Below are 55989 nucleotides of genomic sequence, written 5' to 3'. Positions count from 1 at the left end.
TCCTCGCCGTCAGAGCTGACCGCGATGCAGTTGACGCCGCGCTCGGCAAAGGCGGCCACCTTCTTCTCGAATTCCTTCAGGTAGGTGGCGCAGATCGGGCAGTGCAGACCGCGGTAAAAGCAGATCACTGTGCCGCGCTCGGCCGTTTCCGAAGACAGGTCGAACTGCCCGTGGTCCAGCGTCGGCAGGGTCAGGTCCGGGGTCTTCTGGCGGGGGATCAGCATGTATATGGTCCTTGTGAGTGGTGTGAGTGGTGGTGCTTGCCTGAATGTATTGCGCAGTTTACTGTCCGAAAAATCCGAAAAACCTGATGGAAACACCGAAAGCATGGACCGCCTCACGACTTTAATGGACCGTTTTCAGCTTGCCGTGCAGGCCGCTTTCCCGGGCCGCGCCAACCTGATCGCCCTGGCAAACGCGGCAGGAGAACCGGTGCGGATCCTCTACCGCACCCGCGGCCCGCTGGCGGAGCCTGCTCCGGGTGCGGTCATGTGGGCGGCGCGGGTGGAATGGTCGGGGCACAGCAACCCGTTCCTGGCCGCCCTGCCGCCAGTGGTGGAGTATGACGTGTCCGGCAATGCCGAGGCGCAAGGGCTGGTGCGGCTGATGCGGGACGAGGCCGAAAGGCAGCACTGCGGCGCGCAGTCTGTGATCAACCGGCTGGGGGAGGTGCTGATGGTGCGCTTGTTGCGCAACCAGATCCAGAAAGGCGCGACAGAGCCGGGGCTGCTGGCGGGCCTCGCCGACCCGCGCCTCAGCCGGGCCATCGTTGCGATGCATGACCATCCGGGCCGCCTTTGGACCAATGCCGACCTGGCGCAGGAGGCAGGTCTGTCGCTGTCGCGCTTTGCGGAACTGTTTGCCGCCGAAGTGGGCGAAACCCCAATCGGCTACCTGCGCCGCTGGCGGCTGATCCTGGCGCATCAGGATCTTGTGCGCGGCGATAGGGTGGAGGCGGTCGCCCGCCGTTACGCTTACACCAGCCCCGAGGGTTTCACCCGCGCTTTCCGCAAGGCTTACGGCGTCGCGCCGGTCTCCCTGCGCTCCGCTGCGGCCTGAACGCCGCGGCTTTCATCTTTCCACAAATACTCAAAGCCAGGGTCAACGGCGCGTCAGCGCCGTCCCCTTAGGGCTTCCAGGTCAGGAAGTTTCCGATCATCCGCAAGCCAGTGGCCTGGCTTTTCTCCGGGTGGAACTGCATCCCGACCATCGTGTCCCGCCCGATGACGGCAGTCACGTCGCCGGCATAATCCACATGCGCCAGCCGCTCCGCCGGGTTCGCCACGCGGAAATGGTAGGAATGCACGAAGTACACGTGATCGCCGCTCTGGATGCCGTCAAAGACCGGATGAGCGTGATCGATCACCAGATCATTCCAGCCCATATGCGGCACCTTCAGGGAGGCATCCGCCGGGGTGATCTTCACCACATCGCCGCCAACCCAGCCGAGGCCCGGTGTATCTTCATACTCATGCCCGGTGGTCGCCATCAGCTGCATGCCTACGCAGATGCCCAGGAACGGCCGACCTTTTTGCTCCACCGCTTCGACCATGGCGTCATAGATGCCCTTATGGCCGCGCAGCTCTGCCGCGCAGGCCGGGAAGGCGCCATCGCCGGGCAGCACCAGCCGGTCGGCCCGCGCCACCACATCCGCGTCGGAGGTCACCACGACCTCGCCCGCATCCATCTCCCGCGCCATGCGCTGGAACGCCTTCTCGGCCGAGTGCAGGTTGCCGGATTCGTAGTCGATAATTGCGGTCAGCATTTACAGCGCACCTTTAGTGGACGGAATCGCATCCGCCTTGCGCGGGTCGGTCTCCACCGCCAGCCGTAGCGCGCGGGCAACCGCCTTGAAGGCCGCCTCGGCGATGTGGTGGCTGTTGAACCCGTGCAGTTGGTCGATGTGCAGGGTTATGCCGCCATGGGTGCTCAAGGCTTGAAAAAACTCGCGCACCAGCTCGGTGTCAAAAGTGCCGATTTTTTGGGTCGGCAGCTCCACATTCCAGATCAGGAAGGGGCGCGCCGACAGGTCCAGTGCACAGCGCACCTGGGCGTCATCCATCGGCAGGTGGCATTCACCGTAACGGCGGATGCCCTTCTTGTTCCCCAGCGCCTGCACCAGTGCCTGACCCAGCGCGATGCCGGTGTCCTCCACCGTGTGGTGGTCGTCGATGTGGTAGTCGCCCTTGGCGCGGATGGTCATGTCGATCAGCGAATGGCGCGCCAGCTGGTCCAGCATGTGGTCGAAAAAGCCAACCCCGGTCTGGTTGTCATAAACCCCGGTGCCGTCGAGGTTGATCTCGACCGAAATATCGGTTTCCGCGGTCTTGCGGGTCACTTTGGCGGTACGCATCAGCGGCTTATCCTTCGTCATGCTGCAAGAACTTCAGTTCTGCCTTGGCGCTTATAGGGCGGGCAGGGGGCATGGCTCAAGTGCGGCATTGTGCATGGGGGCCAACCTGTTGCAGCAATCCCGGTCTCTTGCGCCCGCCTGCGCCCCGTGCGAGCTTGTGCGCAATTTCCTGATCAGCCATGAGGGCCCCATGTCCACCTGCGTCTTTGTCCAGATCCGCTGCAAACCCGGCACCACCTACAAGGTGGCTGAGGAGATTGCCCTGCGTGAAATCCATTCCGAGCTCTATTCCACCAGCGGCAATTTCGACCTGCTGATGAAACTTTACATCCCAAGCGGTGAGGATGTCGGTAAATACATCAATGACCAGTTGCTGCAGATTGAGGGGATCGAGCGGTCGCTCACCACGATGACCTACAAGGTGTTCTGAGGCTTCCAGCAGCGAAACCCTGGAAAGCAAAACGCCCCGCACTGCGGGGCGTTTTCTGTTTCCGGGCCATCGCGCGGTCAGGCGGCGATCAGGCCTTGCTCGCTGAGTTCGGCATAAGCCGTATCAACCGCGGTCTTCATCCGTGCCAGCATGTCGTCGACCTCATCCTTGGTGATGATGATCGGCGGGCACAGCGCCAGCGCGTTGCCGGCCACCGCCCGCAGGATCAGCCCGTTTTCCTGGCAGGCCTTCTGCGCGGCGGCGCCTGCTGCGCCCTTGTCAAAGCTGGCGCCGGTGGTCTTGTTCGACACCAGCTCCAGCGCCGCGATCAGCCCCTTGCCGCGGACCTCGCCAACCAGCGGATGATCGTTGAAAACCTCGCGCAGCTGCGCCTGCATATAGGCGCCCACGTCCGCGGCGTGTTCAAACAGGTTGTCCCGCTCATAGATCTCCAGCGTCTTCAGTGCCGCCGCACAGGCCGCCGGGTGGCCGGAGTAGGTATAGCCGTGGCCGAACACGCCAACCTCATTGGTCTGCGCAATCATCGCCTCATACATATACCCCGGAATGACCGAGGCGGAGATCGGGAAATAGGCAGAGCTCAGCTGCTTGGCAAAGGTCATCAGGTCCGGCTTGATGCCCATGGTGGTGCAGCCGAAATCGGCACCGGTACGCCCGAAGCCGCAGATCACCTCATCTGCCCAAACCAGGATGCCATGCTTGCGCAGCACTGCCTGCAGCTTCTCGTAATAGCCCTCCGGCGGCACGATCACGCCGGACGCGCCGGTGATCGGCTCCACGATCATCGCGGCGATGGTGTCGGGGTCCTCCGCCAGGATCTGCTCTTCCAGGTTGTTGATGATCCGGTCGACGAACTGCTCCTCGGTCTCGTTGCCCTGGCGGCCGGTATAATAATGCGGCGCGTCCGAACGCAGGACGTGCAGCGCCTCCAGCGGCGCATCGAAATGCGCCAGATTCGCGGGCAGGGAGGTCAGCGAGCCGGCGGCGACGGTCACCCCGTGATAACCGCGTTCGCGGGTGATGATCTTGCGTTTCTCCGGCTTGCCGATGGCGTTGAAGTAATAGCGCAGCATCTTGTAGTGGGTGTCATTGGCGTCCGAGCCGGAGTTGCCAAAGAAGATATAGGCATCTTCCACCGGGACCATCGCCTTCAGCTTCTCGGCCAGCTCCATGATCGGCTTGTGGGTCTTGCCGCCGAAGGTGTGGGTGAACGGCAGCTTGTGCAGCTGCTCGGTGATTGCATCCATCACCTCGGTGTTGCTGTAGCCCAGCGAGGTGCACCATAGGCCTGCCAGCCCTTCGATGTATTTGTTGCCGTCGGTGTCATAGACATAGATGCCTTCGCCGCGGTCCAGGCACAGCTGCTCGGTCGCGGTGAAATTGGTGGTGGGATAGATGACTGGGGCCATGGCCAAACTCCTGCGATGATCTGCCCGTGAGCATTGTTTGGCAGTAGCATTGGCCTGTTTTTCAGCCCGCGTCAAAGGAATTTGATCAAATTTTAGGGCGGTATTTGAAAAAGCGAAAGGCCACCCCGAAGGGCGGCCTTTTCGTTTCCCGATGGAGCGGGCGATGAGATTCGAACTCACGACCCTTACCTTGGCAAGGTAATGCTCTACCCCTGAGCTACGCCCGCGCTGCCATCCGGTGACGCGGTGAATAGGAAATCCGCACGCAACCCGCAAGCGGAAAATGACAGGATGGTGAAGAAAATACCGCGGGAAAGACGGCCCGAAAACGCGAAAGGCCGCCCCGAAGGACGGCCTGTTCCGCTTTCGAATGGAGCGGGCGATGAGATTCGAACTCACGACCCTTACCTTGGCAAGGTAATGCTCTACCCCTGAGCTACGCCCGCGCTGCCATTCGGTGAGGCGGTGTTTAGGGTTTTCACAAACTGGCCGCAAGAGGAAAATTTCAGAACCTCGGAAGTATCTGTGGATAAGCATTATTCTGCCGTTTTGAGGAAGTTTACGAGGCGCTCTTTCAGTGCAGCAATATCCTTGGTCTCGCATTCCCAGATTGTCAGCACCTGCCAGCCCGCCGCCTGCAGGGCAGCCTGTTGTTCCGCGTCACGCTCCGCATTGCGCCGCAGCTTCGGTTCCCAGTAGTCACGGCGGCTGGCCGGGATGCGCCCGTCGCGGCAGTCATGCAGATGCCAGAAACAGCCATGCACGAAGATCACTTTGCGGCGGGGGCCAAAGACGAGGTCGGGTTTGCCGGGCAGGTCCTTGCGGTAGAGCCGGTAGCGGTAGCCCATGCCATGCACCATACGCCGCACCAGCATTTCCGGCTTGGTGTTCTTGGCGCGGATCTTCGCCATATTGGCGCTGCGCCGTTCTGGTGTCAGCTTGTCGGCCACGCGATGGGATGCCCTGATTGTCCGGCCATGCGGGCATGGTAGTCCGTTTCAATCCGGCAGGAAATGAATTCGCTGGCCGCACAGGGCGGCAGGTCCAGCGCCTTGATCAGCTGGGCATCCTTGCGCCCTTCCAGCACCACGGTCTGCTCGCGCCCCAGAATGTCGCGGGTGCCGTGGCCGCCGTCGGCCCGGATGCGGCGCATGAAGTCCTTCTGCTGTGCCACCGCCTCCACCGCCGCGCGGGGAATCGGGCGGCGCTGCATCAGGCGGAACAGCGCCGCCATGCGTCCGTTTCCTGTGTCGCAGGTGAAAATCTCCTGCACGGTTTCCGCGTCAGCGGTGCGCCAGAAGTTGGCCGGGTAGGGGTGGTCCTTCAGCAGCCATTGGATGTGTTTGAAGCCTTCGGCGGAAATGCTGCGCTTGGCATCCTTGTTCTGGCCAGCGGTCAGATACTCGGGCCGGGCCACAATCAGCCCCAGATAACAGCGTGCCCGCGCCTCATCCGCGGCCACCAGCAGGCAGGCACTGCCCACGGCCTCGGTCGGGATCATCCAATTGCTGCCCATGGTGTGCTTGATGTCCACATCCTGGCCCAGGATCACGGTATCCAGCCGTCCCTTCTGCAGGCCCAGCAGCGCCCGCAGCTCAATCTCCACCCGCGTCCCGATATAGGTCTTTTCGGTTTTCTCCAGCTCTTCGTAGGACCGCCGCCCGGTCTTGGGCGTCATGATCACATCGTCGATACAGTCGCGCAGCATGAAGGCCACGTCATGTTCCAGCGCCAGCAATCCGCCCGCGCGCTGGGTGATCTCCATCTCCAGATGGAGAAGGACGTTGAAATCCTGGTGGCCGAAATCGACCAGGCAGTCGGGAAGCTTCTGTTTCATGGCAAGTGTCTCCCGGCCGATAGGCCGGGCAGCGCCCGTCCCGTCCCCCACGGGGCGGGCGCTTCGCTCCCACCCCGCCGGGCCGGGCGCAGCCCTCGGCTCTTAAATGATAAGTAGGCCTTAAGCCCGCACTGCATGCAGCTTCGGCTTGGCAATCGCCGCTTTCAGTTCCCGCGCCACGGCCTCGGCTACCGGTGGCGGGAAGGCATTGCCGACCTGCCGGTAGGCGTTGGTCTTGGCGCCGGTGAAATGCCAGGCATCCGGGAAGCCCTGAATGCGCGCGACCATCCGCACTGTGAGGCGTGGCATGTCGTTGTGGAACGGGTCCGGCGCCTCATTGGCGATGGTGCGCCCCTCAACGCCCAAGGCCGCCCAGGCGCGCCGCGCGCGGGTCGGGCCCAGATCGGGTCCCCCGTGTTTCTTGGAACCGCCAACAATGGTTGGCGCGATCTCATCCGCTTTGGCGGCCCAATCGTCCGCCCCGCGCCAGCCGCGCTCCTTCATCAGGTCCACTAGGGTCGCACCCACGGTCGGCGGATTGTGCGGCAGCGGCTCAGGCCAGTTGAACTGGCCGGCAAATTCCTTGCGCAGGGCAACAATTGCCACCCGCGGCCGCAGCTGCGGCACGCCAAAGTCCGAGGCATTCAGCAGCCGCCAGTCGGTCTCATAGCCAAGCTTCGACAGCTGCTTCTTCAGCTTCTCGCGGTAGTCATGAAACACCGCATCCAGAAACCCGCGCACGTTTTCGATCATCACCGCCCGGGGGCGGGTGGCATCGACAATCTCAATCGCATCGTCGAACAGGTTGCGCTCGTCCTTCTCGCCCAGCTGCTTGCCCGCAACGGAAAACGGCGGACAAGGCAGCCCGCCCGCCAGCAGGTCGATGCCCTTGTAGTCGCCCGCGACCTCCTTGAACTTGCGGACGTCCTCTTCCAGCACGTTCCACTTGGGCCGGTTGTGGCGCAGGGTGGCGCAGCAGTGCTTGTCGATCTCAACCAGCGCCGTGTGGTCAAAGCCTGCCGCCTCAAGACCGAGGGCCTGGCCGCCCGCACCTGCGCATAGTTCTACCGATGTCAGCATTCTGCTCTGCCCGCCCGTTTCTGTTCTTGCTCTGTTCCTAGGCGGTAAAGCGATTCCGCACAAGGTTTTCTGCACCCGGCCAGACTATGCGGAAATGCCGAAAAGCGAAAGGCCGCCCTAAGGGCGGCCTGTCCGTTTCCCGATGGAGCGGGCGATGAGATTCGAACTCACGACCCTTACCTTGGCAAGGTAATGCTCTACCCCTGAGCTACGCCCGCGCTGCCATCCGGTGAGCGGTGAAATAGGGTCTCCACCCGTCGGCTGCAAGTGGAAAATCGGCGGCGGGTGAAAAAAATCTGCCGGGGCCGCGACGGAAAGGCAGAGGATGTGCGTTTGACAGTCAAACAAGAGGAACTTCAGGGGAGATTGAGCCCATGCCTTGCAAGGATTACCTGCGGATCGCCAGCCTGGGTGGTGCGATTGCCCTGGGGCTGCTGGTGCACGGCGGTGAGCACCGCAGCGCACCGCAAGCGGACAGCTGGGCCGGCCCGATTGAGCAGCTCAAGCCGGTTCCAGTCGAAACCAGGACACTTCCGGCAACCGCTGTGTTGAACGCCTGATCCTGAAACGCTCGTTTCGTGATGCCGGTCTGGTGATTGAAAAGCCCGTAAGGCGGGCTTTCTCCGCCAGCGGCCTGTTCACCAGTCCTGAGGCACAGGGGTTGCTGACAGAATCTGTTCAAGCTGTGCCCGGCTGTCTGCATCCAGATGCGGTTTCATCACCCGTGTGGTGAAGTTGCCGTACAGTTTCCCGTCAAGGAACACGCTCCAGTCGCGCAGGCTTTTCCGGTCAAATTCAACGGTGTCGCCGAAATGCTTGCCCGGCAGATCATTCGGTTCATTGGCCAGCTTGCCGGTCATGCCGCCGCCGCTGGCAACGGTGAATTGGTCCACCCAGATGTTCTCATGGCCATAGCTGGTCTCCAGCGCCACTTTGACCAATGCCCCGTCAGATGCATTGCCCTGGCTGTCCAGCACATGGCTGAGAAAGGCATCCATCGAGCTTAGCGCCGAGCCGATAGCGGCGTTCATTTCCGTGTCCTCAGTCTCGAACTGGATGACGGGGTCCCCGGCAAATGCTGCGGCAGGGGAAAGTGCAATGAAAGCGGCGAAAATCAGAGGCCTGATCATTTGAAACTCCACAAAAGAAAAAGCTGCGGCCAGGGGCTGGCCGCAGCTTCAACTCTAGCGCTTTCCGGCTGGATTATTCCAGCTCGACCAGCAGATCCTTGGCGTCGATCTGGCCGCCGGCCTGAACATGCACCGCCTTCACCACCGCGTCGCGTTCGGCGTGGATGCCGGTTTCCATCTTCATTGCTTCGATGGTCAGCAGCATATCACCTTCATGCACCTGCTGGCCCACCTGCACCGCGACAGACGCCACGACACCCGGCATCGGCGCGCCGACGTGGTTCGGGTTGCCCGCTTCCGCCTTGGGATTGGCCTGGGTCGAGGCCTTGACCAGACGGTTCGGCACCCGGATCACGCGGGGCTGACCGTTCAGCTCGAAGAAGACCTTCACTTCGCCCTTCTCGTCGGTCTCGGAAATCGCCTGCAGGCGGATTTCCAGGGTCTTGCCCGGATCAATCTCGGCGGTGATCTCCTCGCCCGGCTCCATGCCATAGAAGAAGGTCTTGGTCGGCAGGGTGCGCACAGGGCCGTACTGGCGGTGGCGGCCCATGTAGTCCAGGAACACCTTGGGGTACATCAGGTAGCCGTTCAGGTCCTCATCATCGACCTTGAAGCCTTCCAGCTGCTTGGACAGATCCGCGCGGACCGCTTCCAGATCCACCGGCTCCAGATGCGCGCCAGGGCGCTCGGTGTTCGGCGCTTCGCCCTTCAGCACCTTGGACACGATGCTTTCGGGGAAACCGCCCGGAGGCTGGCCCAAGTTGCCGCGCATCATGTCGACGACCGAGTCGGGGAAGGCCACGTCGGTCTTGGGATCCTCAACCTGATCGCGGGTCAGACCCTGGCTCACCATCATCAGCGCCATGTCGCCAACCACCTTGGACGACGGCGTCACCTTCACGATGTCGCCGAACATCTGGTTCACGTCGGCATAGGTCTGCGCCACGTCGGCCCATTTCTCTTCCAGGCCCAGGGAGCGCGCCTGCGCCTTCAGGTTGGTGAACTGGCCGCCCGGCATTTCGTGCAGGTAAACCTCGGAGGCCGGGGCCTGCAGGCCGCTCTCAAACGCCGCGTACTGGCCGCGCACCTGTTCCCAGTAGCCGGAGATCTCGCGCACCTTGGCGATGTCGATGCCGGTGTCGCGGTCGGTGTTGCGCAGAGCCTCGACAATCGAACCCAAGCAGGGCTGCGAGGTGCCGCCACTGAAGGCGTCCATTGCCGCGTCCACTGCATCCACGCCGGCATCCGCCGCCGCCAGGATGGTGGCTCCGGCCACACCGGAGGTGTCGTGGGTGTGGAAGTGGACCGGCAGGCCGACCTCTTCCTTCAGCGCCTTGACCAGCTGGCGGGCCGCGGCGGGTTTCAGCAGGCCTGCCATGTCTTTCAGGCCCAGGATGTGGGCGCCGGCGGCTTCCAGCTCCTTCGCCATGCCGACATAGTACTTGAGGTCGTATTTGGCGCGGTTCGGATCCAGGATATCGCCGGTATAGCAGATGGTGCCTTCGCAGACCTTGCCGCTCTCGACCACTGCATCCATGGCCACGCGCATGTTTTCGACCCAGTTCAGCGAGTCGAAGACGCGGAACACGTCGACGCCGGTGGTTGCAGCCTGACGCACGAATTCCTGCACCACGTTGTCCGGATAGTTGGTGTAGCCGACGCCGTTGGAGGCGCGCAGCAGCATCTGGGTCATCAGGTTCGGCATCCGCTCGCGCAGGTCGCGCAGGCGCTGCCAGGGGCATTCCTGCAGGAAGCGGTAGGCCACGTCAAAGGTCGCGCCGCCCCAGCACTCAACCGAGAAGAGCTGGTTCAGATGCTGTGCATAGGCCGGCGCCACCTTGATCATGTCGAGCGAGCGCATCCGGGTCGCCAGCAGCGACTGGTGGCCGTCACGCATGGTGGTGTCGGTCAGCAGCAGCTGGCGCTGCGCCTTCATCCAGTCGGCCACTGCCTGGGCACCCTTCTGCTCCAGCAGGTTACGGGTGCCGTAGGGCAGGTTGCCCACGTCCGCCTTCGGCGCGCGCGGCTCCTTCAGGTCGGCAGCGGGGGCTGCGCGGCCTTCGGTCTCCGGGTGGCCGTTCACGGTGATGTCCGCGATATAAGTCAGCACCTTGGTGCCGCGGTCGCGGCGCTTCTTGAACTGGAACAGGTCCGGGGTCTCGTCGATGAACTTGGTAGTGTATTCATTCGACAAAAAGGTCGGGTGCTTCAGCAGGTTCTCGACGAACGCGATGTTGGTCGACACACCGCGGACCCGGAATTCGCGCAGCGCGCGGTCCATGCGGGCAATCGCCTTTTCCGGGGTCGGTGCCCAAGCGGTCACCTTGGTCAGCAGCGAGTCATAATAGCGGGTGATCACGCCGCCCGCATATGCGGTGCCACCGTCCAGGCGGATGCCCATGCCGGTGGCGGAACGGTAGGCGGTGATGCGGCCGTAGTCCGGGATGAAGTTGTTCAGCGGATCTTCTGTGGTCACGCGGGTCTGCAGCGCGTGGCCATTCAGGCGGATGTCGCCCTGACTGGCCTTGCCGGTTGCCTCAGCAATGGTCTTGCCTTCGGCGATCAGGATCTGCGCCTGCACGATGTCGATGCCGGTGACCTCCTCAGTCACGGTATGCTCCACCTGCACCCGCGGGTTCACCTCGATGAAGTAGAACTTGCCGTCGTTCATATCCATCAGGAATTCGACGGTGCCCGCGCATTCATAGTTCACATGCTGGCAGATCTTGCGGCCCAGGTCGCACAGCTCGGCGCGCTGTTCTTCGCTCAGGTACGGGGCAGGCGCGCGCTCAACCACTTTCTGGTTGCGGCGCTGCACCGAGCAGTCGCGTTCATAGAGGTGGTAGATCTCGCCGTGCTTGTCGCCCAGGATCTGCACCTCGACGTGGCGGGCGCGGGTGATCATCTTTTCCAGATAGCCCTCGCCGTTGCCAAAGGCGGCTTCCGCCTCGCGGCGGCCTTCCAGCACCTTTTCTTCCAGCTCTTTCTCGGCGTGGATCGGACGCATACCGCGGCCGCCGCCGCCCCAGGAGGCTTTCAGCATCAAGGGATAGCCGATTTCGGCCGCTTCCTTGCGGATCGCGTCCATGTCGTCGCCCAGCACCTCGGTTGCCGGAATGACCGGCACGCCGGCCGCAATCGCCACCTTGCGGGCAGAGGCCTTGTCACCCAGCGCGCGCATGGTTTCGGCCTTGGGGCCGATAAAGGTGATGCCGTTGCGGGCGCAGGCGTCCACGAACTCCGGGTTTTCCGACAGCAGGCCGTAGCCGGGGTGGATCGCGTCAGCGCCGCTTTCCTTGGCAACGCGGATGATCTCGTCGATCGACAGGTACGCCGCAACCGGCCCCATGCCTTCGCCGATCCGGTAGGCTTCGTCCGCCTTGAACCGGTGCAGGCCGAGCTTGTCCTCCTCGGCATAGACGGCGACGGTGCGTTTGCCCATTTCGTTGGCGGCGCGCATCACGCGGATCGCGATCTCGCCACGGTTGGCAATCAGGATTTTTTTGAAGTCGGTCATGTCACCCTCGGGGTCCGTGCAAGTTGGTGCAGTGTTAGGCGGATATTATCGAACCGCACAACAGTAGTTCTGGGTATTTCCGGCATGATTGCGCTCTCAAGCGGCTTGTCCTTTCCTTTCTGGCCTCGTTTTTGGGGGGTCCTGACTTTGCAATTTACCGCATTGCTTGGCGCTAACATTTGCAGATTCTGCAGAAATTCTGCACATGCAGCATGATTTTGTAACTTTTTTTGTTGCGGTGCAGCGCAAAGTGACGCTGCGTGTGCGTCATTTTGGCGCAATTCGTGCGAATTCGCGCAAAAAGCGCCGGCCGGGTGCGCAATCAGCCCAGTTGACGGGTTTGCAATCCGCATGCCCCGGCCAGGCTGGACAGGCCCAGCTGGCCCATATTGGCCTCCAGGTCCTTGGCCAGGATGCTGATCAGATGCGCCGGCCCGGCATCGCCCAGGGCAGCCAGCGCATAGTGGAAGGCGCGCCCCAGCATGACGAAATCCGCCCCCAGCGCCAGCGCCCGCAGGATGTCCAGCCCGCCCCCGATGCCGCTGTCAAAGACCACCGGCACGGTGACGGCCTCGCGGATCTCCGGCAGCAGGCTGATGGCAGGCGGGCAGCCGTCGAACTGGCGGCCGCCGTGGTTCGACAGCCAGATGGCATCTGCGCCGGCCTCCTGCAGCCGCTGCGCATCCGCAGCCCGCTGCACCCCCTTGATGATAAACGGCCCGTCCCAGTTGCGCCGCAGCCAGTGCACGTATTCCCAGTCGGGAGAGGTGCGCAGCAGGTATCCGATATGCGCCGTTGGTGGCAGGTTGGTCTGTTCGCCGCTGATGTATTTGTCCAAGGTCCGCATATGCGGCATCCCGGCCCGGGCCATTCCCAGCGCCCAGGCAGGCCGCATGGCGATCTGGGCCAGCAGACGCGGGGTCAGCCGCGGCGGCTGCGTCAGGCCGGAACGCGTCTGCCGTTCCCGGCGCGAGGCCACCGGCACATCCACGGTCAGCACCAGGGTGCGGAACCCGGCGTCCTTCGCCCGCGCCAGCATATCGGCACGGATGCCTTCATCCTTGGGCGGGTACAGCTGGAACCAGGCATTTGCCCCCAGATGCGGCGCCAGGTCCTCAGGCGATTGGCTGGCCACGGTGGACAGGCAATAGGGAATGCCTGCCGTTCTGGCGCTGCGGGCCAGGATGCCCTCCGCATCCGGCCAGATCAGCCCGGACATGCCGACAGGAGCGACCCCGAAGGGGAAAGCGTGCTTCGTGCCCAGCAGATCAACGGATAGGTCGGTCTCCAGCGGCCCGTGCAGCACCGAGGGCAGCATGCCGATCCGGTCCAGCCCGGCGCGGTTCTGCGCCTTGGCGGATTCAATGCCTGTGCCGCTGTCCAGATACTCCCAGACAAACTTGGGCAGCCGCTGCCGGGCGCGGCGTTTCAGGTCATCCAGGCCCGGATATGTCTGATGCAGATCCATCTGCGCATTGGTACGCTCCGTGAACGATTGTGCAAGGCAAAGTGCCGGCGCCTGCAACGGGTGCTGGCGGCCAGCCGAGGCTTACGCCGCGCCTTTCTGCCGGTCCTCAGCATCCTCTGCGCTGTCTGCAACTGGCAGCGCTGCCGGGTTGCGGGGCAGGGGGCTGGCGCCTTCGGCGACGCAGACCTGGTTGCGGCCCTTGGCCTTCGCCTCATAGAGGGCCTCATCCGAGGCGCGCAGCAGATCCTGCGGCATGGTGCCATGCGCCGGGTAATGGGCCACCCCGAGTGAGATCGAGATCCGCGGCAGCGCCTTTTCGCCATAGCGCACCACTACGTCCTCAATGGACTGGCGCAGCAGCTCCGCCTTGGTGATGGCATCGTCCGGGCTCACGCCCGGCAGAAGAAGTGCGAACTCCTCGCCGCCGGGGCGGCAGGCCACCTCGTCACCATCGCAGGCCTGCTCCATCGCGGCGCCAACAGCGCGCAGCACCATGTCGCCGGCATCATGGCCGTGGTTATCGTTGAACTTCTTGAAGTGATCGACGTCGATCGACACCACGCTCAGCGGCTTGCCGCTGTTCTGGCTGGCGCCCACGAACTTGCGCAGGGATTCGGTCATGTGGCGGCGGTTGAACAGCCCGGTCAGCGAATCGCGCACCGACTGGTCGTGCAGCTGATCGCGCATCTTCACGTTGGCAATCGCCATGCTGATCTGCTCGGCGCACATCTGCGCCAATTGCTTGCAGCCGGCAAAATCCCCGGCCCGGCTGGGACGCGCCCGCAGATGCATCAGGCCCACCGTCTCGCCATGCGCCAGAATCGGAAAGCAGAAATAGGGGCGCCCGTCGTGCGGTTCTGCATGGGCACAGGTGAACTCGACTTCCGAGGCGCCGAACTCATAGGTCCGCCCGCGGCGCAGGCCCCAGCACTCGCCTGGCTGGATATGGTCCTTGTGGCTGCCGCCGTTCCAGCTGGAGCATCCATCCAGCACATCACGCGAATTAGAGAACACATAGATGCTGCCTTCTGCATCCGGCAGCAGATGGCCCATGAACTCCGACACCATGTCAAACAGCTCACCCAGTGAGCGGCAGGATTGCAGCCACTCGTTCAGTTCGCCCAGCAGCTTCACCTCCCGCGCCAGTTGCAGCTGGTTCGCCATCGCCTCCTGATCGCGGGCGGAACGCTCCTCGACCTGCCGCAGGCTGCGGCGGTTGGCCTTGTAAATAACAGCCGACACGATGGTCATCGCTGCCACGGTGACCAGAGAAATCAGGGCCAGCGAGATGCGGACACGGGTAATGAAGGTGTTCCGCGTGTCGGTGATGTCCGAATAGAACTCAATGGCGCCAATGAAGATGCCGTCATGCAGAACAGGGGAGTAGACCTCGGCCACGTCGCGGTTCGGAATCGATCCGTCCGCATTGGCCGCGGTGCGCAGCCCGTCCACCTCTGTCGCGGGCTTTTCCTCATGCTTGTAATAAACCAGCCCTTGCGAGACGACGGACTGAAAATACGGCTTGGTGTTGCGCTCACCGATTTCCTCGGGCCGGGTCGACCAGAAGATGGTGCCATCCGCCTCAAACAGTTTCAGCCGGTACACATCCGAGGTTTCCGGCACCAGGCCCAGGTATTCCTGGTCGTGCTCATCCAGATCACCAAGCACAAAGGCATCCTTGCTGTTTTCAAGATGCAGCAGAACCGCCCGCCGCCAGGTGTCGGCCTGCTTGCGCAGGTCCGCTTCCAGCATCCGGTCCACAATGGGTGCCGGCACAGAATAGACCGCCCAGGCGCTCAGGCCGGCCGCCGCCAGCAGCAGCGGCAGCATTGAAAATGTTTTGAGCCTGGATATCAGCTTCCGGGCCGTCCCCTGTGTCATGGTGGTCCTCTGGCATTGGGCGTTTGCGCTAGAATTGCGCGTTAGCCTTTACAGAACATGAAGATGCCGCCCTGCGCTTGTGCCGAATAGGCAAAATGCAAGTGAAAGCAGGTCTTGACGCCGGGCGCGGATACTACGGGCGGACAAGTGAACAGACTGTGAACGTCCCCTTTCCGCCGGACCTGAAACACGCTAGGATCACGGCCATGAGCAGTTTTGACGAAATGGACGCCTTTGAGGGCGCATCGCTGTCGTCCCGCGCCATGGGCGCGCGGGTGATGCCCTATCTGGACACGCTGAATCCCGCCCAGCGGGAGGCGGTGGAATGCCTCGATGGCCCGGTGCTGATGCTGGCCGGCGCCGGAACCGGCAAGACCAAGGCGCTGACCACCCGCATTGTGCATCTCCTCAGCACCGGCAGGGCGCGACCGAACGAGATCCTGTCGGTGACCTTCACCAATAAGGCCGCCCGCGAGATGAAGGAGCGGGTTGCAGGCATGCTCGGCCAGGCAGTCGAGGGGATGCCCTGGCTCGGCACCTTCCACTCGATCTGCGTCAAGCTGCTGCGCCGCCACGCCGAACTGGCGGGGCTGAAATCGAACTTCACCATTCTCGACACCGACGACCAGATCCGGCTGCTGAAACAGCTGATCCAGGCCGCGGGCATCGACGACAAGCGCTGGCCCGCGCGGATGCTGGCAAACATCATCGACGATTGGAAAAACCGCGCCCTGACGCCGGAGAAGGTCCCCGCAGGCGACGCCAGCGCCTACAATAACCGCGGCACCGAGTTCTACGCCCAGTATCAGACCCGCCTGCGCGAGCTGAACGCGGTCGATTTCGGCGACCTGCTCCTGCACATGGTGACGATCTTCCAGAATCATCCGGACGTGCTGGAGCAGTACCAGCGCTGGTTCCGCTACATCATGGTGGACGAATACCAGGATACCAACGTCGCCCAGTACCTCTGGCTGCGGCTTCTGGCCGGCGCGCACAAGAATGTCTGCTGCGTTGGTGACGACGACCAGTCGATCTACGGCTGGCGCGGCGCCGAGGTCGGCAACATCCTGCGGTTCGAGAAGGATTTCCCCGGTGCCATGGTGGTCCGTCTGGAGCAGAATTACCGCTCCACCGGCCATATCCTCGCCGCCGCAGCAGGCGTCATCCGCGGCAATGCCGGCCGCCTGGGCAAGGAGTTGTGGACCGATGCCGGCGACGGCGAAAAGGTCCGCCTGATCGGCCATTGGGATGGCGAGGAAGAGGCCCGCTGGATCGGCGAGGAAATTGAATCGATGCAGCGCGGCACCCGCGGGCAGGCGCCCATCGGCCTCAACAGCATGGCGATACTGGTCCGCGCTTCCCACCAGATGCGCGCGTTTGAGGACCGCTTCCTGACCATCGGCCTGCCGTACCGCGTGATCGGCGGCCCGCGGTTTTACGAGCGGATGGAGATCCGCGATGCCATGGCCTATTTCCGCGTTGTGGTCTCGCCTGATGACGGTCTGGCGTTTGAACGCATCGTCAACACGCCAAAACGCGGCCTGGGGGACAAGGCGCAGCAGACCATCCAGATGATTGCCCGCGAGAACGGCGTCTCACTGGTCGAAGGCGCCCGGCTGGCAGTTGAAGGCGGCCATATCAAGGGCAAGGGCGCAGGCAAGCTGCGCGAGCTGGTCGAGGGCATTGCCCGCTGGGGCCGCATGGCCGGCGACGCGGACATCACCCATATGGAACTGGCCGAGATCATCCTCGACGAGTCGGGCTACACAACCATGTGGCAGAACGACAAGAACCCGGATTCACCGGGCCGCCTGGAAAACCTCAAGGAATTGGTGAAGGCGCTGGAGAGCTTCGAGAACCTCCAGGGCTTTCTCGAACATGTCAGCCTGGTGATGGACAACGACAAGCAGGACGCGGACGAGAAGGTCTCGATCATGACCCTGCACGCCGCCAAGGGCCTGGAGTTTCCCGCCGTCTTCCTGCCGGGCTGGGAGGACGGGCTGTTTCCCTCGCAACGCTCGATGGACGAAAGCGGCCTCAAGGGGCTCGAGGAAGAACGCCGCCTGGCCTATGTCGGCATCACAAGGGCAGAGCAGATCTGCACCATCTCTTTTGCCGGCAATCGCCGGGTGTTCGGCCAATGGCAATCGCAGCTGCCCTCCCGCTTCATTGATGAACTGCCGGAGGAACACGTTGAGGTGCTGACCCCGCCGGGCCTCTACGGCGGCGGCTACGGCGCGGCGGCTCCAGGTGCCGCACAGGTCCGTTCCACCATCGACGAGCGCGTGGCCCAGGCCGACGGCTACAACTCCCCCGGCTGGAAACGGATGCAGGCCCGTGCAGGCCAGTACGGCATGTCCCAGCCCAAGGAGAGCAAGAGCTCGGTGATCGACCTCACCGCCACCTCCAGCTTCACGATGGGAGAGCGCGTGTTCCACCAGAAGTTCGGCTATGGCGCCATCACCGGCATCGAGGGCGACAAGCTGGAAATCGATTTCGAGAAAGCGGGTCCCAAGAAGGTAGTGGCAAAGTTTGTTACGGCCCCGGACGACGTCCCGTTCTGATCTTCCACGCTCGAGATGTGGTTAAACCGGCTGCCCGCCGCGCCTGCGCCCCCCCCTTTCCACTGAAGTTCGTGAGAGGCGGGGCGGCCTGCGGCTTAATACAGCGCAATCATTGCAATGCCCGCGGCAATCAGCACCGCCCAGCCCAGGCGGCTGAGGCCGCGCGGCTCCTTCAGCACCAGTGCCGCCAGGATCACCGACACCGGGATCGACACCTGCCGCACTGCGCTCACCGCCGCCGCCTCTGCGCCCAGCTGGAACACCCGCAGGATCAAGAGGTATGACAAGTAGGACGACAGCCCCGCAAACAGGATGCGCCAGGGGTGTTGAGCCCAGCCGCGCACCACGCCCAGCAGCGGCGCCGATTGCCCCCGGTCCTCCCAGGCGCGCAAGGCCCCCATCGCCGCCGTCACCAGAATATAGGTCCAGAACAGGAACGGCGCGCTGGTGGTGCCCTGCATCGCCGCCGCATCGGAAATCGAATAGGCAGCCGACCCCAGCATCGCCATCGCCGCCATCGCAAAGGCGCGCGGATCATCCAGCAGCCGCCCCTTGCTCTTCTGGATCATCAGCCCGGCCCAGATGATCAGCCCCATCCCCAGCAGGGCTGCCCCGGTATAGCTGCGGTCCAGCACCAGCCAGCTGAACGCCGCAATCGCCAAGGGCGAAGAGCGCACAATCGGGTAATAAGCCGACAAGTTCCCCCGCCGCAGCGCCGACAGGGTGCCGTAGTAGTAGACTGTCAGCCCCAGCGCCGAGGCCAGCACCAGCACCCAGACACCGGCGGGCAGGGCAGGGGTCTGCCCTGCCAGCGCCATATGCACAGCGGCAAACACCACCCAGCTGAGGCACACCCCGGTGTAGCAGGACACCGGATGCGCCACGCCCTTCAGCGTCAGGTCGCGCAGCGGGTGGGTGACCGCCGACAAGAGGACCAGCAGGATCCACAGCAGTTCCACTTAGGAGACAGCCCCCTGGCCGGGCCGGTCCAGGTAGGCATCGAAATGCACCGTCACCTGGTCATCGCTCACCTGCACCACGCCATAGGCCACAGGCTCGACGCAGTATTCGCTCCCGGCCCGTTCCGGCACCAGCGGGATCTGGTGGTTGGTGCTGGGCAGCGAGGTGAAGCTGTAGCCGCGCCAGTTCACGTAGGTCATCCGGTGGATGTGGCCGTAAAAGATGTGGCGGATGTTGCGCCCCTTCCTGAGCGCCGCGTGAAAGCCCTCCGGATCGCGCAGCTTGATGTCATCCACATAGGGCAGCCCGATATCAAACGGCGGATGATGCAGGAACAGGAATACCGGCGCATCGCCTGCGGCTTCCAGCTCCGCCTCCAGCCAGGCCAGCCGCGCGGAGCACAACTCGCCGTCATGGACATCCGACCCGCCGGTCAGCGTATCAAGGAACAGGAACCGCGCGCCGCCCGCCTCGTGGCTGTGCTGCACAAATCCGCCGCCGTCGCGCGGATGATCCGCAAAGATGCTCAGGAAATTCTCCCGCACATCATGATTTCCCAGCATCAGGAACGCGGGCAGCGGGAACGCCGCCAGCTGCTCTTGCAGCCAGCCATAGGCCGCGGGATCGCCCTCATCCGCCAGATCACCCGATATCACGCAGAACGCGGCGTCCGCGTGCCACTCGGCAATATCCGCCAGCACCCGGCTGAGATTCGCCGCCGGATCGCCGCCGTTCAGCGGCACCCCCGGTGCCATCAGGTGGATATCTGTCAGATGAATGAATTTCATGACGCCGGTCCCGCAAATCGCTGCTGCATGTGCCGGCGATAAAATCAGCAGATGCAAGAAAGGGATAGCGCGAAAACGTCAGCGCCCCGGCCGGCACGCGGCAATCCTGGCCCAAAAACAAGAAACGGCGGCGCCCAGGGAGGAGGAGGGGCACCGCCGTTCTGTCATACACCGGGTATCAGGGAGGAGGAGATCCCGGTGATCCAAGCCCGGCTTTTGGCCGGTATAGGGTGCGGCGGCATCAGGGAGGAGGAGGATGCCGCCGCAGAACACAGGCTCTTCAAGGGAGGAGGAGAAGGAGCCTGATCTCTATCAGTTGTTCTCGTAGGCCGCCTGATAGGCGACGCGCTTGATTTCGGACCGGTTCAGGCCCAGGTCTGCCAGGTCGCGGGCGGTCAGCGCGGACAGCTCGTTCACGGTCTGGCGGTACAGGCGGTAGCGGGKGAACTTGACCAGCAGGGCATCCAGGAAGCCGAGCGGGGATGCAAAGCTCACCGCGGAGATCTGTTGTGCTGCTGCCATCGTTCTGTTCCTTCGTCTAACCGTCTCGTCATGTGCCGCTGTGGCGTTTCTTGAATGACAATTTAAGGAAATGCTGCGGATGCACAATCCCGCACTTCGTCATTGCTGCTATGCGGCATATGCATGGGTGACGCAGGGTAGGTCTTTGTAATTGGCCAAGATTTTCGGCGGCCTCTTAAGCACCTGTATAATTTTCAGGCATGCCCCGCGCTCAGGGCATGGCTCCCGCAGCTGCGGATTGACATATCCGCCACCCTATGGATGCGGCAAACGTGCAGGCCGGGTTTCCTGCGCGCCGGGGCGCACATATATATGGGCCGGATTTGACGCAGGAGAGCAGCAATGAGTGTCACACAGGAACAGATTCGCGCGGTGCTGGAACGGCTGGCGCTGCCGGACGGCGGCACGCTGGTCTCACGCGACATGCTGCGCGCGCTGCGCATCGAGGGCAGCAAGGTGAGCTTTGTAATCGAGGCGCCAAGCCCTGAGATCGCCAAACTGATGGAGCCCTTGCGCAAGGCTGCCGAGGCCGCGGTGCTGTCGCTGGACGGCGTCGAAACCGTCTCCGCCGCGCTGACCGCCCATGCGCCGCAGCAGCCCGCGCCCAGCCTCAAGGTCGGCGGCCACCCGAAGCCGCAGGCTGAACCTCTGAAACCTGCCGGCGTCAAACGCATCCTGGCCATCGCCTCCGGCAAGGGCGGGGTGGGGAAATCCACCGTGTCCTCGAACCTTGCGGTGGCACTGGCCAAACAGGGGAGGAAGGTCGGCCTCTTGGACGCAGATATATACGGCCCGTCCCAGCCCCGGATGATGGGCGCCAAGGGGCGGCCCGCCAGTCCGGACGGAAAAATCATCGAGCCGCTGCACGCCCATGGTGTCACCCTGATGTCGATCGGCTTCATGGTGGATGACGCCAAGGCCGTGGTCTGGCGCGGCCCGATGCTGATGGGCGCGCTGCAGCAGATGCTGGGGCAGGTGAACTGGGGCGAACTGGACGTGCTGATCGTCGACCTGCCGCCCGGCACCGGCGACGTGCAGCTGACTCTCTGCACCAAGGCGGAACTGTCCGGCGCCATCGTCGTCTCCACCCCGCAGGACGTGGCGCTGCTGGATGCGCGCAAGGCGCTGGACATGTTCAACACGCTGAAAACCCCGGTGCTGGGGCTGATTGAGAATATGTCCTTCTTCACCTGTCCCGATTGCGGCGGGGAGCATCACATCTTCGGCCATGGCGGCGTCGCGGCTGAAGCAGAGACCCTGGGCCTGCCGCTTTTGGGTGCCCTGCCGATTGATCTGGAGACCCGCCTGGCCGGCGACAGCGGCACGCCCATAGCGGCGGGCGAGGGGCCGATGGCCCAGGCCTATGCCCGCATTGCCGAGGGCCTGATCGGCGGCGGCATGGCCTGAGGCATTCACATACGGAAATGACGCGCCCTGACTGGCCTGCCGTTCTGGCGGGCCATTTCTGTTTGACAGGACGGCGGACCGGTTGCGTGCAGCCAAACGGGCGCAGATGGGATTGCCCGCCAGAAATGGGACCGCATGGCACTTGCTGCTCCGGGCGGGAACTTATGGGACGGCTGGGAAAGCGTGGGATGGCTGGGAATTCACGGGACGGCTGGGAAATCATGGGCGGTATGGGAAATCATGGCCCTCTTTCCGCAAAACACCCCTTGAAGTTGCGAATCACTGCGTGTTGAAACGCTTTTGCGGGGCGATTTCAGAGGCGTTTCTCGCTCCAGGTTGTGAACGTAACGGGAACTTTCTGAAATCTGATCGCCGTATCTGTGGAATCGCGGGAAACTATGGGAAAAAAATTGCCCCTGCAACTCGCATCTATATCTAGTGTTTGCGCTGGGTTTATTCACTACAAGTTCCCGGATTAACCCTAAATGTGCCGCGAATCCTAAGAAATTCCATGGAAGCCTTGTCAAGGATTCGACGCTTTCCCGCAGAAAACAGTTGCGAGCCCATCAATTCCCATAGTATCCCTAGTTCATCAGATGAGACGAGGGACGGGGCGCCAAACGACCCCAGAGCCAAAAACAAAACAAGCAGGTTTCATACAGGCCTTCGCTTTCATCGAACAAGAGATCCGGCGCGCGGGCGAGCAGACATCCCCCCAGGTGGCGCGTGCAGTCGGACATCCCGCAAAGCGGGCCAAGGCGGCGGGTTGATCAGTGGCAGCAGATCAACCCGCCCCTTTTCATTCTGGGGGACGGATTAACGCGAGGGACGCGCGAAAAGGACGGGAAATTGGGCCGCAGGTTCAGAGGCGAAAGCCACCACAAGGTGGATACAAAGGGGCGGGTGTCGATACCGGCCTCCTTTCGCCGTGTGCTGGAGGCCGCCGATCCCAGTTGGCAGCCCGGCCAGAACCCCGAACTGGTGATCGTCTACGGCGACCAGCGCCGCAACTTCCTGGAATGCTATACTATAGAGGCGATCGAGGAGGTCGACGCCAAGATCGACCAGCTCCCGCGCGGCTCGATGCAGCGCAAGATGCTGCAGCGCATGTTCCACGGCCAGTCGTTCCCGACCAACGTGGACGAGACCGGCCGCCTGGTGCTGCCGGCCAAGCTGCGCCAGAAAATCGACCTTGAGGCAGAGGCCTTCTTCATTGCCGCAGGCGACACCTTCCAGATCTGGAAGCCGGAAACCTACGAGCAGGAAGAACTGGCCCAGGCCGAAGAGTGGATGGACGACCTGCCAGAAGGTTTCGATCCAATGGAATTCCTAGACGGCGCCGGGGGCGCTTAAGACATGACCCAGGACCAAACAGCTGCCAATGGTCCCCACATCCCGGTTCTCCTCCGCCCGCTGCTTGCAGCCGTGGCGCCGGTTTCGGGCCGCTGGCTGGATGGCACCTTCGGGGCAGGCGGCTATACCCGCGGCCTCTTGGAGGCCGGTGCGGAGCAGGTCACCGGCGTTGACCGCGATCCGCTGGCCTTTGAACTCGCAAAACCCTGGGCAGGAGAGTACGGCGACCGCCTGATCCTGCAGCCCGGTGTCTTTTCCCGCATGGATGAATACGCCCAGGACCTCGATGGCGTGGTGCTGGACCTTGGCGTCTCCTCGATGCAGCTGGACCTGGCCGAACGCGGCTTCTCCTTCATGAAGGACGGCCCGCTGGACATGCGTATGTCGCAGTCCGGCCCTTCCGCCGCCGATCTGATCGCGGAACTGACAGAGGCGCAGATCGCCGACATCCTGTTCCACTACGGCGAGGAACGTGCCAGCCGCCGCATTGCCAAGGCGATTGTCCGGGAACGCGCAATCGAGCCGATCACCACCACCCTGCGCCTCGCGGGCATCATCGAGAGCTGCCTGCCGCGCCCCAAGCCCGGCCAGTCGCACCCCGCGACCCGCAGCTTCCAGGGCCTGCGCATCGCGGTGAACGCCGAATATGACGAGCTGTTCGAAGGGCTTCTGGCCGCCGAACGGGCGCTGAAGCCCGGCGGCCTGCTGGCCGTGGTCACCTTCCATTCGGTCGAGGACCGCATGGTCAAACGCTTCTTCCAGCACCGCGCGGGCAAGACCGGCCGTGCAAACCGCTGGGCGCCGGAGCAGGAAGAGGCGCCGTCACAGTTCGAACTGGTCACCCGCAAGGCGGTGGGGCCGGATGATCAGGAACTGGCCGAAAACCCGCGCTCCCGCTCTGCCCGCCTGCGGGTCGGGCGCCGCACCGGTGCCGCGCCGGGGCCGATCTCGGCCAAGGAACTTGGAATGCCGCAGCTGAAAGAGGCGCGCAAATGAAGACTTTGCTGTATGCCGCTACCTGCCTGGCCGTCTTCGGCCTCGCCTTCTGGGCCTACCGCGAAAACTACGCCACCCAGCAGGTGCTGAAAGACACCCGCGCGCTGCAGCGCGAAATCGGCGCCGCCCAGGTGCGCCTCAGCGTCCTGCGCGCCGAATGGGCCTACCTCAACCGCCCGCAGCGCCTGCGCGAGCTGGCAGAGATCAACTTCGACAACCTCGGCCTCTTGCCGCTGCGCCCGGACCAGTTCGGCCGCGTCGATGAGGTCTCCTACCCGGCACCGCCGGAGCTGGAGATCGAAAACGAGGTTGAGGTCTCCGGCCTGAACGCAGGGAGCCAGCCATGATCCGCACGCCGCTCCGCCCGCTGGCCCGCATCCTCCACGCCCGCGCAAGCGGGGAAAACCCGGATGTGATCGAAGAGGAAAACATCAGCCTGCGCCACCATGAGATGCAGGTGCAGGCCCGCCAGCGCGCCGAGGGACGGCTTCTGGTGCTCGGCCTGTTCTTTGTCTGCGCCTTTGGCGCGATTATCGCCCGCATGGGCATGACCGCTGTGTCGGAACCGGCCGAACCCGTGGCCAGCGTGCCCGGCGCCGCCATCGCCGCGCAGCGTGCCGATATCGTCGACCGCAACGGCAGCCTGCTGGCCACTAATTTCGAAACCCATTCCCTCTATGCCCAGCCGCCGCAGATGATCGACCCCGTCGGTGCTGCGGAAAAGCTGGTGGAGATCTTCCCCGACCTGGACCGGGAGCGCCTGATCAAGGACTTCACAGGAAAGCGCAAGTTCCTGTGGGTGAAGAAGAAAATCAGCCCTGAGCAGCTCCAGGCGGTGCATGACATCGGCGATCCGGGCCTGATGTTCGGCCCGCGCGAAATGCGGCTCTACCCGAACGGCAGCCTGGCCGCCCATGTGCTGGGCGGTGCTGGTTTCGGCAAGGAGGGTGTCAACGCGGCTGAGGTGATCGGCGTTGCCGGTGTTGAACGCCAGTTCGACGACTACCTGCGCGACCCGGCCAACGCGGGCAAGCCGCTGCAGCTGTCGCTGGACCTCACCGTGCAGGCGGCGGCTGAGCAGGTGCTCTATGGCGGCATGAAGCTGATGAACGCCAAGGGCGCCACTTCGATCCTGATGGACGCCCATACGGGCGAGGTGATCTCGGTGGTCTCCTTCCCGGACTTCGACCCCAATGACCGGCCGCGCCCGCCGACCTCCGGCTTTGACCCCTCCGACAGCCCGCTGTTCAACCGCGCGGTGCAGGGCGTGTATGAACTCGGCTCCACCTTCAAGATCTTCACAGCCGCGCAGGCGATGGACCTGGGGCTGGTCAACGCGGATACCGTGATCGACACCCGCGGCCCGCTGCGCTGGGGCCGTTTTGCGATCCGCGATTTCCGCAACTACGGCAACGAGATGTCGGTGACCAAGATCATCGTCAAATCCTCCAACATCGGCACCGCGCGGCTGGCGCAGCAGATCGGGGTGGAGCGGCAGAAATCGTTCCTCGACACGCTGGGGATGCTGGACCCGACGCCGTTCGAGATTTCCGAGGCCGCAGGCGGCAAGCCGCTGCTGCCCGCCAACTGGTCGGAGCTGTCGGCGATGACCATCTCTTACGGCCACGGCATCTCCACCACGCCGATGCATCTGGCGGCGGGCTATGCGGCGGTGGCCAATGGCGGCCGTTACGTGGCACCGACGATTCTGAAACAGACCAGCCCGCAGCTGGGCCAGCGCGTGATGAGCGAGGCCTCCGCCGCCGCCGCGCGCAAGATGTTGCGCAAGGTGGTGAGCGAGGGCACCGCCTCTTTTGCCGAGGTCGAGGGCTATCAGGTGGGCGGCAAGACCGGCACCGCCGACAAGCCCAAGCCCCGCGGCGGCTACTATGATGACAAGGTGATCGCCACTTTTGCCTCTATTTTCCCGGCACATGACCCGAAATACGTGCTGATCGTGACGCTGGACGAACCGTCTATTATCGCCCACGGCGAGGAGCGCCGCACCGCCGGCTGGACCGCCACCCCGGTGGCCGCCGAAATGATCGGACGTGTCGCGCCTCTGCTGGGGCTGCGTCCGCAAGTTGAACCCGCAGAGGTGACTGGTATAACCCTCACCTCGAACTGACACAGGTGAGGGCCGCCATGAGCAGCAGCAGACCAGACCAGCCTCTGAGCCAATTGGGGCTCACTGCCCGCGGCGGCGCTGATCCGCAGATTTCCGGCTTGGCGGTGGACAGCCGCGAGGTGCGCGACGGGTTCCTGTTTGCCGCCCTGCCGGGCAGCCAGGTGCATGGCGCCAAGTTCATTCCCGGCGCGCTGGAAAAAGGTGCGACAGCCATCCTGACCGATGCCGCAGGGGCGGAAATCGCCGCCAAGGTGCTGGATGAAAGCCACGCCGCGCTGGTGGTGGTTGAGGACCCGCGCCAGACGCTGGCCTATGCCGCCGCCCTGTGGTTCGGCGGCCAGCCGCAGACCGTGGTGGCGGTCACCGGCACCAACGGCAAGACCTCCGTGGCGACCTTTGTGCGCCAGATCTGGTCCGAGCTGGGCCATGAGGCCGTCAACATGGGAACCACCGGCATCGAAGGCGCCTGGAGCTACCCGCTGGCCCACACCACGCCGGAACCCATCACCCTGCACCGCGCGCTGGCCGCTGCGGCAGAGGCAGGCGTCACTCACGCGGCAATGGAAGCCTCCTCTCACGGGCTGGACCAGCGCCGTCTGGACGGGGTGCAGCTGGCCGCCGCCGGCTTTACCAATTTCACCCAGGACCACCTGGACTATCACGAGACCTTTGACGCCTATTTCGCCGCCAAGGCGGGGTTGTTCCGCCGGGTGCTGCCGGATGAGGGCGTTGCCGTCATCAACATGAACGACCCCCGCGGGGCCGAGATGCGCGCCGTCGCCGCCGCCCGCGGGCAGGAGGTGATTTCTGTCGGCCGGGGCCTCGGCGATCTGAACCTGATGGGGATGCGCTATGACGGCACCGGACAGGACGTGCGGTTCTCCTGGCATGACAAACCGTATCAGGTGCGGCTGAACCTTATCGGTGGCTTCCAGGCGGAAAACGTTCTGCTGGCCTGCGGGCTGGTGATTGCCGGCGGCGAGGACCCGGAGCGGGTGTTTGAAACCCTGCCGCATCTGACCACAGTGCGCGGCCGGATGCAGCTGGCGGCGTCGCGCGACAATGGCTCAGCCGTGTTTGTGGATTACGCCCATACGCCCGATGCCGTTGCCAGCGCCATCAAGGCGCTGCGCCCGCATGTGCTGGGCCGGCTGATTGCCATCGTTGGCGCCGGCGGCGACCGCGACACCACCAAACGCCCGTTGATGGGGCAGGCGGCGCATGAGAACGCCGATGTGGTGATCGTCACCGACGACAACCCCCGCAGCGAGGACCCGGCCATCATCCGCGCCGCGGTCAAGGGCGGCGCGCCGGACTGTATCGAGATCGGCGACCGTGCCGAGGCGATCCTGCGCGGCGCCGACATGCTGCAGGCGGGTGACGCGCTGATCGTCTGCGGCAAGGGCCATGAGACCGGCCAGACCGTGGGCGACACGGTGCTGCCGTTTGACGATGTGGAGCAGGCCAGCATTGCTGTGGCAGCTTTGGACGGGAGGATCGCATGAGCCTTTGGACCGCATCTGAGGCCGCTGCAGCCACCGGCGGCAAGGCGCAGGGGGACTGGTCTGTTTCCGGCCTGTCGATCGACACCCGCACCATCGAACCCGGCGACATGTTCGTGGCGCTGAAAGCCGCGCGCGACGGCCATGACTTCGTAGCGCAGGCGCTGGAAAAGGGCGCAGGCGCGGCGCTAGTTTCCCGCGTTCCGGATGGAGTGCCTGCGGATGCGCCGCTGCTGATTGTTGACGACGTGCAGGCGGGGCTGGAGGCCCTGGGCCGCGCGTCGCGGGCGCGGGCGCAGGCCAAGGTCGTTGCGGTGACCGGCTCGGTCGGCAAGACCTCGACCAAGGAAATGCTGGCGCGGATGCTGTCCGATCAGGGCCGCACTCATGCGGCGGTTGCCAGCTACAACAACCACTGGGGCGTGCCGCTGACGCTGGCACGCATGCCGCGCGATACCGAGTTTGCGGTGATCGAGATCGGCATGAACCACCCTGGTGAAATCGCACCGCTGGCAAAACAGGCGCGTCCGCATGTGGCGATGGTGACCACGGTCGCTGCAGTGCATCTGGAGGCGTTTGAAAACGTCGAGGGCATCGCCCGCGAAAAGGCCGCGATCATGGAAGGGCTGGAGCCCGGCGGCGTCGCGGTGCTGAACGCCGATGTCGCAGAAGCGCATGTGCTGCGGGATGTGGCCGCGGACCTGGGTGCAACCGCCCGCTGGTTTGGCGAAAGCGCGGCAGACTACACTCTGCAGTCCGCCGGGATTGAGGGTGAGGAAACCGTCGCCCGCGCCACCGCCAATGGCCGCGAGGTTGAGTTGCATATTCAATCGCTTGGCGCCCATTTCGCAATGAATGCGTTGGGCGCTTTGGCCTGTGTTGAAGCCTTGGGTGCTGATCCTGTCAAAGCGGTCGAAAGCCTCGCCCTGTGGTCGCCGGTCAAGGGCCGCGGCGTGCGTGAGAGTATCCAACTGGAGAGCGGCGCCATCACCCTGCTGGACGACAGCTACAATGCCAACCCGACCTCAATGGCGGCAGCGCTGGCGGTGCTGGCGGCCACGCCGGGGCAGGGGCGCAGGATCGCCTATCTGGGCGACATGAAGGAGCTTGGCCCGCAGGAAGTGGGCTTGCACGCCGGCCTGGCGGATCTGGACGCGGTGCGGGGCATCGACAAAATTCATTGCATAGGCCCTCTGATGCAGGCGCTGTATGATGCCTTGCCCAAGGAAAAGCGCGGCGGATGGTTTGCAACCAGTGCCGAGGCAGTGCCCGGCCTCGCAGATGAAATCCAAGGCGGCGACATCGTGCTGGCCAAGGGCTCGCTCAGCATGGCGCTGGCCAGGATTGTTGACGGCATCCGCGAAATGGGTCACTCCACCCCCACACAAGAAAACGCGTAAGAGAACGAGGGAAGGGCCCAGATGCTCTATTGGCTGACCGCTTTGTCGGACGGGGGGGATGTTTTCAACCTCTTCCGCTACATCACATTCCGTGCAGGCGGCGCCTTCATGACCGCGCTGATCTTCGGCTTCCTGTTCGGCAAGCCGCTGATCAACGTGCTGCGCAAGCGCCAGGGCAAAGGCCAGCCGATCCGCGACGACGGGCCGGAGGGGCATTTCTCCAAGGCAGGCACCCCGACCATGGGCGGCCTGCTGGTGGTGGGCGCGCTGCTGACCGCAACCCTGATGTGGGCGCGATGGGACAACCCTTTTGTCTGGCTGGTGCTGTTTGTGACGCTGGCCTACGGCCTGATCGGCTTTGCCGATGATTACGCCAAGGTCTCCAAGCAGAACACCAAGGGCGTGCCGGGCAAGGTCCGGCTGGCACTGGGGATCATGATTGCGGTGATAGCGGCAGTCTGGGCCGCGGCCTATCACCCGGCGCCCTTGCAGAACCATCTGGCGCTGCCGGTGTTCAAGGACACGCTGATCAATCTCGGGATCTTTTACGTGCCGTTCTCGATCTGCGTCATCGTCGGTGCTGCCAATGCGGTGAACCTGACAGATGGCCTGGACGGATTGGCGATCATGCCGGTGATGATCGCGGCAGGCACCCTGGGCGTCATCGCCTATGCGGTGGGCCGCGTCGACTTCACCGAGTATCTGGACGTGCATTACGTGCCTGGCACTGGCGAGATCCTGATCTTCTGCTCGGCGCTGTTCGGCGCGGGCCTGGGCTTCCTGTGGTACAACGCGCCGCCTGCGGCAGTGTTCATGGGCGACACCGGCTCGCTGGCCCTGGGCGGCGCGCTGGGCGCCATCGCCATCGCCACCAAGCACGAGCTGGTGCTGGCCATCGTCGGCGGCCTGTTTGTGGTGGAGGCGCTGTCGGTGATCATTCAGGTCCTGTACTTCAAGCGTACCGGACGGCGGGTGTTCCTGATGGCGCCGATCCACCACCACTACGAGAAAAAGGGCTGGGCCGAGCCGCAGATCGTGATCCGCTTCTGGATCATCTCGCTGATCCTGGCGATGATTGGCCTCGCGACGCTGAAAGTACGGTAAGACACGCCGTTTGGCCGCCGCGCCGTATCTTCGGCGGGGCAGTTTGAACTCTCTTTTCCATGGAACCGCCCGGGGCTGCTGCTGCGGGCGGTTTGTCTTTGAAGAAGAAGGCGGCGCCGCCGGAGGGGCGGAGCATCGGACAGCCCTTGCCAAGGGGCTGTGCCCGTCTATCGGCCTATGCGGGCCCGCCCTGCACCCAATGAAGAGGTGGTCTGAGGGGGCCGGTCTCCTGGTCTTCTTGTTGCAACGGTTCGACCGTAACCCGGCAGAGTGAAAATGTGGTGAGGGCAGCGTACGCAGGGTACGCAACACCCTGCCAACTGCAGCCTAACGTCCGGCCGAAAGGCCGGGCAGCGCCCGTCCCGCCCCCCCACGGGGCGGGCGCTTCGCTTCCTGCCCCGCCGGGCCGGGCGCTGCCCTAAGTAGAGAACATGAGGCTTTCAATTCTAAGAGGTTTGATTGCGTCCGAGCCTGCTGTGGACTTAGACCGGGTCAAAGAAGGTAGGTATCAAGGACGTTGTTGGCGCACTCCCGCCGCCGCTCCAGAGATGCCGTGCCAGAGGTGCGGTGCACCGGTTTTCAGAACACCGACCAGTCCATCTCGCGCGCCAAAACCTCCATCGCTTCTGTGCCCAGCTTGGAATTGCCGTTGTGATCCAGCCCCGGCGACCAGACCGCGATGCTGGCCTTGCCCGGCACTATCGCCAGGATGCCGCCGCCGACGCCGCTTTTGGCGGGCAGGCCGACGCGGTAGGCGAATTCGCCCGACCCGTCGTAATGGCCGCAAGTCAGCATCAGCGCATTCAGCCGCCGCACCCGGTCCTGCGACACCAGGGCAGGCTTGGCGCCGCCGCCGATCAGGAAGCGGCCCGCCTTGGCCAGCTGCACCGTGGTCAGTTCGGTGGCGCATTGGTGGAAATAGGTGCCGAGCGTTTTCTCCGGCGGGTTCTTGAGGTTGCCGAAGGAGGCGAGGAAATTGGCGTGGGCAAAGTTACGGTGCCCGTGGCGGGTCTCCGAGCTGGCCACGGCCTTGTTGATGTGGATGTCCTCATCCCCTGCCGCGGCGCGGATGAAGGCGAGGATTTCCGCCAGCGCCTCCTTGGGGGCGCGGCCGGCCAGCAGCTCATCCGTGGTGACGATGGCGCCTGCATTGACGAAGGGATTGCGGGGGCGGCCGCGCTCATGCTCCAACTGGACAATGGAGTTGAACGCGGTGCCCGAGGGCTCGCGCCCCACCCGCTGCCACAGCTGGTCGCCGGCGCGGCCAAGCGCGATGGCCAGGGTGAACACCTTGGTGATGCTCTGCGCGGAAAACCGGGTCAGCGCATCGCCCGCGTGGAACAGGCTGCCATCGGCAGTGGCCACTGCGATGGCGAACTGGTTGGGATCAATCTGCCCCAGTTCCGGGATGTAGCTCGCCACGGCGCCGCGGTCGGTGCGGCCTTGCATCTCAGCACTGATCCGGTCGAGCAAAGCCTGTAAGTCCGTGGCCACGCGCATATCCTTCCTTCCTGATTTGCGCGGAATCTCGGGCAAGGGCCGGGGCTTGTCAATCTGACGGCTCTGGCAAAGGCCGGCGGGATCGGTTAGCGGTTCTGCCAGCAGGTCTAAGGGAGGGCAGAGGATGATCCCGGTCAAAGGTTATGAAGGCGCCAAGGTCGCTGTGCTGGGTCTGGGGCGCTCGGGCCTGGCGACGGCACGGGCCCTGCGCGCAGGCGGCGCTGAGGCGCTGTGCTGGGACGACAACCCGGCCGCGCGGGGGGGCGCGGAGGCCGAGGGCTTCACCTGCCGCGACCTGCATAAAGCCGGTGCCTTTGACGATGTGGCGGCACTGATCACCTCGCCCGGCATTCCGCATCTCTATCCCAAGCCGAACCCGGTGATCCGCGCCGCGATCGAGGCCGGGGTGCCGGTGGACAATGACATCGGGCTGTTTTTCCGCTCCTTCGCCGATGCCGAATGGCAGATGTACGACCAGCCGCCGCGGGTGGTGGCGGTCACTGGCTCCAACGGCAAATCGACCACAGTGGCGCTCTTGCATCATATCCTGCAGGAGGCCGGCCGCGACAGCCAGCTGGCGGGCAATATCGGCCGCGGCGTGCTGGACATAGACCCGCCCGGCGAGGGCGGCGTGGTGGTGCTGGAGCTGTCGAGCTATCAGACCGAGCTGGCGCGCGCGCTGACCCCGGATGTGGCGGTGTTCACCAACCTGTCTCCCGACCATCTGGACCGGCACGGCGGCATCGGCGGCTATTTCGCGGCCAAGCGCCGCCTGTTCGCCGAGGGCGGGCCGGACCGGGCTGTCATTGGCATCGACGAGGATGAGGGGCTGTTCCTGGCGGGCCAGCTGTCAGAGGGGCTGGGGGACGACCGGGTGATCCGGGTGTCCGCCGCGCGCAAGCTGACCGGACCGGGTTGGCAGGTCTTCGCAAAAAAGGGCTTCCTGAGCGAGTACCGCAAGGGGCGGCAGGCGGCCTCGATCGACCTGCGGGAGATGATGGGCCTGCCGGGCGCGCATAACCACCAGAACGCCTGCGCGGCCTATGCGGCGGCGCGCACCCTGGGGCTGGCACCGCGGCTGATCGGCGAGGCGATGGCCAGCTTCCCCGGCCTGCCGCACCGCAGCCAGACCATCGCCGAGGCAGATGGCGTGCGCTATGTGAATGACAGCAAGGCCACCAACCTGGACAGCGCGGTAAAGGCGCTGAGCGCCTTCAAGAACATCCGCTGGATTTGCGGCGGGTTGGAAAAGGACGGCGGGCTGGATGCGCTGAAGGGTCAGACCGGCAATGTGCAAAAGGCCTATGTGATCGGCCGCGAGGCGGCAGGGTTCGCGCTGCAGCTGGACGTGGAGGCCGAGGTCTGCACCACCATGGCCGCAGCGGTGCAGCGCGCCATGGCGGAGGCTGAGGCCGGTGACACGGTGCTGCTGGCACCCGCCGCCGCAAGCTTTGACCAGTACGACAACTTCGAGCAGCGCGGCGATGATTTCGTGGCCGAGGTGAAGAAACGGCTGGGCTAAGCCGCAGGAGGAGACAGGCATGACTGCAGGCACTGCAACAGGAAACACCGTTATGCTGGCCTTTCAGGTCATTCCGCGCCTGCGCGAAGGCAACAACTTCGAGGCGGTGGACGCGGCGATTGCGGAGGTGAAATCCGCGGGCGTGCCGTTTCAGGTGGGGGCGATGGAAACCACCATGAAGGGGGAGCTGGATCACCTGCTGGAGGTCGTCAAACAGGCAGAGAAAGCCTGCCTGGAGTTCGGCGCGGTGGAGGTGATCACCAATATCAAGATCCACACCACCACGCCTGAGGCGCATGATACCTTCTGCACCTATACCCGCGGCGTGACGCCGAACAACAAGGTGTTCATCGGGGAATGAGCGAAGCGGCCGGGGGCAGGATGCCCCGGCTGATTTCCTGAGCCTTTCTCACAAGCCGGCTCACAGGCCGATGTCCCGCAGCAGGTGCTCTGGCAGGTGGCTCAGCCGCCTGCGGGCCAGCTGCTGACTGGCGGCTTGGCTGACCCGATCGCCCCGGCGGTGGGGAGAGGTAAAAATTCCGTTGATAGCGTGCCAGAGGTTCATCTGCGAAAGCATTTCAGTCATGGGGGTGATCCTTGTTCTGTGTGAACAAGATGTGGGCGTTTGCCGCGTCAATGACCAATTGAATCTCAGTAGTCTTGGTATAAGCTCTGTTTATGGATCGCTCTATAAACCCCTTGCCGCCGCTGCAGGCGGTGCGCGTCTTTGAGGCCGCGGCCCGGCTGGGCAGTTTCAGCCGCGCGGCGGAGGAGCTTGCGATGACGCAGGCCGCCGTCAGCTATCAGATCAAGCTGCTGGAGGACCGGGCCGGGCAGCCCCTGTTCAAACGGCTGCCGCGCGGGGTGGAGCCCACGGCCGCGGGCAAGCTGTTGCAGCGGCATGCTGCCGAGGCGCTGGATCTGCTGCGCCAAGGCTGGGCGGACCTGCGCGGCGGTGGCGAGGAACTGGTGATCAGCACCCTCACCAGTTTTGCGGCCTTCATCCTGGCGCCCCGGCTGGGGCAGTTTCAGGTCGCGCATCCGGGCATCACCACCCGGGTCGATGTCAACCCGCGGGTGGCGGATCTGCTGGCGGGGGAGGCCACCGTGGCGATCCGGGCCGGGCGCGGCAGCTGGCCGGGGCTGGCGGCGGACCTGCTGATCCGCGGCAGCTACACGCCGCTGCTGACACCGGCGCTGATGGAGGCTTACGGCCCCATCAGGGAACCGGCCGACCTGCTGCGGGTGCCGCGGGTGGATGCGGGCGACCCGGCCTGGGCCCTGTGGTTCCGGGCTGCCGGCGTGGAGCCGCCAAAACCGGCGGAGCAGCACAGCCTTGGCACCCAGATGCTGGAGGTGCAGGCGGCGCTGGCTGGACAAGGCGCCTGCCTGCTGACACCAGCCTATGCCCGCGGCCTGATTGCCAGCGGCGCGCTGGTGCAGCCGTTCGATCTGGTGACGGAGGATGATATCTCGGTCTGGCTGGTCTACCCGGAGGCGCGCCGCGACGCGCCGGCCATAGCCGCCTTCCGCAGCTGGCTGCTGGCGGAGGTGGCGGAACTGGCCGGGTAAAGTCCGGCGGGCGAGGGCGGAGGGCTTCAACTGGCGCGGGGGCAGCCAGCCTGTGCGGACTGGCCGCGTCTGCCTCGGCTAATTGTTCTCCATCTCCTCAGACAAAATTTTGTAGTATCCTGGAAGGGTGTCTTGCAGGCGCTGCAGGCCCTGCGGGGTAAGCGAGACCTCCTTTGAACGCTTGTCGGACGGGCTGGCCAGAATGGTGATCAGCGCGTCCTTTTGAAGGGATTGCAGGGTGCGCGTCATGACCGGTTTGGACACATCGATACGCAGGGCAATCTCATTCGGGGTCAGTGATCTGCGCTCCGGTTCCCTGTCGATCACAATCAGGACCAGAAACCGCAGCTGCGACAGGCCGTGCGCTGCAAAGTAAGCCTCAATCTTGCGGATCAGGAGGCTGGCGCTGCGCATCATCCGAAGGGCCCCGATAACATGCGCCGGATTGGCGCCGTAAGGCGCGGCGTAGGTCTCAACCATCTGCCGGGAGGGAAGTTCCTTGAGGAAGAACATCGCGGTCAGGCCAGCGGTGTCATCTTGTGGATCTCTACCGGTGCTGCCAGCCAGTCCTCGTATTTGGCAAAGACGGGGGCGATATACGGCGCGGCATAGTGCTCCGCCAGCGCTTCGTCGCTGGCCCATTCCTCATCCAGGTAGAAACAGCTGCCGTCGCGGCCTTGGAGCAGCTTGAATTTCAGGCAGCCCGGCTCGGCGCGCGTCCGGTCGAGAATGCCGAGGATGTTTTGGCGAACGTCCTCCATGTACTCCGGTTTCGGGGTGATTTTGGCAATCAGTTGAAAAGGTTTTGTCATGGGAAACTCCAATTATGTTATCATGATAACCAAATAACCGGAGCGCGCCGAATTGTAAAGATGCGCTACGCCTTGGCGGCGATGGCGGTGCCTGCGGCATGGCCCGACGCCCAGGCCCATTGGAAATTGTAGCCGCCGAGCCAGCCGGTCACATCCACTGCTTCGCCGATCACATAAAGGCCGGGGGCGGCTTTGGCTTCCATGGTCTTGGAGGACAGGCCATCGGTGCAGATGCCGCCCAAGGTGACTTCGGCGGTGCGGTAGCCCTCGGTGCCCGCGGGCAGCAGGCGCCAGCTTTGCAGCGCCTCGCAAAGGGCGGATAGCGCGGCGTCGGATTGGTCGGCGAGGCGGCCCTTGAGCTCCAGTTGCGGTTTTAGGAACTCCACCAGTTTGCCCGGCAGGTGGCGGGACAGCTCGGTGGTCAGGTCGCGGCGGCCCTCGGCCTGGCGCTGTTCGCGCAACAGGTCATAGAGCGGAGTTTCCGGGATCAGGTTCACGGTGATCTCCTCTCCCTCGCGCCAGTAGGAGGAGAGCTGCAGGACGGAAGGGCCGGAGAGGCCGCGGTGCGTGAACAGCAGCGCCTCGTCAAAGGAAGTGCGCGCATTGCTGAGACGCGCGGGCAGGGAGACACCGGCCAGCGGCTGGAAACGCCCGTCGGGGAAGGTGAAGGGCACCAGGCCAGCGCGGGTTTCGGTAACCTCCAGCCCGAACTGGCGGGCGAGATCATAGGCGAGGCCTGTCGCTCCCATCTTGGGGATCGACTTGCCGCCGGTGGCCAGCACCAGATTGCGGCAGGTGACGGTGTGCGCCTTGCCCTCGCGCAGGAGTTTCACCGTATAGCCGTCCGCTGTCTGTTCCACGGCCTCAACAGAGGTGTGCAGCCACAGGTCCGCGCCGGCCTCCCGCATCTCCTCCACCAGCATGGCGATGATCTGCTTGGCGGAGCCGTCGCAGAACAGCTGGCCCAGGGTTTTCTCATGCCAGGCGATGCCGTGGCGGTCCACCAGCTCGATGAAATCCCACTGGGTATAGCGCGCCAGCGCCGACTTGCAGAAATGCGGGTTGGCAGAGAGGTAGTTCTTCGCCTCTGCATACATGTTGGTGAAGTTGCAGCGGCCGCCGCCGGAAATGCGGATCTTTTCACCCGGCGCCTTGGCGTGGTCGATCACCAAAGTGCTGCCGCCCGCATGGCGCGCGCACATCATGCCAGCCGCGCCGGCGCCGAGAATCAGGGTGTTTATCCGCATGGCGCGCATCCACCACGGAACCGGCGGCGGCGCAAGGGGCGGGCCGCCAGCCGCGGCCCGGCGGATTGGCGCTGGCGGACGGGCAGCTTCCTGCCTGTCAAGACGGGCCGCTGCGCGGGCGGTGGATTCTTGCCGAACTGTGTTCTTTTTCTGGCGCCGCGGCTCACGAATCGTTACAGTTTCTGTGAGACCCCGAAAAATGGGGCGGAACGAGGCATATAGTGGCGGTATTCCCATGACTGAGATGGTCTATGGCGCGGTTCCCGTGCAGGCTGGTGAGCCGATTCTTCCCAAGTGGTGGCGGACGCTGGATAAATGGACGATGTCCTGCATCCTGATGCTGTTCGTGATCGGGCTGCTGCTGGGGCTTGCCGCCTCGGTGCCGCTGGCGGAAAGAAACGGGTTCGGCAATTTCCACTATGTGCAGCGGCAGGCGGTTTTCGGCCTGACGGCGCTGATGGCGATGCTGGTCACCTCGGTGATGTCGCCGACACTGGTGCGGCGGCTGGCGGTGGTCGGCTTTGCGGTCGCCTTTGTGGCGTTGGCGTTCCTGCCGATCTTCGGCACCGATTTCGGCAAGGGCGCGGTGCGCTGGTACTCGCTTGGCTTCGCCTCGCTGCAGCCGTCGGAGTTCCTGAAACCCGGTTTCATCGTGGTGGCCGCCTGGATGATTGCCGCCAGCCAGCAGATCAACGGCCCGCCGGGCACGCTGATGTCGTTCGCGCTGTGCATGATGGTGGTGATGATGCTGGTCCTGCAGCCGGATTTCGGCCAGGCAAGCCTGATCCTGTTCGGCTGGGGGGTGATGTATTTTGTCGCCGGGGCGCCGATGCTGCTGCTTGTTTTCATGGCCGCGGTGGTCGTGATGGGCGGCATCTTTGCTTATAACAGCTCTGAACACTTCGCCCGCCGCATCGACGGCTTCCTGAACCCGGATGTCGATCCTACCACCCAGCTGGGCTATGCCACCAACGCCATCCGCGAGGGCGGGCTGTTCGGGGTCGGCGTCGGCGAGGGGCAGGTGAAATGGTCGCTGCCGGATGCCCATACAGATTTCATCGTGGCGGTCGCGGCAGAGGAATACGGACTCGTTCTGGTGGCAGTTCTGATTGCGCTTTACGCCTCCATCGTGGTGCGGTCGCTGTTCCGCCTGATGCGTGAGCGCGATACCTTTATCCGCCTCGCAGGCACCGGGCTGGTGTGCATGTTCGGCGTGCAGGCGATGATCAACATGGGGGTTGCGGTGCGGCTGCTGCCCGCCAAAGGCATGACTTTGCCGTTTGTCAGCTATGGCGGATCTTCGCTGATTGCCACCGGGATCGCGGTGGGTATGCTCCTGGCCTTTACCCGGACGCGCCCGCAGGGCGGGATTGCCGATTACCTGAACGGCCGCGGCCGCTGACGAGATAAGAAAAGAGACCAGCTGCGATGGCACAGAAAATGCTCTTGATGGCTGCCGGGGGAACCGGCGGCCATATGTTTCCTGCACAGGCGCTGGCAGAGTTAATGCTGGCGCGCGGCTGGCGGGTGAAGCTGTCGACGGATGCGCGCGGCGCGCGCTACACAGCTTCTTTCCCCAGCGCGGTTGAAATTTCGCAGGTGTCCTCTGCCACCTTTGCCCGCGGCGGGCTGATGGCCAAGGCGCTGGTGGCGCCGAAGATTGCCGGCGGGGTCCTGTCGATGGCGATGCAGATGCGAAGCGACCGCCCCGATGCGGTGATCGGGTTCGGCGGGTATCCGTCGATCCCGGCCCTGGGGGCGGCGACGCTGCTGAAACTGCCGCGCATGATCCATGAGCAGAACGGCGTGCTGGGGCGCGTCAATCAGATCTTTGCCACCCGCGTCGCGGGCATTGCCTGCGGCACCTGGCCGACCACGCTGCCGGAGGGTGTCGCGCATGAGCATGTGGGCAATCCGGTGCGCAGTGCTGTGAAGGAGCGGGCCGGTGCCGGCTATATTCCGCCGGGGGATTACCCGATGTCGCTGCTGGTGATGGGCGGCAGCCAGGGTGCTCGGATCCTGTCCGACGTGGTCCCCGCCGCAGTGGCGGCATTGCCTGAGCCAATCCGCCGGCATCTGCGCGTGTCGCATCAGGCGCGCGAGGAGGACCTGCAGCGGGTCAGCTCCTTTTATGCCGAGCGCGGCATTAACGCCGATGTGCAGACCTTTTTCACCGATGTGCCCGCCCGCATGTCGGAGGCGCAACTGGTGATTTCGCGTTCGGGCGCGTCCTCGGTTGCGGATATCTCGATCATCGGGCGGCCCTCGATCCTGATCCCCTTTGCTGCCGCCGCAGGCGACCACCAGACTGCAAACGCCCGCGGGCTGGTTGACGCCAATGCCGCCGTGATGATTCCGGAAAGCGCCCTTGATATCCCGGTGCTGGCAGAGCATATGGGCGCGATTCTGAGTAACCCGCAGGCTGCCGCACAGATGGCAACCGCTGCACTGAGCGCCGGAGTCCCCGATGCCGCCGAACGTCTGGCGGCATTGGTGGAGCAACTGGCCGAGGAAGGATAAACGTTATGAACCCTGCAACCAAACTGCCTGGCGACGTCGGCCCGATCCATTTCGTGGGTATCGGAGGCATCGGCATGTCGGGCATCGCCGAGGTGCTCTTGAACCTCGGCTACATGGTGCAGGGCTCGGATCTGAAATCCTCCAAGATCACCGGCCGCCTGGAAGAGCTGGGCGCGCGGATTTTTGTGGGCCAGAAGGCAGAGAACCTGGAGGAGGCCGCGGTTGTGGTGATCTCCTCCGCGATCAAGCCGGGCAACCCGGAGCTGGACGAGGCCCGTTTGCGAGGCCTGCCGGTGGTGCGGCGCGCCGACATGCTGGCTGAGCTGATGCGGCTGAAATCCAACGTTGCCATTGCCGGCACCCACGGCAAGACCACAACCACCACCATGATGGCAGAGCTGATGGTGGCCGGCGGCTTCGACCCGACCATCGTCAACGGCGGCATCATTCACGCCTATGGCTCCAACGCGCGGATGGGGCAGGGCGAGTGGATGGTGGTCGAGGCGGATGAGAGCGACGGCTCCTTCAACCGGCTGCCTGCAACCATCGCCGTGGTGACCAATATCGACCCCGAGCATATGGAGCACTGGGGCGACTTTGACCGGCTTCGCGACGGCTTCCTGGAGTTTGTCTCCAATATTCCGTTCTATGGCATCGCCGTCTGCTGCACCGATCACGCTGAAGTTCAGGCGCTGGTGGGCCGGATTTCCGACCGCCGGGTGGTGACCTATGGCTTCAACGCGCAGGCCGATGTGCGGGCGGTGAACCTGACCTACAAGGCCGGTGTCGCGCATTTCGACGTGGTGCTGCAGGCCGAGGACCGGGTGATCGAGGGCTGTACCCTGCCGATGCCGGGGGATCACAATGTCTCTAACGCCTTGTCTGCGGTTGCGGTGGCGCGGCACCTGGGCATGAACAGCACCGAGATCCGCGAGGCGCTGGCGGCCTTTGGCGGCGTCAATCGCCGCTTCACCAAGGTCGGCGAAGTGAACGGCGTCACCATCATTGACGATTACGGCCACCACCCGGTGGAGATCGCCGCCGTGCTGAAGGCCGCGCGCCAGGCCTGCGAGGGCCGGGTGATCGCGGTGCACCAGCCGCACCGCTATTCGCGCCTTTCGAACCTGTTCGACGATTTCTGCGCCTGCTTCAACGAGGCCGACGTGGTGGCAATCGCTGAAGTCTTTGCTGCCGGCGAAGACCCGATCGAGGGCGCCAGCCGCGATGACCTGGTGGAGGGGCTGATCCGCCACGGCCACCGCCACGCCCGTGCCATCCTGAACGAGGAAGACCTGGAGCGCCTGGTGCGCGAGCAGGCAAGGCCCGGCGACATGGTTGTCTGCCTCGGCGCCGGCACCATCAGCACCTGGGCCAACGGCCTGCCGGAACGGCTGGAGCGCTAAGAGAATGACGCTGTCATTGACCCTCGCCGCCGTCTGGGCGCTGGCAGCCAACATCCTGGCGATGATCCCCAGCCGCGACAATCACTGGCGGCGCGCCTATGTGCTGATTGCGCTGGGCATTCCGCTGTTGGGGTATGTCACCTATGAGAACGGCCCTTGGTGGGGGCTCGCCGTGCTGCTGGCAGGAATGTCGGTGCTGCGCTGGCCGGCGCTGTATTTCGGGCGCTGGGTGAGGCGCAGACTGGGACTGTAAATCTCCGCAAAAAAAGGCTGGTCGTGAAGGAAAGTTAATCTTTTCTTCCGGATCGCCTGGTATTCACACGGGAACATCTTGTGTTCCCTGTTTGATGCCTGCGTGCTGTTGCTGCTGGCGCTGGAGGTTGTTCTTGGCTGCTGTTGCCGCTCTTTGGCTGGTATTTGGTTTTGTCTGGCTGATCGCCAATTACAAGCTGGCGCGGGAAGGGCAGTGGCAAGCTGCCGCAGTGGTTGCTGCAATCTGGTTTGCGGTTCTGGTTTGGCTTGCGCCCGGCCTGCTGCACGAAAACCATGATCACGGAGCCGGGTTCTCCCTTTATTTCTATGGCCATCTGGTCTACGGACTGTGCTCGCTTGCAGGATGGAACTTGGGACGGAAACGGCGATGGCGGCGCAAGGCGAAAATATTCTTCCGGCGGTGCGTGGCCGCCTTACCGGGCAAAAACCGCTTGCGGAACTGACCTGGCTGCGGGTCGGCGGTCCGGCAGACCACCTGTTTCAGCCTGCGGATGTCGACGACCTGGCTGGTTTCCTGCGTCAGCTGGATCCGGGCGTGCGGGTTTTCCCGATGGGGGTCGGCTCCAACCTGATCGTGCGCGACGGCGGCATGCGGGCGGTGGTGATCCGTCTGGGCCGCGGATTCAACGGCATTGAAACTGACGGCGATACGGTGACCGCGGGGGCTGCGGCGCTGGATGCGCATGTGGCGAAACGCGCCGCGGATGCGGGCATCGACCTCACTTTCCTGCGCACCATTCCCGGCTCCATCGGCGGCGCGGTGCGGATGAACGCAGGCTGCTACGGCAGCTATACGGCAGATGTGTTCGTGTCGGCCACCATCGTGACCCGCCAGGGCGAGGTCCGCGAGATCACCGCGGAGGAGCTTCAGTTCCAGTACCGCCAGACCGCGTTTCCCGAGGGGGCTGTGCTGGTCTCCGCCACCCTGCGCGGTCCCAAACGCGACCCGGAGGAACTGCACGCCCGGATGGCGGCGCAGTTGCAGAAGCGGGACGAAACCCAGCCGACGCGCGACCGCTCGGCCGGCTCCACCTTCCGAAATCCGGTGGGGTTCTCCTCTACCGGGCGCGCCGACGACGTGCATGACCTCAAGGCCTGGAAGGTGATCGACAACGCCGGCATGCGCGGTGCGCGGCGCGGCGGCGCGCAGATGAGCGAGAAACATTCCAACTTCCTGATCAATACGGGTGGCGCAACTGCCGCAGATTTGGAGGGGCTGGGCGAAGATGTGCGGAAAAAGGTTTACGAAGATTCCGGCATCACGCTAGAGTGGGAAATCATGCGGATAGGTGATCCGCTTCCCGAATAACCGGAAATCTTGAGCGCCGGCAAAGGCTTCTGCACCGGCAGCTGGAGAAGGAACAGGGCCTGGAGCGGGTCCGGGAAGCTGAAATCTTAACCGTGGTAAAGGCACTGTTAATGCGCCGGTAAGATTTTGGGCGTTACGGTGCCGCACAGGCGGCAAGGCACCGCCGGTTTCAGGGGCGTCCAGCCCTGCAAGGATCAGCCGGGAGAAATCCGGCGCAAAATTATAAGGCGGGCCTGCAACGGGTCCCAAGAAACAGGGGCAAAAAGCCCCGCGTATATTGAGGCGTTTCGTGGTGAGTAAGTCGAGCAGGGCACTCCCGAAAGTCGCGGTGCTGATGGGCGGACCGTCAGCCGAACGCGAGGTATCGCTGTCCAGCGGCCGCGAATGCGCGGCCGCTTTGCGCGGTGAGGGGTTCGAGGTTGTCGAGGTGGATGCGGGCGCCGACCTGCACGCGCGCCTTTTGGATGTGAAGCCCGATGTGGTTTTCAACGCGCTGCACGGGCGCTGGGGCGAGGACGGCTGTGTCCAGGGCGTGCTGGAATGGCTGCAGATCCCCTATACCCATTCCGGTGTGCTGGCCTCGGCGCTGGCAATGGACAAGCAGCGCTCCAAGGAGGTCTACCGCGCCGCCGGGCTGCCGGTGGTCGAAAGCGGGCTGTTTGCCAAGGACGACGTGAGCGCGGGCCATGTGATGGCGCCGCCCTATGTGGTGAAGCCCAATAACGAAGGCTCCAGCGTCGGCATCTATATCGTCCATGAGGCCGCCAACGGCCCGCCGCAGCTGTCGGAGGAAATGCCGGCCGAGGTGATGGTCGAGACCTATGCGCCGGGGCGTGAGCTGACCACCACCGTGGTCGGGGACCGGGCGCTGACCGTCACCGATATCCTCACCGACGGCTGGTATGACTATGACGCCAAGTACAAGCCCGGCGGCTCGCGCCATGTGCTGCCCGCCGACCTGCCGCGTGAAATTTTCGACCTGTGCCTGGAATACGCGCTGAAGGCGCATGAGGTGCTGGGCTGCCGCGGTGTCAGCCGCACCGATTTCCGCTGGGATGAGGCGCGCGGCGCCAGCGGGCTTGTTCTGCTTGAAACAAACACCCAGCCCGGCATGACGCCAACATCGCTGGCACCGGAGCAGGCGGCCCATTGCGGCATGACCTTCGGCCAGCTTTGCGCCTGGATGGTGGAGGATGCCTCATGCAACCGCTGAAAAGCTGGTTCCGCAAGCCGGAGGACGGGCGCTGCGATCCTGCGCCGTCGCGGCTGAAGTACCGCCTGCAGCGCTGGATGCTGACGCCAGGCATCCGGTTCGGCCTGCGTTTCGGGGTGCCGTTCTGCCTGGTGTTTGCGGCAGGCAGCGCCTATCTGGCGGATGAGGCCCGGCGCGACACGCTGGTGGGGCTTTATAATGACGCCCGTGCCGCAATCCAGGAACGTCCGGAGTTCATGGTCAAGGTGATGGCGGTTGACGGGGCCGGCGCCAGTGTGGCGCGCGACATCCGCGAGGTGGTGCCGCTGGATTTTCCGGTCAGCTCCTTTGATCTGGACCTGGAACAGATCCGCGATGTGATCATCGGCCTGGATCCGGTGAAGACCGCCAGCGTCAGGATCCGCCCCGGCGGCATCCTGCAGGTCGATGTCGAGGAGCGCGAGCCGGCGCTGATCTGGCGCAGCCGCGAGGGGCTGGCGCTGCTGGACGAAAACGGTATTCACGTGGCCGAACTGGGCCGCCGCAGCCTGCATCCGGACCTGCCGCTGATTGCGGGCAAGGGGGCTGCCGGCCATGCGGCGCAGGCGCTGCGGCTGTTTGCGGCTGCAAAACCGCTGGGGCCGCGGCTGCGCGGGCTGGTGCGTGTCGGTGAACGCCGCTGGGACGTGGTGCTGGACCGCAAGCAGCGCATCATGCTGCCGGCCAAGAACCCGGTCCGGGCGCTGGAGCGGGTGCTGGCGGTCAGTGAAGTGCAGGATTTGCTGGAACGCGATGTGGCAGCGGTGGATATGCGTCTGGCTGGGCGCCCCACCGTGCGGATGACCGAAAACTCAGTGGAAAACTGGTGGCGGATCCGGCAGTTGAACGGGGGCGGGCAGTAACATGACAGATCTTTATCAATCGCAACGGGCGATGCGGCAGATGCGGCGTCAGGCGATGCAGCGCGGCGTGGTGGCCATTCTGGACGTGGGCAGTTCCAAGATCGCCTGCCTGGTGCTGCGCTTTGACGGCACCGGGCGGCTCAGCGAAGACGGCTCCATCGGGGCCCTGGCCGGGCAGTCCGGGTTCCGGGTGATCGGCGCCGCAACAACCCGTTCGCGCGGCGTGCAGTTCGGCGAGATCAACGCCATGCAGGAGACCGAGCGTGCGATCCGCACCGCGGTGCAGGCGGCGCAGAAGATGGCAGAGGTGCGGGTCGATCACGTGATCGCCTGTTTCTCCGGCGCCAATCCGCGCTCCTATGGGCTGGATGCCAAGCTGGACCTTGAGGGGCAGGTAGTCTCCGAGCATGAGGTGGCGCAGGTGCTGGCCTCCTGCGAGGTGCCGGAATACGGGGCGGGGCGCGAGGTGCTGCATGCGCAGCCGGTGAACTTCGCGCTCGACAACCGCTCCGGCCTGGGCGATCCGCGCGGCCAGATGGGTCAGACCCTGGCGGTCGATATGCACATGCTGACGGTGGACGCCATCGCGGTGCAGAACCTGGTGCGCTGCATCCAGCGCTGCGACCTGGAGCTGGCGGGGATTGCCTCCTCGGCCTATGCCTCCGGCTTCTCGGCGCTGGTCGAGGATGAGCAGGAACTGGGTGCGGCCTGTATCGACATGGGCGGCGGCGCCACTTCGATCTCGATTTTCATGAAGAAGCACATGATCTATGCCGATGCGGTGCGTCTGGGCGGCGACCATATCACCAGCGACATCTCGATGGGTCTGGGGATCCCGATGGCCAATGCGGAGCGGATCAAGACCTTCAACGGCGGGGTGCATGCCACCGGCGCCGACGACCGCGAAATCATCGACATCGGCGGCGACACCGGCGACTGGGAACACGACCGGCGCACCGTCAGCCGGGCGGAGCTGATCGGCATCATGCGCCCCCGCGTCGAGGAAATCCTGGAAGAGGTGCGGGCACGGCTGGATGCGGCCGGGTTCGAATACCTGCCCAGCCAGCAGATCGTGCTGACCGGCGGCTCCAGCCAGATTATGGGGCTGGACGGCTTGGCCAGCCGCATTCTCGGCCAGCAGGTGCGACTGGGCCGCCCGCTGCGCGTCCACGGCCTGCCGCAGTCGGCCACCGGGCCGGGTTTTGCCTCAGCCGTGGGACTGTGCCTGTTTGCCGCCCATCCGCAGGATGAATGGTGGGATTTCGAGATGCCTGCAGGCCGCCATCCGGCAGGCACCCTGGGCCGTGCGGTGCGCTGGTTCCGCGATAACTGGTAAAGCCGGGACGAGCGCCGCAAATCAATTCAGCCGGAACGGGCAAAGAGGGCGTGACAGCGCCCCGGTCACCCGTTAAGTTGTGCTTAACGTCCGCGGCAAACGCGGCGATTCAGCAGGCCGGGCAGTGGCCAGCCAAGTTTCGGAACCGACCTCCTCTGCAAAGCGATTTTGCGGCTGGAGAGGTTTTGTTGTGTGTGGCTTGTGCTCAATCCGCAATATCTGCTAGGGACGGCGAAATACCGCGGTTTTTGCCTTAGAATGAGGCCTTATTTTGTGGCTCGTCGTGCTTTTGGGGATGACGAAACCCCCTCTCCGCGGTAGATTATGGTGAATAGGACAGGAATAAGCCCTTTGCGGGAAGGGCAGGTAACACAGGCGGTATGAGCATGACGTTGAACCTTTCGATGCCCGGGAATGAAGAGTTGAAGCCGAAGATCACCGTGTTTGGTGTCGGCGGCGCTGGCGGCAATGCCGTCAACAACATGATCGCCAAGGAATTGGATGGCGTCGAATTCGTCGTGGCCAACACCGACGCGCAGGCGCTGCAGCAAAGCTCGGCCAAGAGCCGGGTGCAGCTGGGCATCAAGGTCACTGAAGGCCTGGGCGCAGGCGCCCGCCCGCAGGTGGGCTCTGCCGCGGCTGAGGAAAGCATCGAGCAGATCGTCGATCATCTGGCGGGCGCGCATATGTGCTTCATCACCGCGGGCATGGGCGGCGGCACCGGCACCGGCGCCGCGCCGATCATCGCGCAGGCCGCCCGCGAACTGGGGGTGCTGACCGTGGGTGTTGTCACCAAGCCGTTCCAGTTCGAGGGCCTGAAGCGGATGCGCCAGGCGGAGGCCGGTGTCGAAGCGCTGCAGAAGGTGGTCGACACCCTGATCATCATCCCGAACCAGAACCTGTTCCGCCTCGCCAACGAGAAGACCACTTTCACCGAGGCGTTCTCGATGGCGGATGACGTGCTGTACCAGGGCGTCAAAGGCGTGACCGACCTGATGGTCCGCCCGGGCCTGATCAACCTCGACTTTGCCGACGTCCGCGCCGTGATGGACGAGATGGGCAAGGCGATGATGGGCACCGGCGAGGGCGAGGGCGAGGACCGCGCGGTTCAGGCCGCCGAGAAGGCGATTGCCAACCCGCTGCTGGACGAAATCAGCCTCAAGGGCGCCAAGGGCGTGCTGATCAACATCACCGGCAGCCACGACCTGACCCTGTTCGAACTGGACGAAGCCGCCAACCGCATCCGCGAGGAAGTGGACCCGGATGCCAACATCATCGTCGGCTCGACCCTGGATACCGGAATGGAAGGCAAGATGCGGGTCTCCGTTGTGGCCACAGGCATCGACGCAACCGACGTGAACACCGACATGCCGGTGCCGCGCCGCCCGATGTCGGCGCCGCTGCGCCAGACTGTCAGCGTCGAGGAAAACCGCGCTGCGCCGCTGGAGCTGGAAACCCCGGTTCAGCAGCCCGCAGCCGCTGAGGCCGCGCCGGTTGCGGCTCCTGCCGCCGCACCAGAGGCGCCTGCCGCCGCCGCGGCCCTGGAAGAGCCGTCGCTGTTCGAAGAAATGAACACGCAGCAGGCTGCTGATCAGGACCTGGTGGAAGACGTCGTGGAAACCGTGGAGCAGATGGCCGACGATGGCCTGCCGCCCCCCGCGTACCAGCCGCAGGTGCCGGAGTTCCGTCCGCAGGCAGATGTCGCGGAAACCCCGCAAGCTGCCTTTGTGGCCCCCAAGGCGCCGGCACCGGGCACCCCGTCGCCGCAAGCGCTGGAGCGTTTGCAGGCCGCGGCCCAGCGGGTGCAGCAACCCCAAGCTCAGCAGCCGCAGGCTCAGCAGCCAATGCGCCCGGCGGCCCCGGCTCCGCAGCAGCAACATCAGCAGCAGCAAGCCCAGCAGCAGCCCGAAGGGCAGCGCCGCTTCGGCCTCAACTCGCTGATCCACCGGATGACCGGCAGCAACGACGCCCCGGCTGCCAAGCAGCAGCCGCAGGCGGTACGCCAGCAGCCCTCCATGCACGCGCATGCACCGGCGGCCCAGCCGCAGCAGGCGCAGCAGCAGGCGGATCCGGACCAGGAACGCATCGAAATCCCCGCTTTCTTGCGCCGCCAAGCCAACTGACGCATCACATATCGCGCTTCGAAAGCCGCCTTCGGGCGGCTTTTTCTTTTTTGTTCGCAATGGCTTAGTGTGTTCTGAGCGGTGTTTTGCCGAGCTGTTACAAGCATGTTTCAAACCGTTACAAAGATTGAGTTGTGCGTTTTTGAGCAAAACCTTAACTCTCATCCGCAACACGGCCCCCGAGGCCGGAAACAGTGAGACGAGGCGCAAAGTGCAGAACACGCTCAAAGCATCGGTGGCATTCGAAGGGGCCGGCCTGCATTCCGGCAAACCCGCACGCATGATCCTGATCCCGGCTCCGGCGGGTCATGGCATCGTGTTCAAACGCACCGACATCGCCTTGGGCAATACCCTGGTTCCGGCCCGCTGGGATCTGGTTGAGCGCAGCCCGCTTTGCACCCGCCTGGTCAATGGCTCCGGCGTCAGCGTCTCCACCGTCGAACACATCATGGCGGCGCTGGCCGGCTGCGGCGTGCACAATGCGCTGATCGAAATCGACGGCCCGGAAGTGCCGATCGTCGATGGCTCCTCGGCGCCGTTCGTGCGCGGCATCATGAGCCAGGGCGTGCAGCGCCAGAACGCGCCGATCGTCGCCTATGAAATCCTGAAGCCGGTAACGGTCGAGAAGGATGGCGCCCGCGCCACCCTGCTGCCCAGCGACCGGCTGACCATCGAATTCCACATCGACTTTGCCGAGGCCGCCATCGGCCGCCAGAGCAAGTCCCTGGACATGCGCAACGGCAGCTTTGCGCGTGAACTGTGCGACAGCCGCACCTTCTGCCGCCAGGCAGATGTCGAAGCAATGCAGGCCAACGGCCTCGCCCTGGGCGGTGTGCCCGGTGAGAACGCTGTTGTGTTTGACGGAGAACGGGTCGAGAGCGGCGCGGGCCTGCGCCACTCGGACGAGCCTGTACGCCACAAGATGCTGGATGCGCTGGGCGATCTGGCGCTGGCCGGGGGGCCGATCTTGGGGCGCTATGTTGGCGAGCGCGCGGGGCACGCGCTGACCAACACCTTGCTGCGGGCCCTGTTTGCGGAGCCGGGTGCGGTCCGGGCCGTCGCCTGCGATGCAGCGATGACCGCACGGCTGCCGGGGCAGGGGCTGATCTGGTCGGAAATCCCGGCCGAGCAGCGCCGCGTGGCATAAGGCAAAAGACCAAAGAACGAGCGGACAGACTGACCCGGGGCGTAATAGTCCCGGGTCTTTTACTGCAGGCGTGCCCGCAGATTCGGTCCCGCGCGGCCGGCCGGCCTTGACCATCGCCGGCTTTCTCTGCCAAGTGAGGGCGGAAGTGGCGAAAGGCGTTTTGCGCGCCATTTGAATATGCTAGAGACGGCATAACCGGGGCGGACACCCGTAAGGCAAAGACGGTGAGGTGAGGCATTATGAACGGCATCTGGGCGGGAGCCAAAACCCTCGGCGCGGTTCTGTTGGTGGCAGCCCTTGCTGGCTGCGGCGGCGATGGCGGCGCGGTGAAGCGCGGCGAGTCGGTCGAGGCATTCTCTCCCGATCAGATTTATGAGCGCGGTGAGTTCGAACTGGCCAACCGACGCCCCAAGGATGCCGTTTATTACTTCTCCGAGATTGAGCGCCTGTACCCCTATTCCGAATGGGCCAAGCAGGCGGTGATCATGCAGGCCTTTGCCTATCACCGGATCAAGGACTACGAGAACAGCCGCGCTGCCGCGCAGCGGTTCATCGACTTCTACCCGGCGGATGAAGATGCGGCCTATGCCCAGTATCTGCTGGCGCTGAGCTATTACGACCAGATCGACGAAGTTGGCCGCGATCAGGGGCTGACCTTCCAGGCGCTGCAGGCGCTGCGCACCGTGATTGAGGTCTATCCGGACAGCGAATATGCAAACTCGGCGATCCTGAAATTCGACCTGGCCTTTGACCATCTGGCGGGCAAGGAGATGGAGATCGGCCGCTATTACCTGCGCCGCGGCCATTACACCTCTGCGATCAACCGCTTCCGGGTGGTTGTGGAGGATTTCCAGACCACCAGCCACACGCCTGAGGCGCTGCACCGTTTGGTCGAGTCTTACCTTTCGCTGGGACTGACTGCCGAGGCGCAGACCGCGGCGGCTATTCTGGGCCACAACTTCCAGTCCACCGACTGGTATGAGGACAGCTACAGGCTGCTGACCGCAAACGGGCTCAAGCCCAAGGACCGCGGCAACAACTGGCTGAGCCAGATTTACCGTCAGACGATCAAGGGGCGGTGGCTGTAACGGCCGCCGCGGCAATGGGGCGGGGCAATGCTGCGCGCGCTTGATATCCGGGATATCCTGATCATCGATCATCTGGAGCTGAATTTTCAGCCCGGGCTGAATGTGCTGACCGGCGAGACCGGGGCAGGCAAGTCCATCCTGCTGGACAGCCTCGGCTTTGTGCTGGGCTGGCGCGGCCGTGCTGAACTGGTGCGCCAGGGGGCGTCCCAGGGTGAAGTTCTGGCGGAGTTTGAGCTGGGCGCGGGCCATCCCGCGCATGCCATTCTGGAAGAGGCCGGGCTGCCGGGCGGCAATGAGCTGATCCTGCGCCGGGTGAACACCGCCGAGGGGCGCAAGACCGCCTGGGTCAACGACCGCCGCTGCTCGGGCGAGGTGCTGCGGGCGCTGTCGGAGACATTGGTGGAACTGCACGGCCAGCATGACGACCGCGGGCTCTTGAACCCGCGCGGCCACATGGCGCTGCTGGATCAGTACGCCGGTGTGCAGGACCTGCTGGCACAGGTGCGCAGCGCCTGGAGCGCGGCTGCGAAGGCGCGCAAGACAGTGGCAGCCACCCGCGCTGCACTGGACGCCGTGCGGGCCGAGGAAGAGTTCCTGCGCCACGCAGTGGGCGAACTGGACAAGCTGGATCCGCAGCCGGGCGAGGATGTGGCGCTGGATACCCGCCGCCGCCAGATGCAGGCGGCGGAGCGCATCCGCGGCGACATTGCCCGCGCCCATGCGCTGCTGAGCGAAGGCGCTGAAAGTGCCATGAGCGAAGCGCAGCGCTGGCTGGAGGGCGTTGCGGGGCAAGAGGCTGAGGGCGGATTGGATGAGCCGCTGGCGGCGCTCAGCCGGGCGATGATTGAACTGGGCGACGCCCAGGACGGGGTCGAACGGGTGCTGGACAGCCTGGATTTCAATCCCGGTGAGCTGGAGGACTGCGAAGAGCGCCTGTTTGCGATCCGCGGCCTCGCGCGCAAGCATGATGTGCAGCCGGATGAGCTGGCAGGCTATGCCGTAACCCTGCGCACCAAGCTGGCGGCACTGGATGCGGGCGATCAGGATCTGGCCGATCAGGAAGCCGCGCTGAAAGCCGCGGAGGGGGCCTATACCGAGGCCGCCAAGCAACTGGGCGCAGTGCGCCGCCAAAGCGCGGCAGCTCTGGATCAGGCGGTGATGGCGGAACTGGCGCCGCTCAAAATGGAACGCGCGGTGTTCGAGACCCGCATCACCACCGCAGAGCCGGGGCCGGAAGGCATGGATGCAGTGGCCTTTACCGTGGCCACCAACCCCGGTGCACCGGCAGGCCCGCTGAACAAGATCGCCTCCGGCGGCGAGCTGAGCCGGTTTCTGCTGGCGCTGAAAGTCTGCCTGCGCGGCGAGGATTCCAGCAAGACGCTGATTTTTGACGAGATCGACCGCGGTGTAGGCGGGGCAACGGCAGATGCCGTGGGCCGGCGACTGCGCAGCCTTGCGGGCAGCGGGCAGGTGCTGGTGGTCACCCACTCGCCGCAAGTTGCGGCCCTTGGCGGCCATCACTGGCAGGTGCGCAAGCAGGTGGTCGACGGCATGACCCTGTCGCAGGTGGTGCCGCTGGCCGAGTCTGAGCGGGTGGATGAGCTTGCCCGGATGGTGTCCGGTGATACCATCACCGAGGAGGCCCGCGCCGCGGCCCGCGCTTTGCTGGCGGGATGACCCGCCGGCGCCAAAGACTGGGTGAGGGTTCTTTAACCGGACTGTGGCAGCTAGGGACCACAGAAAACAAAAAGACCCGCTGACAGGTTATGGTAGAAGAAATCCGCAGATCCCTTTCCGCAATTCTCCTGCAATGGCTTGCTGGCCTCAAGGACATCTGGCGGGTGCTGCGGCATCGCGGCCCCAGCCAGTTCCAGTTCTGGCTGATCGCGCTCATGATTGGCATCGCCGCGGGTTTTGCCGCGCTGTTCTTCCGCAAGGGGATCAGGGCGCTGCAGGCCTGGGTCTATGGCGCGCCGGATCTCGATTACCTGCATTCCTATGCGATGGGGCTGCCCTGGTATGTGCTGGTCAGCATTGCTGCAGGCGGCGGGCTGGTGGTGGGACTGATCCTGGACCGTTTCACCCCGGATGCCCGGGTGCGGTCTGTTGCCGACGTTATCGAGGGCGCGGCACTGCATGACGGACGGGTTGAGCACAAGGAGGGCCTGGCCTCGGCGCTGGCGTCCTTCATCACGCTCTCGACCGGCGGCTCCACGGGCCGGGAAGGGCCGGTGGTGCATCTTGCCGGGGTGATTTCCACCTGGGTCAGCAACCGCATCAACGCCGATGGCATCACCGGGCGTGACCTCTTGGGCTGTGCAGTGGCCGCGGGTGTCTCTGCCAGCTTCAACGCGCCGATTGCGGGGGCGCTGTTTGCGATGGAGGTGGTGCTGCGGCATTTCTCCGTCAACGCCTTTGCACCGATCGTCGTAGCCTCGGTTGCCGGAACCGTGATCAACCGGCTGGAATACGGTGACGTGACTGAGTTTACCCTCAACACGCCCGGCGCGCTGCAGTTCTATGTGGAGCTGCCCGCCTTTCTGATCCTCGGACTGATCTGCGGCTTGGTGGCCGTGGCGCAGATGCGGGCGATCTTCTTTGCCGAGAAGGTGGGCAATACGGTGCAGCAGCGCCTGATGCTGCCGCGCTGGCTGCGCCCAGCCGTGTCCGGGGCGATGCTGGGCGTGATTGCGGTGTGGTTTCCGCATATTATCGGGGTGGGCTATGAAACCACGGTTCTGGCGCTGACCGGAGGTCTGCTGCTGGGGCAGGCGGTGATATATACCGTGGTCAAGACTGCCGCCGTGGCCATCACCATGGGCGGGCGCATGGGCGGCGGGGTGTTCTCGCCCTCGCTGATGATCGGGGCGCTGACCGGGCTGGCCTTCGGGCTGATTGCCACCTCGGTGCTGCCGGATGTGTCCGGCACCCACACGCTTTATGCCTTTGCCGGCATGGGGGCGGTGGCCGCCGCGGTGCTGGGCGCGCCGATTTCCACCACACTCATTGTGTTCGAACTGACCGGCGACTGGCAGATCGGCCTGGCGGTGATGGTGTCGGTCTCGATGTCCACCGCACTGGCCTCGCGGCTGGTGGACAGATCGTTCTTCCTGACCCAGCTGGAGCGGCGCGACATCCACTGCGCGGCAGGCCCGCAGGCCTATCTGCTGGGCATGATCCGGGCCGGCGCGGTGATGCGGCCGATGGGCGACAGCCGCTGCGCCAGCCTGGAGGATTGCGAGGCCTTGGCAGAGGAGGGGCTGTGCATCCGCGCTGCCGCCTCGCTGGAGGCGGCGATGCCGGTGTTTGAACGGGCCGACGCGGCCTATCTGCCAGTTGTGATGGAGGAGGACGGCCGGGAGCAGGTCATCGGTGCGCTCTATCATGTGGATGCGCTGAAGGCCTATAACCGTGCCCTCGCAGCCACAGCCGCCGAGGAGCACAGGTAGGCCGGCGCAAGAGTTGCAGTGCTGCCCGCATCAACCCGTGGCGGTTTAGGGGAAACATTCCCCCTTGTTCCCCGGATATGTGAGATTTTGGATACAGGTTAAGGTTTAATTAATCTGTGCATTGCCCTGCGACAATGTCTGGCTCACCATTACGTGAGAAAATCGCAAAAACACTCACATTGGCAGGCACCAAAATGCGAAAATTCGAAACTGGCCCGCAAGAGGCCGGTACGAAAAACAAGGCGAACGAGCGGGAAAACGAACGGGCAGCACTGGAAGCAGTGATCAACTATGCGATCCAATGCGCGCGCGAGACGGATATCCTGGGCGCAGGCGACTCTCTGGAACAAGCCAGGCAGAATCTCAGCCGGGCCGTCCTGACCTGAACCCCTCCCTCTGAGCTGTCAGGCAGACAGATGCTGTGCGCGGCTGCGGCGGGGTAAGGCTGGCCTCATTCCCGCGAATATGAAAACACCGGCGCCAAGGCACCGGTGCGTGGTTTTTCAAACTTTTGCCGTCAGGCAGGACGGCATTGCGGCCGGCAGTCTGGCTCAGACCTGCTCCACCTTGACAGAGTCGCTCAGCACAAAGGCCAGATGGCCCTTGATCTGCGCCACGTCTTCCTTGGGATCCTCATAGCTCCAGGCTGCATTCTCCGTCACCGAGGATTTGTTGGCGATCGAGAAATAGCTGGCGTCACCCTTGTGCGGGCAGTGGGTGGTCTTGCTGGTGCGGTCCAGGAACGCCATCGCAATATCTTCGCGCGGGAAATAGATGACCGGATCCAGATCGCCCTCCGACAGCTCCAGTGCATTGGAGGTTTCCCCCAAAACGGCGCCGCCGGAGCGGACGGTCCAGGTGCCTTCGGCCTTGCGGATTCGGATAGTGGTCATGTGTGTTTTCCCATTCTCTTCGTTCGTGTCGTCTTGTGTTCAGCCTATGTAACACAGCCGTGTCACAAGGGGGCGGTTGCGGCATCAAGCCACGCCTTTGCGGCGGGGCTGAGCTGCGGGCCGATTTTTGCCAGAACCTCCTGGTGATAGCTGTCGAGCCAGTCTTTCTCGTCTGCTGTCAGCATGGAGGCATTCACCAGCCGCCGGTCAACCGGGGCAAAGGTGAGCGTGCGCCAGCACAGCATGTCGCGCTCCGGGTCGCTGGTGTCAAGGGCCGGGGCGGTTTCAACAACCAGAAGGTTCTCGATCCGGATGCCAAAGGCGCCTTCGCGGTAGTATCCCGGCTCATTCGACAGGATCATGCCCGGCTCAAACGGCACATGGCTGGTGCGCGCCAGCCGCTGCGGCCCCTCGTGCACACTCAGGTAGGCGCCAACGCCGTGGCCAAGCCCGTGGTTGAAGTCCTGGCCTGCCAGCCACAGCGGCATCCGGCCGATGCATTCGATGTCACGGCCCGCCAGCCCCTTGGGCCAGCGCAGGCGGGACATGGCGATCATGCCCTGCAGCACGCGGGTAAAGGCGGCGCGCTCCTCCTCGCCCGGCGTGCCGATGGCGATGGTGCGGGTGATGTCGGTGGTGCCGTCCAGATACTGGCCGCCGCTATCCATCACCAGCAGATGGCCGTCCTCCAGCCGAGTGTCGGTTTCTTCGGTCACACGGTAATGCATGACGGCGCCGTTCTCGCCGGTGCCTGCGATGGTTTCAAAGCTGATGTCGCGCAGGGCCGGGTCCTCGCGGCGCAAGGCTTCCAGCTTCTTCACCACGTCGATTTCGGTGATGGTGCCGGGGGCTTGCGCATCCAGCCAGGCCAGCATCTCCACGATGGCGGCGCCGTCGCGCAGGTGGGCGGCGGCGCTGCCTGCGATCTCGGCGGCGTTCTTGCGCGCCTTCGGCAGGGCGCAGGGGTCGCCTGCGGGCACCAGCCGTTCGCCCAGCTTGTCCGCCACGATCTGCGGCACGGTGCCGGAATCGGCAGCGACCGAGCCGTTGAGCGCCGCGGTGGCCTTGAGGAAGTCTTCCGGCGCATGGACAGTGACGGAGCTGTCAAAGTGGCCCTGCAGGCCTTCCAGCTTCTCTGCCGCCATGAACAGATCCACCCGCGCGTCATCGTGCAGGATGGCAAAGCCATGCGCCACCGGGTTTCGGGCAACATCAGCGCCGCGGATGTTCAAGAGCCACATGATGCTGTCGGGCAGGGTGATGACCGCCGCCGCCTGGCCCGCCTCGCGCAGGCCCTTGGCCAGCCGCGCGCATTTGTCAGCCGCGCTTTCGCCAGCATAATCCAGCGGATGCGCGGCCACCGGGTTCATCGGCGGCGCCGGCTGGTCCTCCCAGATCCGGTCCACCAGGTTTTCGCATTGCGCCAGGGTGATGCCGCTGCCCTTCAGCTCCCTTTCCAGCGAGGTGATCTGCCCCGCTGCATGCAGCCAGGGGTCAAAGCCCACCTTGCCGCCGCTGGGCAGCTGTTCCTTAAGCCAGTCCGCCAGCTGCACATCGGGCCAGGGCACAGGGGTATATTCCGCGGCAACCTGCCGTTTCACCTGGGTGCGGTAGCGGCCGTCGATGAAGACGCCGGCAATCTCCTGCAGCACCGCGCAAAAGCCCGCGGAGCCGGTGAAGCCTGTGAGCCAGCTGAGCCGCTCATCATGCGGTGCCACATATTCGCCCTGGTGGGCATCGGCACGCGGCACCAGAAAGCCGTCGAGACCTTCCGCCGCCAGTTCCTTGCGCAGGGCAGCCAGACGGGGCGGGCCCTGGTCCGGGCGGGCGGTCACGTCAAAGGTCTGATAC

The 55989-nt window shown here is 64.4% G+C and carries 51 protein-coding genes and 3 tRNA genes (1 of these 54 only partly in view); 30 read left to right on the top strand and 24 right to left on the bottom strand.

Features of this window, described 5'->3' with window-relative positions; genetic code table 11:
- Positions 1 to 224: the beginning of a peroxiredoxin-like family protein gene (locus A9D60_RS03225; protein WP_065266279.1), read on the bottom strand. 313 nt of this gene lie to the left of the window's left edge; only the first 224 of its 537 coding nucleotides appear in the window; it begins with the start codon at positions 222 to 224; its stop codon lies beyond the left edge, outside the window.
- 103 nt (positions 225 to 327) lie between these two features.
- On the opposite strand from A9D60_RS03225, the gene A9D60_RS03220 reads away from it, so the two are divergent.
- Positions 328 to 1059: an AraC family transcriptional regulator gene (locus tag A9D60_RS03220; protein WP_065266278.1), complete on the top strand. Its 732-nt coding sequence runs from the start codon at positions 328 to 330 to the stop codon at positions 1057 to 1059.
- Between the two features lie 67 nt (positions 1060 to 1126).
- On the opposite strand, the gene hisH is transcribed toward A9D60_RS03220, so the two are convergent.
- Positions 1127 to 1765, bottom strand: coding sequence for an imidazole glycerol phosphate synthase subunit HisH (gene hisH, locus A9D60_RS03215; protein WP_065266277.1), 639 nt, complete (start codon positions 1763 to 1765; stop codon positions 1127 to 1129).
- Positions 1766 to 2353, bottom strand: coding sequence for an imidazoleglycerol-phosphate dehydratase HisB (gene hisB / locus A9D60_RS03210; RefSeq protein WP_065266339.1), 588 nt, complete (start codon positions 2351 to 2353; stop codon positions 1766 to 1768).
- A 190-nt stretch (positions 2354 to 2543) separates the two neighbouring features.
- Here hisB and A9D60_RS03205 point away from each other — a divergent pair, with 190 nt between their 5' ends.
- Complete coding sequence (locus A9D60_RS03205; protein ID WP_027236986.1) at positions 2544 to 2783, top strand: Lrp/AsnC family transcriptional regulator; 240 nt, start codon at positions 2544 to 2546, stop codon at positions 2781 to 2783.
- A 77-nt stretch (positions 2784 to 2860) separates the two neighbouring features.
- On the opposite strand, the gene A9D60_RS03200 is transcribed toward A9D60_RS03205, so the two are convergent.
- The 7 genes from A9D60_RS03200 to A9D60_RS03170 all read right to left on the bottom strand — a co-directional run bounded on the left by A9D60_RS03200 (position 2861) and on the right by A9D60_RS03170 (position 7348).
- A complete protein-coding gene (locus tag A9D60_RS03200; RefSeq protein WP_065266276.1) occupies positions 2861 to 4213 on the bottom strand; it encodes an aminotransferase in 1353 nt (450 codons plus the stop codon).
- A 152-nt stretch (positions 4214 to 4365) separates the two neighbouring features.
- Positions 4366 to 4440 (bottom strand) — tRNA-Gly (locus A9D60_RS03195).
- A gap of 144 nt (positions 4441 to 4584) precedes the next feature.
- Positions 4585 to 4659 (bottom strand) — tRNA-Gly (locus A9D60_RS03190).
- A 90-nt stretch (positions 4660 to 4749) separates the two neighbouring features.
- Positions 4750 to 5163 carry a very short patch repair endonuclease gene (locus A9D60_RS03185; RefSeq protein WP_065266275.1) on the bottom strand — a complete coding sequence of 138 codons (414 nt, stop codon included), beginning with the start codon at positions 5161 to 5163 and terminating at the stop codon, positions 4750 to 4752.
- Positions 5148 to 6050: a NaeI family type II restriction endonuclease gene (locus A9D60_RS03180; RefSeq protein WP_065266274.1), complete on the bottom strand. Its 903-nt coding sequence runs from the start codon at positions 6048 to 6050 to the stop codon at positions 5148 to 5150. Before A9D60_RS03180 ends, A9D60_RS03185 begins: the two co-directional genes overlap by 16 nt.
- 120 nt (positions 6051 to 6170) lie before the next feature.
- A complete protein-coding gene (locus tag A9D60_RS03175) occupies positions 6171 to 7130 on the bottom strand; it encodes a DNA cytosine methyltransferase (protein ID WP_065266273.1) in 960 nt (319 codons plus the stop codon).
- Between the two features lie 143 nt (positions 7131 to 7273).
- Positions 7274 to 7348 (bottom strand) — tRNA-Gly (locus tag A9D60_RS03170).
- 156 nt (positions 7349 to 7504) lie between these two features.
- Between A9D60_RS03170 and A9D60_RS03165 the strand changes: the two genes are divergently transcribed.
- Entirely contained in the window at positions 7505 to 7690 is a 186-nt protein-coding gene (locus A9D60_RS03165) for a hypothetical protein (RefSeq protein WP_065266272.1), read from the top strand.
- 78 nt (positions 7691 to 7768) lie between these two features.
- Here the strand turns inward: A9D60_RS03165 and A9D60_RS03160 are convergent, their stop codons facing one another.
- The 4 genes from A9D60_RS03160 to A9D60_RS03145 form a co-directional block, all read right to left on the bottom strand.
- Positions 7769 to 8260, bottom strand: coding sequence for a YegJ family protein (locus A9D60_RS03160; protein WP_065266271.1), 492 nt, complete (start codon positions 8258 to 8260; stop codon positions 7769 to 7771).
- A gap of 73 nt (positions 8261 to 8333) precedes the next feature.
- Positions 8334 to 11777, bottom strand: a complete 3444-nt coding sequence (locus A9D60_RS03155) for a pyruvate carboxylase (RefSeq protein ID WP_065266270.1) — start codon at positions 11775 to 11777, stop codon at positions 8334 to 8336.
- 322 nt (positions 11778 to 12099) lie between these two features.
- Positions 12100 to 13245, bottom strand: a complete 1146-nt coding sequence (locus A9D60_RS03150; protein WP_065266269.1) for an alpha-hydroxy acid oxidase — start codon at positions 13243 to 13245, stop codon at positions 12100 to 12102.
- A gap of 81 nt (positions 13246 to 13326) precedes the next feature.
- Entirely contained in the window at positions 13327 to 15126 is a 1800-nt protein-coding gene (locus A9D60_RS03145) for a sensor domain-containing diguanylate cyclase (protein WP_065266268.1), read from the bottom strand.
- Between the two features lie 206 nt (positions 15127 to 15332).
- Between A9D60_RS03145 and A9D60_RS03140 the strand changes: the two genes are divergently transcribed.
- Positions 15333 to 17690: an ATP-dependent helicase gene (locus tag A9D60_RS03140; protein WP_065266267.1), complete on the top strand. Its 2358-nt coding sequence runs from the start codon at positions 15333 to 15335 to the stop codon at positions 17688 to 17690.
- 95 nt (positions 17691 to 17785) lie between these two features.
- Here A9D60_RS03140 and A9D60_RS03135 read toward each other — a convergent pair whose 3' ends face one another.
- The 3 genes from A9D60_RS03135 to A9D60_RS03125 all read right to left on the bottom strand — a co-directional run bounded on the left by A9D60_RS03135 (position 17786) and on the right by A9D60_RS03125 (position 19960).
- Positions 17786 to 18649 (bottom strand): EamA family transporter, encoded by an 864-nt coding sequence (locus tag A9D60_RS03135; protein WP_065266266.1) that lies wholly within the window; start codon positions 18647 to 18649, stop codon positions 17786 to 17788.
- Entirely contained in the window at positions 18650 to 19438 is a 789-nt protein-coding gene (locus A9D60_RS03130; protein WP_065266265.1) for a phosphodiesterase, read from the bottom strand.
- Positions 19439 to 19750: 312 nt separating this feature from the next.
- On the bottom strand, positions 19751 to 19960 hold the full coding sequence (locus A9D60_RS03125) for a DUF1127 domain-containing protein (protein ID WP_065266264.1): 210 nt from the start codon (positions 19958 to 19960) through the stop codon (positions 19751 to 19753).
- Positions 19961 to 20302: 342 nt separating this feature from the next.
- On the opposite strand from A9D60_RS03125, the gene A9D60_RS03120 reads away from it, so the two are divergent.
- The 8 genes from A9D60_RS03120 (at position 20303) to mraY (ending at position 29850) form a co-directional block, all read left to right on the top strand.
- Positions 20303 to 21367, top strand: a complete 1065-nt coding sequence (locus tag A9D60_RS03120; RefSeq protein WP_065266263.1) for an Mrp/NBP35 family ATP-binding protein — start codon at positions 20303 to 20305, stop codon at positions 21365 to 21367.
- A gap of 849 nt (positions 21368 to 22216) precedes the next feature.
- Positions 22217 to 22720, top strand: a complete 504-nt coding sequence (mraZ, locus tag A9D60_RS03115) for a division/cell wall cluster transcriptional repressor MraZ (RefSeq protein ID WP_083194085.1) — start codon at positions 22217 to 22219, stop codon at positions 22718 to 22720.
- Between the two features lie 3 nt (positions 22721 to 22723).
- On the top strand, positions 22724 to 23716 hold the full coding sequence (rsmH, locus tag A9D60_RS03110; RefSeq protein WP_065266261.1) for a 16S rRNA (cytosine(1402)-N(4))-methyltransferase RsmH: 993 nt from the start codon (positions 22724 to 22726) through the stop codon (positions 23714 to 23716).
- Entirely contained in the window at positions 23713 to 24063 is a 351-nt protein-coding gene (gene ftsL / locus A9D60_RS03105; protein ID WP_065266260.1) for a cell division protein FtsL, read from the top strand. Before rsmH ends, ftsL begins: the two co-directional genes overlap by 4 nt.
- Positions 24060 to 25844, top strand: coding sequence for a peptidoglycan D,D-transpeptidase FtsI family protein (locus A9D60_RS03100; protein WP_065266259.1), 1785 nt, complete (start codon positions 24060 to 24062; stop codon positions 25842 to 25844). The genes ftsL and A9D60_RS03100 overlap by 4 nt, the downstream gene beginning before the upstream one ends.
- 17 nt (positions 25845 to 25861) lie before the next feature.
- Complete coding sequence (locus A9D60_RS03095) at positions 25862 to 27349, top strand: UDP-N-acetylmuramoyl-L-alanyl-D-glutamate--2,6-diaminopimelate ligase (RefSeq protein ID WP_065266258.1); 1488 nt, start codon at positions 25862 to 25864, stop codon at positions 27347 to 27349.
- The gene (locus A9D60_RS03090; protein WP_065266257.1) at positions 27346 to 28746 is read left to right on the top strand and encodes a UDP-N-acetylmuramoyl-tripeptide--D-alanyl-D-alanine ligase; all 1401 of its coding nucleotides are present in this window, start codon (positions 27346 to 27348) and stop codon (positions 28744 to 28746) included. The genes A9D60_RS03095 and A9D60_RS03090 overlap by 4 nt, the downstream gene beginning before the upstream one ends.
- A 21-nt stretch (positions 28747 to 28767) precedes the next feature.
- On the top strand, positions 28768 to 29850 hold the full coding sequence (gene mraY, locus A9D60_RS03085) for a phospho-N-acetylmuramoyl-pentapeptide-transferase (protein ID WP_065266256.1): 1083 nt from the start codon (positions 28768 to 28770) through the stop codon (positions 29848 to 29850).
- Between the two features lie 579 nt (positions 29851 to 30429).
- Here the strand turns inward: mraY and A9D60_RS03080 are convergent.
- Complete coding sequence (locus tag A9D60_RS03080; protein ID WP_083194093.1) at positions 30430 to 31344, bottom strand: glutaminase; 915 nt, start codon at positions 31342 to 31344, stop codon at positions 30430 to 30432.
- Between the two features lie 130 nt (positions 31345 to 31474).
- Between A9D60_RS03080 and murD the strand changes: the two genes are divergently transcribed.
- Together murD and A9D60_RS03070 are read left to right on the top strand one after the other, a co-directional pair.
- Positions 31475 to 32872: a UDP-N-acetylmuramoyl-L-alanine--D-glutamate ligase gene (gene murD, locus A9D60_RS03075; RefSeq protein WP_065266254.1), complete on the top strand. Its 1398-nt coding sequence runs from the start codon at positions 31475 to 31477 to the stop codon at positions 32870 to 32872.
- Positions 32873 to 32891: 19 nt separating this feature from the next.
- Entirely contained in the window at positions 32892 to 33233 is a 342-nt protein-coding gene (locus A9D60_RS03070; protein ID WP_065266253.1) for a thiamine-binding protein, read from the top strand.
- Positions 33234 to 33293: 60 nt separating this feature from the next.
- Here the strand turns inward: A9D60_RS03070 and A9D60_RS25940 are convergent, their stop codons facing one another.
- On the bottom strand, positions 33294 to 33458 hold the full coding sequence (locus A9D60_RS25940; protein ID WP_141117802.1) for a DUF1127 domain-containing protein: 165 nt from the start codon (positions 33456 to 33458) through the stop codon (positions 33294 to 33296).
- Between the two features lie 92 nt (positions 33459 to 33550).
- Between A9D60_RS25940 and A9D60_RS03065 the strand changes: the two genes are divergently transcribed.
- Positions 33551 to 34444 (top strand): LysR substrate-binding domain-containing protein, encoded by an 894-nt coding sequence (locus tag A9D60_RS03065; protein WP_065266252.1) that lies wholly within the window; start codon positions 33551 to 33553, stop codon positions 34442 to 34444.
- Positions 34445 to 34522: 78 nt separating this feature from the next.
- On the opposite strand, the gene A9D60_RS03060 is transcribed toward A9D60_RS03065, so the two are convergent.
- The 3 genes from A9D60_RS03060 to A9D60_RS03050 all read right to left on the bottom strand — a co-directional run bounded on the left by A9D60_RS03060 (position 34523) and on the right by A9D60_RS03050 (position 36503).
- Positions 34523 to 34957: a MarR family winged helix-turn-helix transcriptional regulator gene (locus tag A9D60_RS03060; protein ID WP_065266251.1), complete on the bottom strand. Its 435-nt coding sequence runs from the start codon at positions 34955 to 34957 to the stop codon at positions 34523 to 34525.
- Positions 34958 to 34962: 5 nt separating this feature from the next.
- Positions 34963 to 35256, bottom strand: coding sequence for a putative quinol monooxygenase (locus A9D60_RS03055; RefSeq protein WP_065266250.1), 294 nt, complete (start codon positions 35254 to 35256; stop codon positions 34963 to 34965).
- Between the two features lie 65 nt (positions 35257 to 35321).
- A complete protein-coding gene (locus A9D60_RS03050; protein ID WP_065266338.1) occupies positions 35322 to 36503 on the bottom strand; it encodes an NAD(P)/FAD-dependent oxidoreductase in 1182 nt (393 codons plus the stop codon).
- 235 nt (positions 36504 to 36738) lie between these two features.
- Between A9D60_RS03050 and ftsW the strand changes: the two genes are divergently transcribed.
- The 15 genes from ftsW to A9D60_RS02980 all read left to right on the top strand — a co-directional run bounded on the left by ftsW (position 36739) and on the right by A9D60_RS02980 (position 53631).
- A complete protein-coding gene (gene ftsW / locus A9D60_RS03045) occupies positions 36739 to 37905 on the top strand; it encodes a putative lipid II flippase FtsW (RefSeq protein WP_065266249.1) in 1167 nt (388 codons plus the stop codon).
- A 26-nt stretch (positions 37906 to 37931) separates the two neighbouring features.
- Entirely contained in the window at positions 37932 to 39023 is a 1092-nt protein-coding gene (locus A9D60_RS03040) for a UDP-N-acetylglucosamine--N-acetylmuramyl-(pentapeptide) pyrophosphoryl-undecaprenol N-acetylglucosamine transferase (RefSeq protein ID WP_065266248.1), read from the top strand.
- 5 nt (positions 39024 to 39028) lie between these two features.
- Positions 39029 to 40426, top strand: coding sequence for a UDP-N-acetylmuramate--L-alanine ligase (gene murC, locus A9D60_RS03035; RefSeq protein ID WP_065266247.1), 1398 nt, complete (start codon positions 39029 to 39031; stop codon positions 40424 to 40426).
- Positions 40427 to 40430: 4 nt separating this feature from the next.
- Positions 40431 to 40679 carry a DUF2484 family protein gene (locus A9D60_RS03030; protein ID WP_065266246.1) on the top strand — a complete coding sequence of 83 codons (249 nt, stop codon included), beginning with the start codon at positions 40431 to 40433 and terminating at the stop codon, positions 40677 to 40679.
- A 133-nt stretch (positions 40680 to 40812) separates the two neighbouring features.
- A complete protein-coding gene (locus tag A9D60_RS25935) occupies positions 40813 to 41142 on the top strand; it encodes a hypothetical protein (RefSeq protein WP_141117801.1) in 330 nt (109 codons plus the stop codon).
- Positions 41067 to 42008 (top strand): UDP-N-acetylmuramate dehydrogenase, encoded by a 942-nt coding sequence (murB, locus tag A9D60_RS03025; RefSeq protein ID WP_065266245.1) that lies wholly within the window; start codon positions 41067 to 41069, stop codon positions 42006 to 42008. Before A9D60_RS25935 ends, murB begins: the two co-directional genes overlap by 76 nt.
- A gap of 334 nt (positions 42009 to 42342) precedes the next feature.
- Complete coding sequence (locus A9D60_RS03020; RefSeq protein ID WP_254656621.1) at positions 42343 to 43221, top strand: D-alanine--D-alanine ligase; 879 nt, start codon at positions 42343 to 42345, stop codon at positions 43219 to 43221.
- The gene (locus A9D60_RS03015) at positions 43209 to 44102 is read left to right on the top strand and encodes a cell division protein FtsQ/DivIB (RefSeq protein ID WP_065266243.1); all 894 of its coding nucleotides are present in this window, start codon (positions 43209 to 43211) and stop codon (positions 44100 to 44102) included. The genes A9D60_RS03020 and A9D60_RS03015 overlap by 13 nt, the downstream gene beginning before the upstream one ends.
- 1 nt (position 44103) lies before the next feature.
- Complete coding sequence (ftsA, locus tag A9D60_RS03010) at positions 44104 to 45438, top strand: cell division protein FtsA (protein WP_065266242.1); 1335 nt, start codon at positions 44104 to 44106, stop codon at positions 45436 to 45438.
- 386 nt (positions 45439 to 45824) lie between these two features.
- Positions 45825 to 47561, top strand: coding sequence for a cell division protein FtsZ (gene ftsZ / locus A9D60_RS03005; RefSeq protein ID WP_065266337.1), 1737 nt, complete (start codon positions 45825 to 45827; stop codon positions 47559 to 47561).
- A gap of 211 nt (positions 47562 to 47772) precedes the next feature.
- A complete protein-coding gene (gene lpxC, locus A9D60_RS03000) occupies positions 47773 to 48708 on the top strand; it encodes a UDP-3-O-acyl-N-acetylglucosamine deacetylase (RefSeq protein WP_065266241.1) in 936 nt (311 codons plus the stop codon).
- A 239-nt stretch (positions 48709 to 48947) separates the two neighbouring features.
- Complete coding sequence (locus A9D60_RS02995) at positions 48948 to 49796, top strand: outer membrane protein assembly factor BamD (protein WP_065266240.1); 849 nt, start codon at positions 48948 to 48950, stop codon at positions 49794 to 49796.
- Between the two features lie 27 nt (positions 49797 to 49823).
- The gene (recN, locus tag A9D60_RS02990) at positions 49824 to 51473 is read left to right on the top strand and encodes a DNA repair protein RecN (protein WP_065266239.1); all 1650 of its coding nucleotides are present in this window, start codon (positions 49824 to 49826) and stop codon (positions 51471 to 51473) included.
- Between the two features lie 89 nt (positions 51474 to 51562).
- A complete protein-coding gene (locus A9D60_RS02985) occupies positions 51563 to 53245 on the top strand; it encodes a chloride channel protein (protein WP_065266238.1) in 1683 nt (560 codons plus the stop codon).
- A 194-nt stretch (positions 53246 to 53439) separates the two neighbouring features.
- Positions 53440 to 53631, top strand: coding sequence for a hypothetical protein (locus A9D60_RS02980; protein ID WP_065266336.1), 192 nt, complete (start codon positions 53440 to 53442; stop codon positions 53629 to 53631).
- Between the two features lie 165 nt (positions 53632 to 53796).
- Here A9D60_RS02980 and A9D60_RS02975 read toward each other — a convergent pair whose 3' ends face one another.
- Together A9D60_RS02975 and A9D60_RS02970 are read right to left on the bottom strand one after the other, a co-directional pair.
- A complete protein-coding gene (locus tag A9D60_RS02975) occupies positions 53797 to 54138 on the bottom strand; it encodes a DUF427 domain-containing protein (protein WP_039179322.1) in 342 nt (113 codons plus the stop codon).
- A gap of 62 nt (positions 54139 to 54200) precedes the next feature.
- On the bottom strand, positions 54201 to 55989 hold a 1789-nt coding region (locus tag A9D60_RS02970; RefSeq protein ID WP_065266237.1), incomplete at its 5' end, for an aminopeptidase P family protein.

Origin of the sequence: Leisingera sp. JC1 (assembly GCF_001679925.1) — a bacterium.
Classification (GTDB): domain Bacteria; phylum Pseudomonadota; class Alphaproteobacteria; order Rhodobacterales; family Rhodobacteraceae; genus Leisingera.
Note: the sequence above shows the minus strand (reverse complement) of the source record. Positions and strands in the feature narration are given on the sequence as shown.

What these genes read in the sequence shown, in the direction of transcription:
- ftsW (WP_065266249.1), top strand. Translation starts at nt 36,739, where the DNA reads ATGACTGAGATGGTCTATGGCGCGGTTCCCGTGCAGGCTGGTGAGCCG.
- A9D60_RS03220 (WP_065266278.1), top strand. Translation starts at nt 328, where the DNA reads ATGGACCGCCTCACGACTTTAATGGACCGTTTTCAGCTTGCCGTGCAG.
- murC (WP_065266247.1), top strand. Translation starts at nt 39,029, where the DNA reads ATGAACCCTGCAACCAAACTGCCTGGCGACGTCGGCCCGATCCATTTC.
- A9D60_RS03015 (WP_065266243.1), top strand. Translation starts at nt 43,209, where the DNA reads ATGCAACCGCTGAAAAGCTGGTTCCGCAAGCCGGAGGACGGGCGCTGC.
- A9D60_RS02995 (WP_065266240.1), top strand. Translation starts at nt 48,948, where the DNA reads ATGAACGGCATCTGGGCGGGAGCCAAAACCCTCGGCGCGGTTCTGTTG.
- A9D60_RS03020 (WP_254656621.1), top strand. Translation starts at nt 42,343, where the DNA reads ATGGGCGGACCGTCAGCCGAACGCGAGGTATCGCTGTCCAGCGGCCGC.
- A9D60_RS03090 (WP_065266257.1), top strand. Translation starts at nt 27,346, where the DNA reads ATGAGCCTTTGGACCGCATCTGAGGCCGCTGCAGCCACCGGCGGCAAG.
- A9D60_RS03050 (WP_065266338.1), bottom strand. Translation starts at nt 36,503, where the DNA reads ATGCGGATAAACACCCTGATTCTCGGCGCCGGCGCGGCTGGCATGATG.
- A9D60_RS02980 (WP_065266336.1), top strand. Translation starts at nt 53,440, where the DNA reads ATGCGAAAATTCGAAACTGGCCCGCAAGAGGCCGGTACGAAAAACAAG.
- ftsL (WP_065266260.1), top strand. Translation starts at nt 23,713, where the DNA reads ATGAAGACTTTGCTGTATGCCGCTACCTGCCTGGCCGTCTTCGGCCTC.
- A9D60_RS03070 (WP_065266253.1), top strand. Translation starts at nt 32,892, where the DNA reads ATGACTGCAGGCACTGCAACAGGAAACACCGTTATGCTGGCCTTTCAG.
- A9D60_RS03060 (WP_065266251.1), bottom strand. Translation starts at nt 34,957, where the DNA reads ATGTTCTTCCTCAAGGAACTTCCCTCCCGGCAGATGGTTGAGACCTAC.
- A9D60_RS02975 (WP_039179322.1), bottom strand. Translation starts at nt 54,138, where the DNA reads ATGACCACTATCCGAATCCGCAAGGCCGAAGGCACCTGGACCGTCCGC.
- recN (WP_065266239.1), top strand. Translation starts at nt 49,824, where the DNA reads ATGCTGCGCGCGCTTGATATCCGGGATATCCTGATCATCGATCATCTG.
- A9D60_RS03180 (WP_065266274.1), bottom strand. Translation starts at nt 6,050, where the DNA reads ATGAAACAGAAGCTTCCCGACTGCCTGGTCGATTTCGGCCACCAGGAT.
- A9D60_RS03030 (WP_065266246.1), top strand. Translation starts at nt 40,431, where the DNA reads ATGACGCTGTCATTGACCCTCGCCGCCGTCTGGGCGCTGGCAGCCAAC.
- ftsZ (WP_065266337.1), top strand. Translation starts at nt 45,825, where the DNA reads ATGACGTTGAACCTTTCGATGCCCGGGAATGAAGAGTTGAAGCCGAAG.
- A9D60_RS03140 (WP_065266267.1), top strand. Translation starts at nt 15,333, where the DNA reads ATGAGCAGTTTTGACGAAATGGACGCCTTTGAGGGCGCATCGCTGTCG.
- A9D60_RS03120 (WP_065266263.1), top strand. Translation starts at nt 20,303, where the DNA reads ATGAGTGTCACACAGGAACAGATTCGCGCGGTGCTGGAACGGCTGGCG.
- A9D60_RS03065 (WP_065266252.1), top strand. Translation starts at nt 33,551, where the DNA reads ATGGATCGCTCTATAAACCCCTTGCCGCCGCTGCAGGCGGTGCGCGTC.
- A9D60_RS03095 (WP_065266258.1), top strand. Translation starts at nt 25,862, where the DNA reads ATGAGCAGCAGCAGACCAGACCAGCCTCTGAGCCAATTGGGGCTCACT.
- A9D60_RS03200 (WP_065266276.1), bottom strand. Translation starts at nt 4,213, where the DNA reads ATGGCCCCAGTCATCTATCCCACCACCAATTTCACCGCGACCGAGCAG.
- hisB (WP_065266339.1), bottom strand. Translation starts at nt 2,353, where the DNA reads ATGCGTACCGCCAAAGTGACCCGCAAGACCGCGGAAACCGATATTTCG.
- A9D60_RS03165 (WP_065266272.1), top strand. Translation starts at nt 7,505, where the DNA reads ATGCCTTGCAAGGATTACCTGCGGATCGCCAGCCTGGGTGGTGCGATT.
- A9D60_RS03040 (WP_065266248.1), top strand. Translation starts at nt 37,932, where the DNA reads ATGGCACAGAAAATGCTCTTGATGGCTGCCGGGGGAACCGGCGGCCAT.
- A9D60_RS03100 (WP_065266259.1), top strand. Translation starts at nt 24,060, where the DNA reads ATGATCCGCACGCCGCTCCGCCCGCTGGCCCGCATCCTCCACGCCCGC.
- A9D60_RS03055 (WP_065266250.1), bottom strand. Translation starts at nt 35,256, where the DNA reads ATGACAAAACCTTTTCAACTGATTGCCAAAATCACCCCGAAACCGGAG.
- ftsA (WP_065266242.1), top strand. Translation starts at nt 44,104, where the DNA reads ATGACAGATCTTTATCAATCGCAACGGGCGATGCGGCAGATGCGGCGT.
- hisH (WP_065266277.1), bottom strand. Translation starts at nt 1,765, where the DNA reads ATGCTGACCGCAATTATCGACTACGAATCCGGCAACCTGCACTCGGCC.
- A9D60_RS03160 (WP_065266271.1), bottom strand. Translation starts at nt 8,260, where the DNA reads ATGATCAGGCCTCTGATTTTCGCCGCTTTCATTGCACTTTCCCCTGCC.
- A9D60_RS03130 (WP_065266265.1), bottom strand. Translation starts at nt 19,438, where the DNA reads ATGAAATTCATTCATCTGACAGATATCCACCTGATGGCACCGGGGGTG.
- murB (WP_065266245.1), top strand. Translation starts at nt 41,067, where the DNA reads ATGGCGGCGCAAGGCGAAAATATTCTTCCGGCGGTGCGTGGCCGCCTT.
- A9D60_RS03145 (WP_065266268.1), bottom strand. Translation starts at nt 15,126, where the DNA reads ATGACACAGGGGACGGCCCGGAAGCTGATATCCAGGCTCAAAACATTT.
- murD (WP_065266254.1), top strand. Translation starts at nt 31,475, where the DNA reads ATGATCCCGGTCAAAGGTTATGAAGGCGCCAAGGTCGCTGTGCTGGGT.
- mraY (WP_065266256.1), top strand. Translation starts at nt 28,768, where the DNA reads ATGCTCTATTGGCTGACCGCTTTGTCGGACGGGGGGGATGTTTTCAAC.
- A9D60_RS03175 (WP_065266273.1), bottom strand. Translation starts at nt 7,130, where the DNA reads ATGCTGACATCGGTAGAACTATGCGCAGGTGCGGGCGGCCAGGCCCTC.
- A9D60_RS03205 (WP_027236986.1), top strand. Translation starts at nt 2,544, where the DNA reads ATGTCCACCTGCGTCTTTGTCCAGATCCGCTGCAAACCCGGCACCACC.
- A9D60_RS25940 (WP_141117802.1), bottom strand. Translation starts at nt 33,458, where the DNA reads ATGACTGAAATGCTTTCGCAGATGAACCTCTGGCACGCTATCAACGGA.
- A9D60_RS03155 (WP_065266270.1), bottom strand. Translation starts at nt 11,777, where the DNA reads ATGACCGACTTCAAAAAAATCCTGATTGCCAACCGTGGCGAGATCGCG.
- A9D60_RS02985 (WP_065266238.1), top strand. Translation starts at nt 51,563, where the DNA reads ATGGTAGAAGAAATCCGCAGATCCCTTTCCGCAATTCTCCTGCAATGG.
- rsmH (WP_065266261.1), top strand. Translation starts at nt 22,724, where the DNA reads ATGACCCAGGACCAAACAGCTGCCAATGGTCCCCACATCCCGGTTCTC.
- A9D60_RS03150 (WP_065266269.1), bottom strand. Translation starts at nt 13,245, where the DNA reads ATGGATCTGCATCAGACATATCCGGGCCTGGATGACCTGAAACGCCGC.